Origin of the sequence: Spirillospora sp. NPDC127506 (assembly GCF_040302145.1) — a bacterium.
GTDB lineage: Bacteria > Actinomycetota > Actinomycetes > Streptosporangiales > Streptosporangiaceae > Spirillospora.
Genome location: NZ_JBEORG010000011.1, coordinates 1 through 56922, shown reverse-complemented (window position 1 = coordinate 56922; position 56922 = coordinate 1). Strand labels below are relative to the sequence as shown.

Annotated in this window: 48 protein-coding genes (1 of these 48 only partly in view); 22 read left to right on the top strand and 26 right to left on the bottom strand. The window is 74.8% G+C overall.

The window, feature by feature from the left end; translation table 11 throughout:
- The 4 genes from ABTW95_RS13625 to ABTW95_RS13610 all read right to left on the bottom strand — a co-directional run.
- Nucleotides 1-393: the 5' portion of a LutC/YkgG family protein gene (locus ABTW95_RS13625; RefSeq protein ID WP_500226397.1), read on the bottom strand. The gene continues 231 nt to the left of window position 1, outside the view; only the first 393 of its 624 coding nucleotides appear in the window; its start codon is at nt 391-393; its stop codon lies beyond the left edge, outside the window.
- Nucleotides 390-1811 carry a LutB/LldF family L-lactate oxidation iron-sulfur protein gene (locus tag ABTW95_RS13620; RefSeq protein ID WP_500226448.1) on the bottom strand — a complete coding sequence of 474 codons (1422 nt, stop codon included), beginning with the start codon at nt 1809-1811 and terminating at the stop codon, nt 390-392. Before ABTW95_RS13620 ends, ABTW95_RS13625 begins: the two co-directional genes overlap by 4 nt.
- Before the next feature lie 62 nt (nt 1812-1873).
- Complete coding sequence (locus ABTW95_RS13615; protein WP_396446900.1) at nt 1874-2587, bottom strand: (Fe-S)-binding protein; 714 nt, start codon at nt 2585-2587, stop codon at nt 1874-1876.
- Between the two features lie 49 nt (nt 2588-2636).
- Nucleotides 2637-3668: a LacI family DNA-binding transcriptional regulator gene (locus ABTW95_RS13610; protein ID WP_396446901.1), complete on the bottom strand. Its 1032-nt coding sequence runs from the start codon at nt 3666-3668 to the stop codon at nt 2637-2639.
- A gap of 298 nt (nt 3669-3966) precedes the next feature.
- On the opposite strand from ABTW95_RS13610, the gene ABTW95_RS13605 reads away from it, so the two are divergent.
- The 8 genes from ABTW95_RS13605 (at nt 3967) to ABTW95_RS13570 (ending at nt 14134) form a co-directional block, all read left to right on the top strand.
- Complete coding sequence (locus ABTW95_RS13605) at nt 3967-5505, top strand: sugar ABC transporter ATP-binding protein (RefSeq protein WP_396446902.1); 1539 nt, start codon at nt 3967-3969, stop codon at nt 5503-5505.
- A 175-nt stretch (nt 5506-5680) separates the two neighbouring features.
- Nucleotides 5681-6781 (top strand): ABC transporter permease, encoded by a 1101-nt coding sequence (locus ABTW95_RS13600; protein WP_396446903.1) that lies wholly within the window; start codon nt 5681-5683, stop codon nt 6779-6781.
- On the top strand, nt 6778-7773 hold the full coding sequence (locus tag ABTW95_RS13595) for an ABC transporter permease (protein WP_396446904.1): 996 nt from the start codon (nt 6778-6780) through the stop codon (nt 7771-7773). The genes ABTW95_RS13600 and ABTW95_RS13595 overlap by 4 nt, the downstream gene beginning before the upstream one ends.
- Nucleotides 7774-7828: 55 nt before the next feature.
- A complete protein-coding gene (gene rhaS, locus ABTW95_RS13590; protein ID WP_396446905.1) occupies nt 7829-8914 on the top strand; it encodes a rhamnose ABC transporter substrate-binding protein in 1086 nt (361 codons plus the stop codon).
- Between the two features lie 64 nt (nt 8915-8978).
- Complete coding sequence (locus ABTW95_RS13585) at nt 8979-9308, top strand: L-rhamnose mutarotase (RefSeq protein WP_500226396.1); 330 nt, start codon at nt 8979-8981, stop codon at nt 9306-9308.
- 11 nt (nt 9309-9319) lie between these two features.
- Entirely contained in the window at nt 9320-10486 is a 1167-nt protein-coding gene (gene rhaI, locus ABTW95_RS13580) for an L-rhamnose isomerase (RefSeq protein ID WP_396446907.1), read from the top strand.
- Nucleotides 10483-12558, top strand: coding sequence for a bifunctional aldolase/short-chain dehydrogenase (locus ABTW95_RS13575; protein ID WP_500226447.1), 2076 nt, complete (start codon nt 10483-10485; stop codon nt 12556-12558). The genes rhaI and ABTW95_RS13575 overlap by 4 nt, the downstream gene beginning before the upstream one ends.
- 142 nt (nt 12559-12700) lie before the next feature.
- On the top strand, nt 12701-14134 hold the full coding sequence (locus ABTW95_RS13570; protein ID WP_500226395.1) for an arabinose isomerase: 1434 nt from the start codon (nt 12701-12703) through the stop codon (nt 14132-14134).
- 2 nt (nt 14135-14136) lie between these two features.
- Here ABTW95_RS13570 and ABTW95_RS13565 read toward each other — a convergent pair whose 3' ends face one another.
- Nucleotides 14137-14283 carry a hypothetical protein gene (locus ABTW95_RS13565; RefSeq protein ID WP_396446909.1) on the bottom strand — a complete coding sequence of 49 codons (147 nt, stop codon included), beginning with the start codon at nt 14281-14283 and terminating at the stop codon, nt 14137-14139.
- A 37-nt stretch (nt 14284-14320) separates the two neighbouring features.
- Here ABTW95_RS13565 and ABTW95_RS13560 point away from each other — a divergent pair, with 37 nt between their 5' ends.
- Nucleotides 14321-14782 carry a MarR family winged helix-turn-helix transcriptional regulator gene (locus ABTW95_RS13560; protein WP_500226394.1) on the top strand — a complete coding sequence of 154 codons (462 nt, stop codon included), beginning with the start codon at nt 14321-14323 and terminating at the stop codon, nt 14780-14782.
- 3 nt (nt 14783-14785) lie between these two features.
- Here ABTW95_RS13560 and ABTW95_RS13555 read toward each other — a convergent pair whose 3' ends face one another.
- Nucleotides 14786-15586 carry an SAM-dependent methyltransferase gene (locus ABTW95_RS13555; protein ID WP_500226393.1) on the bottom strand — a complete coding sequence of 267 codons (801 nt, stop codon included), beginning with the start codon at nt 15584-15586 and terminating at the stop codon, nt 14786-14788.
- A gap of 92 nt (nt 15587-15678) precedes the next feature.
- On the opposite strand from ABTW95_RS13555, the gene ABTW95_RS13550 reads away from it, so the two are divergent.
- Entirely contained in the window at nt 15679-15897 is a 219-nt protein-coding gene (locus ABTW95_RS13550) for a hypothetical protein (protein WP_500226392.1), read from the top strand.
- Between the two features lie 43 nt (nt 15898-15940).
- Complete coding sequence (locus tag ABTW95_RS13545) at nt 15941-16846, top strand: ribokinase (protein ID WP_500226391.1); 906 nt, start codon at nt 15941-15943, stop codon at nt 16844-16846.
- Here the strand turns inward: ABTW95_RS13545 and ABTW95_RS13540 are convergent.
- Nucleotides 16843-17271, bottom strand: a complete 429-nt coding sequence (locus ABTW95_RS13540; RefSeq protein WP_396446914.1) for a PH domain-containing protein — start codon at nt 17269-17271, stop codon at nt 16843-16845. The genes ABTW95_RS13545 and ABTW95_RS13540 overlap by 4 nt on opposite strands.
- A gap of 75 nt (nt 17272-17346) precedes the next feature.
- On the opposite strand from ABTW95_RS13540, the gene ABTW95_RS13535 reads away from it, so the two are divergent.
- Complete coding sequence (locus ABTW95_RS13535; protein ID WP_396446915.1) at nt 17347-18276, top strand: Ppx/GppA family phosphatase; 930 nt, start codon at nt 17347-17349, stop codon at nt 18274-18276.
- A 6-nt stretch (nt 18277-18282) separates the two neighbouring features.
- On the opposite strand, the gene ABTW95_RS13530 is transcribed toward ABTW95_RS13535, so the two are convergent.
- From ABTW95_RS13530 to imuA', 4 genes are all read right to left on the bottom strand, one after another.
- Entirely contained in the window at nt 18283-20418 is a 2136-nt protein-coding gene (locus ABTW95_RS13530; RefSeq protein ID WP_500226390.1) for a protein kinase domain-containing protein, read from the bottom strand.
- 113 nt (nt 20419-20531) lie between these two features.
- Entirely contained in the window at nt 20532-23804 is a 3273-nt protein-coding gene (locus ABTW95_RS13525; protein ID WP_500226389.1) for an error-prone DNA polymerase, read from the bottom strand.
- 51 nt (nt 23805-23855) lie between these two features.
- A complete protein-coding gene (locus ABTW95_RS13520) occupies nt 23856-25379 on the bottom strand; it encodes a DNA polymerase Y family protein (protein WP_396454036.1) in 1524 nt (507 codons plus the stop codon).
- On the bottom strand, nt 25376-26197 hold the full coding sequence (gene imuA', locus ABTW95_RS13515) for a DnaE2-dependent mutagenesis accessory factor ImuA' (RefSeq protein WP_500226388.1): 822 nt from the start codon (nt 26195-26197) through the stop codon (nt 25376-25378). The genes ABTW95_RS13520 and imuA' overlap by 4 nt, the downstream gene beginning before the upstream one ends.
- Before the next feature lie 149 nt (nt 26198-26346).
- Between imuA' and mtnA the strand changes: the two genes are divergently transcribed.
- Complete coding sequence (gene mtnA / locus ABTW95_RS13510; RefSeq protein ID WP_500226387.1) at nt 26347-27375, top strand: S-methyl-5-thioribose-1-phosphate isomerase; 1029 nt, start codon at nt 26347-26349, stop codon at nt 27373-27375.
- A 63-nt stretch (nt 27376-27438) separates the two neighbouring features.
- Nucleotides 27439-29670, top strand: coding sequence for an SF1B family DNA helicase RecD2 (gene recD2 / locus ABTW95_RS13505; protein WP_396446921.1), 2232 nt, complete (start codon nt 27439-27441; stop codon nt 29668-29670).
- On the opposite strand, the gene ABTW95_RS13500 is transcribed toward recD2, so the two are convergent.
- On the bottom strand, nt 29661-30437 hold the full coding sequence (locus ABTW95_RS13500) for an MBL fold metallo-hydrolase (RefSeq protein WP_500226386.1): 777 nt from the start codon (nt 30435-30437) through the stop codon (nt 29661-29663). The two genes, recD2 and ABTW95_RS13500, sit on opposite strands and share 10 nt — an antisense overlap.
- A gap of 9 nt (nt 30438-30446) precedes the next feature.
- On the bottom strand, nt 30447-31010 hold the full coding sequence (locus ABTW95_RS13495; protein ID WP_500226385.1) for a TetR/AcrR family transcriptional regulator: 564 nt from the start codon (nt 31008-31010) through the stop codon (nt 30447-30449).
- Nucleotides 31011-31286: 276 nt separating this feature from the next.
- Between ABTW95_RS13495 and ABTW95_RS13490 the strand changes: the two genes are divergently transcribed.
- Nucleotides 31287-32354, top strand: coding sequence for a polysaccharide deacetylase family protein (locus tag ABTW95_RS13490; protein ID WP_396446924.1), 1068 nt, complete (start codon nt 31287-31289; stop codon nt 32352-32354).
- A gap of 77 nt (nt 32355-32431) precedes the next feature.
- Here ABTW95_RS13490 and ABTW95_RS13485 read toward each other — a convergent pair whose 3' ends face one another.
- Together ABTW95_RS13485 and ABTW95_RS13480 are read right to left on the bottom strand one after the other, a co-directional pair.
- Nucleotides 32432-33454, bottom strand: a complete 1023-nt coding sequence (locus ABTW95_RS13485) for a LacI family DNA-binding transcriptional regulator (protein ID WP_396446925.1) — start codon at nt 33452-33454, stop codon at nt 32432-32434.
- Nucleotides 33455-33515: 61 nt separating this feature from the next.
- On the bottom strand, nt 33516-34085 hold the full coding sequence (locus ABTW95_RS13480) for a TetR/AcrR family transcriptional regulator (protein WP_396446926.1): 570 nt from the start codon (nt 34083-34085) through the stop codon (nt 33516-33518).
- 67 nt (nt 34086-34152) lie between these two features.
- On the opposite strand from ABTW95_RS13480, the gene ABTW95_RS13475 reads away from it, so the two are divergent.
- The gene (locus ABTW95_RS13475) at nt 34153-35544 is read left to right on the top strand and encodes an MFS transporter (RefSeq protein WP_500226384.1); all 1392 of its coding nucleotides are present in this window, start codon (nt 34153-34155) and stop codon (nt 35542-35544) included.
- Between the two features lie 64 nt (nt 35545-35608).
- On the opposite strand, the gene ABTW95_RS13470 is transcribed toward ABTW95_RS13475, so the two are convergent.
- Both ABTW95_RS13470 and ABTW95_RS13465 read right to left on the bottom strand, forming a co-directional pair.
- Nucleotides 35609-36973 (bottom strand): FUSC family protein, encoded by a 1365-nt coding sequence (locus ABTW95_RS13470; protein WP_500226383.1) that lies wholly within the window; start codon nt 36971-36973, stop codon nt 35609-35611.
- Nucleotides 36974-37033: 60 nt separating this feature from the next.
- Nucleotides 37034-37537: a CGNR zinc finger domain-containing protein gene (locus ABTW95_RS13465; RefSeq protein WP_500226382.1), complete on the bottom strand. Its 504-nt coding sequence runs from the start codon at nt 37535-37537 to the stop codon at nt 37034-37036.
- A 191-nt stretch (nt 37538-37728) separates the two neighbouring features.
- Here ABTW95_RS13465 and ABTW95_RS13460 point away from each other — a divergent pair, with 191 nt between their 5' ends.
- On the top strand, nt 37729-37857 hold the full coding sequence (locus ABTW95_RS13460) for a hypothetical protein (protein WP_500226381.1): 129 nt from the start codon (nt 37729-37731) through the stop codon (nt 37855-37857).
- A gap of 86 nt (nt 37858-37943) precedes the next feature.
- Here ABTW95_RS13460 and ABTW95_RS13455 read toward each other — a convergent pair whose 3' ends face one another.
- A complete protein-coding gene (locus ABTW95_RS13455) occupies nt 37944-39389 on the bottom strand; it encodes a type I glutamate--ammonia ligase (protein WP_500226380.1) in 1446 nt (481 codons plus the stop codon).
- 117 nt (nt 39390-39506) lie between these two features.
- Here ABTW95_RS13455 and ABTW95_RS13450 point away from each other — a divergent pair, with 117 nt between their 5' ends.
- Together ABTW95_RS13450 and ABTW95_RS13445 are read left to right on the top strand one after the other, a co-directional pair.
- Entirely contained in the window at nt 39507-40619 is a 1113-nt protein-coding gene (locus ABTW95_RS13450) for an amidohydrolase family protein (protein ID WP_396446933.1), read from the top strand.
- A 41-nt stretch (nt 40620-40660) separates the two neighbouring features.
- Complete coding sequence (locus ABTW95_RS13445) at nt 40661-42049, top strand: FAD-dependent oxidoreductase (RefSeq protein WP_396446934.1); 1389 nt, start codon at nt 40661-40663, stop codon at nt 42047-42049.
- Between the two features lie 38 nt (nt 42050-42087).
- Here ABTW95_RS13445 and ABTW95_RS13440 read toward each other — a convergent pair whose 3' ends face one another.
- The 5 genes from ABTW95_RS13440 to ABTW95_RS13420 all read right to left on the bottom strand — a co-directional run bounded on the left by ABTW95_RS13440 (nt 42088) and on the right by ABTW95_RS13420 (nt 49878).
- Nucleotides 42088-43194: a cystathionine gamma-lyase gene (locus ABTW95_RS13440; protein ID WP_500226379.1), complete on the bottom strand. Its 1107-nt coding sequence runs from the start codon at nt 43192-43194 to the stop codon at nt 42088-42090.
- Nucleotides 43195-43281: 87 nt separating this feature from the next.
- The gene (locus ABTW95_RS13435) at nt 43282-44181 is read right to left on the bottom strand and encodes a tetratricopeptide repeat protein (RefSeq protein ID WP_396446936.1); all 900 of its coding nucleotides are present in this window, start codon (nt 44179-44181) and stop codon (nt 43282-43284) included.
- Nucleotides 44178-47660 (bottom strand): protein kinase domain-containing protein, encoded by a 3483-nt coding sequence (locus tag ABTW95_RS13430; protein WP_500226378.1) that lies wholly within the window; start codon nt 47658-47660, stop codon nt 44178-44180. Before ABTW95_RS13430 ends, ABTW95_RS13435 begins: the two co-directional genes overlap by 4 nt.
- A gap of 186 nt (nt 47661-47846) precedes the next feature.
- Nucleotides 47847-48785 (bottom strand): MBL fold metallo-hydrolase, encoded by a 939-nt coding sequence (locus tag ABTW95_RS13425; RefSeq protein ID WP_396446939.1) that lies wholly within the window; start codon nt 48783-48785, stop codon nt 47847-47849.
- Between the two features lie 34 nt (nt 48786-48819).
- Nucleotides 48820-49878 (bottom strand): rod shape-determining protein, encoded by a 1059-nt coding sequence (locus ABTW95_RS13420; protein ID WP_500226377.1) that lies wholly within the window; start codon nt 49876-49878, stop codon nt 48820-48822.
- Between the two features lie 342 nt (nt 49879-50220).
- Between ABTW95_RS13420 and ABTW95_RS13415 the strand changes: the two genes are divergently transcribed.
- The 3 genes from ABTW95_RS13415 to ABTW95_RS13405 are packed head-to-tail and all read left to right on the top strand — an operon-like array spanning nt 50221 to nt 53761.
- Complete coding sequence (locus ABTW95_RS13415; RefSeq protein ID WP_500226376.1) at nt 50221-51012, top strand: PP2C family protein-serine/threonine phosphatase; 792 nt, start codon at nt 50221-50223, stop codon at nt 51010-51012.
- On the top strand, nt 51009-52811 hold the full coding sequence (locus ABTW95_RS13410; RefSeq protein WP_396446942.1) for an N-6 DNA methylase: 1803 nt from the start codon (nt 51009-51011) through the stop codon (nt 52809-52811). Before ABTW95_RS13415 ends, ABTW95_RS13410 begins: the two co-directional genes overlap by 4 nt.
- A gap of 41 nt (nt 52812-52852) precedes the next feature.
- Entirely contained in the window at nt 52853-53761 is a 909-nt protein-coding gene (locus tag ABTW95_RS13405) for a serine/threonine-protein kinase (protein WP_500226375.1), read from the top strand.
- Nucleotides 53762-53944: 183 nt separating this feature from the next.
- Here the strand turns inward: ABTW95_RS13405 and ABTW95_RS13400 are convergent, their stop codons facing one another.
- The 3 genes from ABTW95_RS13400 to ABTW95_RS13390 all read right to left on the bottom strand — a co-directional run.
- Nucleotides 53945-54880, bottom strand: a complete 936-nt coding sequence (locus ABTW95_RS13400) for a C40 family peptidase (RefSeq protein ID WP_500226374.1) — start codon at nt 54878-54880, stop codon at nt 53945-53947.
- A 250-nt stretch (nt 54881-55130) separates the two neighbouring features.
- A complete protein-coding gene (locus tag ABTW95_RS13395) occupies nt 55131-56543 on the bottom strand; it encodes a maltokinase N-terminal cap-like domain-containing protein (protein WP_500226373.1) in 1413 nt (470 codons plus the stop codon).
- Between the two features lie 2 nt (nt 56544-56545).
- The coding region (locus tag ABTW95_RS13390; RefSeq protein WP_500226372.1) for an alpha-glucosidase C-terminal domain-containing protein at nt 56546-56922 on the bottom strand (377 nt) is incomplete at its 5' end.

Sequence of the window (56922 nt, the reverse complement as noted above, 5' to 3'; positions counted from 1 at the left end):
CAGGACGATCGTGCCGGTCTCGGCGATCGCGGCGGCGCAGCCGGTGACCGCGCCCGCCACCCGGTCGAGGGACGCCACGGAGTAGTCGCGGACGAGCGACGCGTCCGTGGCCGCCGTCCATTCGGCGGGCAGGTCGGACGGGACGCCGTACGGGCCGGGGCGGGCCGCCAGCCGCTCCGCGACCGCCGAGGCGACCTCCGACTCCGCCACCCGCAGGACGGTCGCGCGGTAGTCGGCGACCCGCTCGGCGAACAGGTCGAGGACGCCGTCGTCGTCATGGTGGCGGCGCAGGTAGGAGCGGTCGATCCGGGCGTAGGAGGCCGCGACCTCGGCGGCCGGGCGGGTGGGCGCGACGCCCTCGATGCGGCGCAGGATCTCCTCGCGCGCGGTCACCGGCCGTCCTCCTTCCGTCCGCCGCCGGTGCGGGCCCACCAGGCGCGGAACGACTCCTTCGGCGGGGCGGGCGCGTCCCGCGTCTCGGTCCAGGCGTTCAGCGGCCCCGGCAGCCGCCGTATCCGGCCGCCGCGCCCGACGATCCGGCGGCTCGCGGACGCGCCGCGCTGCGCGAGCGCCAGCCGGGTCGGGGAGCGCAGCGTCCACCCGGCCGCCTTCATCGCGACCCGTTCCAGCGGATGCCGCGGACCCTTCTCCACCGCGCGCGCCCGCAGATGCACGAGCACTTCGGGGATGTCGATCGCGACGGGGCACGCCTCGAAGCACGCCCCGCACAGCGACGACGCGAAGGGCAGGGAGGCGTCCACGTCCGAGCCGATGCCCCTGATCTGCGGCGACAGGATCGCGCCGATCGGCCCCGGGTACGGCGACCCGTAGGCGTGGCCGCCCGCGCGCTGGTAGACCGGGCACACGTTCAGGCACGCCGAGCAGCGGATGCAGCGCAGCGCCTGCCGCCCCACCTCGTCGGCGAGCGTGGCCGTGCGGCCGTTGTCCAGCAGCACGAGGTGGAAGTCGCGCGGGCCGTCGCCGGGGGTGACGCCCGTCCAGGCGGAGGTGTAGGGGTTCATCCGCTCGGCCGTCGACGAGCGGGGCAGCAGCTGCAGGAACACCTCCAGGTCCCGCCAGCTCGGCACGATCTTCTCCACGCCCATCACCGAGATCAGCGTCTCCGGGAGCGTCAGGCACATCCGCCCGTTGCCCTCCGACTCCAGGACGACGAGCGTGCCGGTGTCGGCGACCGCGAAGTTCACGCCCGACACGGCGACCTTCGCCGACAGGAACTTGGCGCGCAGGTGCCGCCGCGCCGCCTCGGCCAGCGCCGCGGGGGAGTCGGTCAGCCCCTCGGGCGCGTCGTCCATCGCGCGCAGGAAGATGTCGCGGATGTCGGACCGGTTCCGGTGGATGGCCGGGACGAGGATGTGCGACGGCCGGTCGCCGCCGAGCTGGACGATCAGCTCGGCGAGGTCGGTCTCGTAGGCGGTGACGCCCTCCTCGGCGAGGTACTCGTTCAGCCCGATCTCCTGCGTGGCCATCGACTTGACCTTGACGACCTCGGTCTCGCCGGTCGCCTTCACCAGGTCCGCGACGATCCGGTTGGCCTCGCCGGCGTCGCGCGCCCAGTGCACCGTCCCGCCGGCCTCGGTGACCTTCTCCTCCAGCAGCCGCAGGTAGTGGCCGAGGTTCGCGAGGACGTGGTCCTTGATCTGCTTGCCCGCCTCGCGCAGCGCGGGCCAGTCGGCCAGCTCCGCGACCGCGGCGGCGCGCTTGTCGCGGATCGTGGTGGTCGCGTGCGCGAGGTTGCCGCGCAGCCGGGTGTCCGCCACCGCCCGCCTGGCCGCGTCCGGGAACGACGGCATCCCGACATAGGTGGGCATGGCGGAGTCGGGCATGGAGGAAGAGGCGGGCCTGGAAGAAGACGTCATGACGGGTCCTCCTCGGTCGACGCGAGGATCTCGGCCAGGTGGATCGTCCGCACCCCCGCGCGGGTGCGGGTGAGCGCGCCGCCGATGTGCATCAGGCACGAGTTGTCGGCCGCGCACAGCACCTCGGCCCCCGTCCGCCGGACGGCGGTGACCTTGTCCGCGCACATCGCGGCCGACACCTCGGCGTTCTTCAGCGCGAACGTCCCGCCGAACCCGCAGCACTCCGCCGCGTCCGGCAGGTCGGCCAGCTCGATGCCGCGGACCTCGCGCAGCAGCCGCAGCGGCCGGTCGCCGACGCGCAGCATCCGCAGCGAGTGGCACGTCGGGTGGTAGGTGACGCGGTGCGGGAAGTACGCGCCGACGTCGGTGACGCCGAGGACGTCCACCAGGAACTCCGACAGCTCGTGCACGCGGGAGGCGACCCCGGCGGTGCGCGGCGCCAGCCGCGGATGCCAGTCCCGGACCATCGCGGCGCACGACGCGGACGGCGCCACCACCGCGTCGTAGGGCTCGAACGTCTCCGCGAACCCCTTCACCAGGTGCAGCGCCTGCTCCCGGTACCCGGTGTTGAGGTGCATCTGCCCGCAGCAGGTCTGCGACTCGGGGAACTCCACGTCGTGGCCGAGCCGCCGCAGCAGCCGCACCATCGCCTTCCCCGTCTCGGGGAACATCGTGTCGTTGACGCAGGTGAGGAACAGCGCGACCTTCATCCGCGCCTCCGCCGGGGGACGACCCCCCGCACCCTCGGGTTCGCCGTGCTCATGATGGGCCTCCGGACGCTGAACGGCTGGACTCGCGGACGACCAGTTCGGGCTGGAACATGACCTGCTGGTGGGCGTGCCCGGCCGACTCGTCGCACTCCTCCAGCAGCAGCTCGGTCGCGATGCGGCCGAGCTGGTAGGTCGGCTGCCGCACCGAGCTGAGGGGGACGGCGGCGGCCGCCGAGAACTCGATGTCGTCGTACCCGATCAAGGCCACGTCAGTCGGCACCTTGATCCCGGCCTGCAGCAGGACGCGCAGCACCCCGAGCGCGAGCAGGTCGTTCGCGCAGAAGATCGCGTCCGGCAGCGGCGGGCCCGTCTCCAGCAGCCGCCGCGCCGCCTCCTGCCCCGACCGCGCGTTCATCGCGCCGACCGGGACCTCGCGCATCGCCTCGCGGCCGAGCCCGGCGGCGCGCAGCGCCCGCAGCGCGCCCCTGCGCCGGTCGGCGCACTGCCGCAGCACCATCGGCCCGGTGACGAACGCCAGCGTGCGGGCCCCGCCGTCGAGCAGCTCGCGGACCGCCAGCTCGCCGCCCGCCACGTCGTCGACGGCGACCGAGCACTGGTTGGCCCGCGGCGTCGGATGGTCGAGCAGCACCACCGGGACGTTGCGCTCCCGCAGCCGGTCGGCGGTCTCCCCGTCGTCGCCGAACGGGGTCAGCAGCACGCCGCGCACCCGCTGCTCGGCGAACACCCGCAGGTTGCGCTGCTCCCGCTCCGCCGACTCGGCCGACGACGCCAGCAGCACCGCGTAGCCGCGCTCGCTGGCGATGTCCTCCACGCCGCGCGCCACGTCGGTGAAGAACGGGTTGGCGAGGTCGAGGACCATCAGCCCCAGCGTGCTGCTGTGCCCGGCGCGCAGCGTGGACGCCGAGCCGTTGCGGACGAACCCCAGCTCGCGGATCGCCTGCTCGACGCGGGCGCGGGTCGCCTCGGCGACCCGTTCGGGCCGGTTGAGCACGTTGGACACGGTGCCGGGGGAGACGCCGGCGCGCTCCGCGACCTGCTTGATGCCGACCGTCCTGCTCAATGCGCGTCCCCCGGTCCGTCCGTCTGTGTCGCCGCTCACTTTGGGTCATGTCATTAAAACGTGTCAACCCCAGAGTCGGAACCCCGGGCGGCCGGATCCCGGCCGCGCGGCCCCGGCGGGACGACTTCGGAAAGTTCCGCCGCCCTTGTCCGGACGGTGTTTTCGCCGCTTCCGGCCGGGTCTTCGAACGGATCCCCTCTTGACGGGTGCTCCGGGTCACATCTAGCGTCCTGCGCAACATCACGTTAAAACGTTTTTCAGCTGCGGGAAACCGACGTCCCCCGCGAGGAGGGCCGCCATGAACGCACCGGGCCGGTCGGCGCCGCCGACATTGGCACTGGTCAACGTGAGCAAGTCGTTCGGCGCCGTGCGCGCCCTGCAGGGCGTCACGCTGGAGCTGCACGCGGGCGAGGTGCACGCCCTCGCCGGCGAGAACGGGGCCGGCAAGTCCACGGTCGTAAAAACGTTCGCAGGAGTGCACCGCCCCGACGCGGGCGAGGTCCGCGTGGACGGGGAGCCGGTGGTCTTCGGCGGCCCCGCCGACGCGCAGGCCGCGGGCGTCGCCGTCATCTACCAGGAGCCCACGCTGTTCCCCGACCTGTCGGTCGCCGAGAACATCTTCATGGGCCGCCAGCCCCGCGCCGCGCTCGGCCGCATCGACCGCCGCGCGATGCACGCCGAGACCGCGAGGCTCTTCGAGCGGCTCGGCGTCGCGCTGGACCCGCAGCAGCCCGCCCGCGGCCTGTCGATCGCCGACCAGCAGGTCGTCGAGATCGCCAAGGCCATCTCCCGGGACGCGCGGGTCCTCATCATGGACGAGCCCACCGCCGCGCTCACCGGCCAGGAGGTCGCCCGCCTGTTCGCGGTGACCCGCACGCTGCGCGACCAGGGCTGCGCGGTGCTGTTCATCTCGCACCGGCTGGAGGAGATCTTCGAGCTCTGCCGGCGGGTCACGACCCTGCGCGACGGCGCCCACGTCGGCACCGACCTCACCGAGGACATCACCCCGGACGACCTCGTCCGCCGGATGGTCGGCCGCGACCTCGACGCCCTCTACCCCAAGCAGGACGTGACGCCCGGCGAGGTCGCGCTCAAGGTCAGCCGGCTGACCCGCGAGGGCGCCTTCACCGACGTCTCCTTCGAGGTCCGCCGCGGCGAGATCGTCGCGCTGGCCGGGCTGGTCGGCGCCGGCCGCAGCGAGGTCGCCCGCGCGATCTTCGGGGTGGACCGCTGGGACGCCGGCGCCGTCGAGGTGCAGGGGCGCGCCCTGCCCGCGGGCAGCCCCACCGCCGCGATGTCGGCCGGGCTCGCGCTCGTCCCCGAGGACCGCCGCCAGCAGGGCCTCGTCATGGACATGTCCATCGAGCGGAACATGGGCCTCACCCAGCTGAAGGCGCTGCGCCGCGCCACCGGGCGCGGCGGCCTGATCTCCCGGCGGGTCGAGCGGGACCGCGCCGCCGACTGGGGGCTGCGGCTCCGGCTCAAGTACTCCCGGCTCAGCGACGCCGTCGGCGTCCTGTCCGGCGGGAACCAGCAGAAGGTCGTGCTCGCCAAGTGGCTCGCCACCGAGCCCGCCGTGCTCATCGTGGACGAGCCGACCCGCGGCATCGACGTCGGCACCAAGGCCGAGGTGCACCGGCTGCTGTCGGAGCTGGCCGCGCAGGACCTCGCGGTGCTGATGATCTCCTCCGACCTGCCGGAGGTGCTCGGCATGGCCGACCGCGTCCTCGTCATGCACGAGGGGCGGCTCACCGCCGAGATCGCCCGCGCGGACGCGACCGAGGAGAGCGTGATGGCCGCGGCCACCGGCCGCGCGGGAACGGGGGAGGCGGCATGACGACCGCAGCGGAGCGAGGATCGGCATGCCGCCCCCGCGGGGGTCTGGGGGTCGTCCCCCAGATGGGCGGGGTTGTGACGACCGCAGCGGAGCGAGGATCGGCATGCCGCCCCTGCGGGGGTCTGGGGGTCGTCCCCCAGATGGGCGGGGTCGTCCCCCAGATGGGCGGTGCCCGATGACCGTTCTCACCGAGACTCCGGCGCGGCCGGGCGGCGCGGGCGGCCCGGCGGGCGGCGGCCGCCGCCTGGTCGAGCTGGTGCTGCGCGCCCGCGAGATGAGCATCCTCGGCGGCCTCGTCGTCCTGGTCGTCGCGACCACGATCGCCAACCCGCGGTTCCTGTCCGGGCAGGGCGTCAAGGACATCTTCCTCAACGCCTCCATCCTCGTGCTGCTCGCCGTGGGGCAGACGGTGGTCGTGGTGACCCGCAACATCGACCTGTCGGTCGGGTCCGTCGTCGGGCTCGTCGCGTTCAGCGCCGGCAAGTTCGCCGCCGAGGGCGGCCACGGCGTCGTGCCGGTGCTGCTCTTCGGCGTCGCGATCGGGCTGGCGTGCGGGCTGGCCAACGGGCTGCTGGTCAGCTTCTGCCGCGTCCCCTCCCTCGTCGTCACGCTCGGCACGCTGTACGTGATCCAGGGCCTGGACTACCGCATCGCCCACGGGCAGCAGATCGGCGCCGCCGAGCTGCCGTCCTCGGTGCTGAAGCTCGGCAACGACGGGATCCTCGGCGTCCCCTACCTGCCGATCGTCACCGTCGCGGTGATGCTGGCGGCCGGGTACTACCTGCGCTCCTACTCGTCCGGGCGCGAGTTCTACGCGATCGGGTCCAGCCCTGAGGCCGCGCGGCTCGCGGGCGTGCCGATCCGCCGCCGCGTCCTCACCGCCTACCTGGTCAGCGGCGCGCTCGCCGGCCTGGCCGGGGTGCTGTGGCTCGCCCGGTTCGGCACCGTCGTCGCGGACGCCGCGCACGGCTGGGAGCTGACGGTCGTCGCGGCCGTCGTCGTCGGCGGCGTCGCCATCACCGGCGGCGTCGGGACGGTGTACGGGGCCGCGCTCGGCGGCCTGCTGCTCACCACCATCGGCAGCGTGCTGGTGGTGCTCAAGGTCAACTCGTTCTGGCAGGACGCGATCACCGGCGTCCTGCTGCTGCTCGCCATCAGCGTGGACCGGCTGCTGGCGCTGCGCGTCACCCGGGCGCTGAAGCAGCGGTCCCTCGAATCCGCCGCGCACCGGGACGCCGCGGAGACGGTCCCGCAGGAGAAGGAGGGACGGGCATGAGCCGCCTCGGAGGGCTGATGCGGTGGGAGACCGCCGTCACCGCCCTGCTGGTCGTGGTGTTCGCCGGCGGCGCCGGGTTCTCGCCCGACTTCGCCAGTGACGACAACCTGTCGTTCGCGCTGGACGACCTGTCGGAGATCGCGCTGATCGCGCTGCCGATGACGCTGCTGGTCGTGTGCGGGCAGGTCGACCTGTCGGTGGCCTCGGTCCTCGGGCTGTGCAGCGCGCTCACCGGCAAGATGTGGGACGGCGGCATGGCGATCGAGACGATCATCCCGATCGTGCTCGTCGTGGGCCTCGTCTGCGGCCTGGTCAACGGGCTGCTCGTGACCAGGCTGGGGCTGCCGTCCCTGGCCGTGACGATCGGCACGATGACCCTCTACCGGGGGCTCGCGTACGTGACGCTCGGCACCGGGGCCGTCTCGGAGTTCCCGTTCGCCTACACCGACCTCGCCACCTCGTCCGTCCCCGGCACCCCGATCCCGTATCCGATCGCGCTGTTCGTCCTGCTGGCCGCCGCGACCGGAGTCGTCCTGCACGCCACCGGCGTCGGCCGGTCGCTGTTCGCGATCGGCGCGCAGGAGGACGCCGCCTACTTCGCCGGCATCCGGGTCAAGCGCATCAAGCTGATCCTGTTCACGGTGTCCGGCCTGGTCGCCGGGTTCGCGGGCATCGTCTACACGCTCCGCTACGGCAGCGCCCGCGCCGACAACGGCCTCGGCCTGGAGCTCGCCGTCATCGCGGCGGTGCTGCTCGGCGGCGTCGACTTCGACGGCGGCAAGGGCACGCTCGGCGGCGTCATCGCGGCCGTGCTGCTCATCGGCCTGCTCCGCAACCTGCTGATGCTCAACGACGTCTCCACCGAGGTCCAGTCGATCGTCACCGGGCTGCTCCTCATCGTCAGCGTCCTCACCCCGCGGCTGATCGCCGTGGCCCGCGACGCGCGAGGGAGGCGGCGGGGCGCGAGACCCGCGGCCCCCGCCCCCACCTGACCCCTTGAGACACGTCCCCCCGCCGCATTCCTCCCGACCCCGAAAGGCAATCGTGATGACCATTCGTCTGCGCGCCCCGCGCCGGCTGGCGGCCGTCGCCACGGCGAGCGTCCTGGCCCTCGGCATGGCCGCCTGCGGCGGCACGACCAAGAACGACTCCGGCTCCGGGGAGGCCAAGGCCGCCGGAGGCAACGCCACGGCGAACCCGAACGCGCCGCTGAAGAAGGGCCTGAAGCTGGCGTTCCTCCCCAAGCAGGTCAACAACCCCTACGAGACGATCGTCGACAACGCCGGCATCGGCGCGGCCAAGGAGTTCGGCGCGGAGGCCAAGGAGGTCGGCCCGTCCGACGCGTCCGCGTCCTCCCAGGTCTCCTACATCAACACGCTCATCCAGCAGCGGCACGACGCGATCCTCATCGCCGCCAACGACGAGAACGCGGTGTGCGGCCCGCTGAAGCAGGCGATGGCCAAGAACATCAAGATCGTCGCCTACGACTCCGACACCAACCCCGAGTGCCGGGACGTGTTCATCAACCAGGCCAGCTCCGAGGAGATCGGCCGCAGCGAGGTCAAGCTCCTCGCCGAGCAGATCGGCCACGAGGGCGAGATCGCGATCCTGTCGGCGACGGCGAACGCCACGAACCAGAACACCTGGATCAAGTTCATGAAGGACGAGCTCGCCAAGCCCGAGTACTCGAAGATGAAGCTCGTCAAGGTCGCCTACGGCGACGACGACGACCAGAAGTCGTTCCAGCAGACGCAGGGCCTGCTGCAGGCGTACCCCAACCTCAAGGGCATCATCTCGCCGACCACCGTCGGCATCGCCGCCGCGGCCCGCTACATCTCCGGCTCCAAGTACAAGGGCAAGGTCGTGCTGACCGGCCTCGGCACCCCCGACCAGATGCGCAAGTTCGTCAAGGACGGCACGGTCGAGAAATTCGAGCTGTGGGACCCCAAGAACCTCGGCTACCTGGCCGCCTACGCGGCGGCGGCGCTGTCGTCCGGCCAGATCACCGGAGCCGAGGGCGAGAAGTTCAAGGCCGGCAAGCTCGGCGAGCGCACGATCGGCTCGGGCGGCGAGGTCATCCTCGGCCCGCCCACCGTCTTCGACGCCAAGAACATCGACGACTACCACTTCTGAGGACGAGCGGAGCGGCCCGCGGGGCGGCGGACGCCGCCCCGCGGGCGGAAAGGCTGATCGGCCCATGCCCGAACGCACGAAGCGCGTCTGCTTCCTGCTGAAGGTCCGGCAGGACCGCCTGGAGGAGTACAAGGAGCGCCACCGGGCGGTCTGGCCCGACATGTTGAACGCGCTGCGCGACACCGGCTGGCGCAACTACTCGCTGTTCCTGCGGGAGGACGGCCTCCTCGTCGGCTACCTGGAGACCGACGACTTCCAGGCCGCCCAGGAGGCGATGGCCCGCACCGAGGTCAACGCCCGCTGGCAGGCGGAGATGGCGCAGTACTTCGAGGACCTCGACGGCCGCCCCGACGAGGGCATGCGGCCGCTCGCCGAGGTCTTCCACCTGGATTGAGAGAGGTAACCGTGAACGACACCAGCGCGGTGAAGGACGCCCTGCGCCGCCAGCAGATCGAGACTCCCTCGTGGGCGTACGGGAACTCGGGGACCCGGTTCAAGGTCTTCGCCCAGCGGGGCGTGCCGCGCACCCCGCAGGAGAAGATCGACGACGCCGCGCAGGTGCACCGGTTCACCGGCGTCGCGCCCAGCGTGGCCGTCCACATCCCCTGGGACAGGGTGGACGACTACGCCGCGCTGGCCGCGTACGCGGAGGAGCGCGGCGTGCGGATCGGGGCCGTGAACACCAACGTGTTCCAGGACGACGACTACATGCTCGGCAGCGTCACCAACCCCGACCCCGCCGTCCGCCGCAAAGCCCTGGACCACCTGCTCGAAGCGGTCGACATCATGGACCTGACCGGGTCCCGCGACCTGAAGCTGTGGTTCTCCGACGGGACGAACTACCCGGGGCAGGACGACATCCGCGCCCGGCAGGACCGGATGGCCGAGGCGCTCGCCGCCGTGTACGAGCGGCTCGGCGACGGCCAGCGGTTCCTGCTGGAGTACAAGCTGTTCGAGCCCGCCTTCTACATGACCGACCTGCCGGACTGGGGCTCCTCCTACGCGCACTGCGTCAAGCTCGGCCCGAAGGCGCAGGTCGTCGTCGACACCGGGCACCACGCGCCCGGCACCAACATCGAGTTCATCGTGGCGTTCCTGCTGCGCGAGGGGAAGCTCGGCGGGTTCGACTTCAACTCCCGCTTCTACGCCGACGACGACCTGATGGTGGGCGCCGCCGACCCGTTCCAGCTGTTCCGGATCATGTACGAGGTGGTGCGGGGCGGCGGCTACGACCCCGAGGCGGGCGTGGCGTTCATGCTCGACCAGTGCCACAACGTCGAGCCGAAGATCCAGGGCCAGATCCGCTCGGTGATGAACGTGCAGGAGGCCACGGCGAAGGCGCTGCTGGTGGACGGGGACGCGCTGCGCGCCGCGCAGGCGGCCGGCGACGTCCTGGAGGCCAACGCGATCTTCATGGACGCCTACAACACCGACGTCCGGCCGCTGCTCGCCGAGCTGCGCGAGGAGATGGGCCTGCACCCCGACCCGGTCGCGGCCTACAAGGAGTCCGGCTACTACGAGCGGATCGTCGAGGAGCGCAAGGACGGCCAGGGCGCCGGCTGGGGCGCCTGACAGGTGAAGGAGACGAACCGATGACTGCCACCCCGCCCGAGGTGGAGCAGCTGCTCGAACGGGCCAACACCCTCGGCTCGGACCCGCGCAACACCAACTACGCGGGCGGCAACGCCTCGGCCAAGGGCACCGTCACCGACCCCGTGACGGCCCGCGACGTCGAGCTGATGTGGGTCAAGGGCTCGGGCGGCGACCTCGGCACCCTCACCGAGGAGGGCCTGGCGGTGCTGCGTCTGGACCGGATGCGCGCCCTCGTCGACGTGTATCCGGGCGTCGAGCGCGAGGACGAGATGGTCGCCGCGTTCGACTACTGCCTGCACGGCAGGGGCGGCGCGGCGCCGTCCATCGACACCGCCATGCACGGCCTGGTCGAGGCCGCGCACGTCGACCACCTGCACCCCGACTCCGGCATCGCGATCGCGACGGCCGCCGACGGCGAGGAGCTGACCCGGCGGATCTTCGGCGACCGGGTCGCGTGGGTGCCGTGGCGGCGGCCCGGCTTCCAGCTCGGCCTCGACATCGCCGAGATCAAGCGCGCCAACCCGCGGGCGATCGGGGTGATCCTCGGCGGGCACGGCATCACGGCCTGGGGCGACACGAGCGAGGAGTGCAAGGCCAACTCGCTCGACATCATCCGCACCGCCGAGACCTACATCGCCGAGCACGGCAGGGCCGACCCGTTCGGCGAGGTGGTCCACCCGGCGCTGCCGGAGCGCGAGCGGCGCGCCCGCGCCGCCGCCCTGTTCCCGCTGCTGCGGGGGCTGGCGTCCACCGACCGGCCGCAGGTGGGGCACTTCACCGACGGCGAGGCCGTCCTCGACTTCGTGTCCCGCGCCGAGCACCCGCGGCTCGCGGCGCTCGGCACGTCCTGCCCGGACCACTTCCTGCGCACCAAGGTGCGCCCGATGGTCCTGGACCTGCCGCCGGACGCGCCGCTCGACGACGTCAAGGCGCGCCTGAAGGAGCTCCACGCCGCCTACCGCGAGGAGTACGCGGCCTACTACGACCGGCACGCCGCGCCCGGCTCGCCGCCGATGCGCGGCGCGGACCCGGCGATCGTCCTGGTCCCCGGCGTCGGCATGTTCTCCTTCGGCGCGAACAAGCAGACCGCCCGGGTGGCCGGCGAGTTCTACGTCAACGCGATCAACGTGATGCGCGGCGCGGAGGCGCTGTCGTCGTACGCGCCGATCGACGAGGCGGAGAAGTTCCGCATCGAGTACTGGGAGCTGGAGGAGGCCAAGCTCCGCCGCATGCCGAAGCCCAAGCCCCTCGCCGCGCGGGTCGCGCTGGTCACCGGCGGCGGCTCCGGGATCGGCGCGGCCACCGCCCGCCGCCTGGCCGCCGAGGGCGCCTGCGTCGCGGTCGCCGACCGGGACCTCGCGGCCGCCGAGAAGGTCGCGGCCGAGATCGGCGCGACGGCGCTCCGCGCGCCGGACGCCGCCGTCGCGGTCGGCGCCGACGTCACCTCCGAGGAGGAGGTCGCGGCGGCCGTCCGGGAGGCGGTCCTGGCGTTCGGCGGCGTCGACCTCGTCGTGAACAACGCCGGCCTGTCGATCTCCAAGCCGCTGCTGGAGACGACCGCCGCCGACTGGGACCTGCAGCACGACGTCATGGCGCGCGGCTCGTTCCTGGTGTCCCGCGAGACCGCCCGCGTGATGGTCGAGCAGGGCATGGGCGGCGACATCGTCTACATCGCGTCCAAGAACGGCGTGTTCGCCGGGCCGAACAACATCGCCTACGGCGCGACGAAGGCCGACCAGGCGCACCAGGTGCGGCTGCTGGCCGCCGAGCTCGGCGAGCACGGCATCCGCGTCAACGGCGTCAACCCCGACGGGGTGGTGCGCGGCTCCGGCATCTTCGCCGGCGGCTGGGGCGCCCAGCGCGCCGCCGTGTACGGAGTGGAGGAGGAGAAGCTCGGCGAGTTCTACGCCCAGCGGACGCTGCTGAAGCGCGAGGTGCTGCCCGAGCACGTCGCCGCGGCCGTGTTCGCCCTCACCGGCGGGGACCTGACCCGCACCACCGGACTGCACATCCCGGTCGACGCCGGCGTCGCCGCCGCCTTCCTGCGCTGACGGGGCATCACCGGAAAGGAGGGACGGCCGGGGCCCGGGCGGTGCGGCGGCGCTCACACACGTCCGCCGCCGCACCGTCCCCACCCGGGCCGCCGGCCGTCCCGTAGGGCCCGCTCGACCAAAGGAACCCGGAAGGACAACGATGGACGTGCCCGAGAAGTTCGCAGAAACCGCCTCCCCGCCCGTCAAGGTCGGTCTCGTCGCCGGGGGGCTCGGCGCGTACTGGCCGCAGTTCCCCGACCTGCTGCCGCAGCTGAAGCGCTCCGCCGGGCGCGTCGCCGAGCGGATGCGCGGGCTCGGCGCCGAGGTCGTCGACGCCGGGTTCATCTCCGACGCGCAGGAGGGCGCCGCCGCGGCCGAGCGGCTCCGCGCCGCCGGCTGCGACATCATCGTCGGCTTCCTCACCACCTACATGACCGCGTCGATGCTGGTCCCGGTCGCGCAGCGGGCGGACGCGCCCGTCCTGCTGATCAACCTGCAGCCGACCGAGTCGATGGACCACGCGACGTTCGACACCGGGCAGTGGCTCGCCTACTGCGGCGCCTGCCCGCTGCCGGAGATGGCCAACGCGTTCGAGCGCTGCGGCGTCCCGTTCCGCTCGGTGTCCGGATACCTGGAGGACGAGCGGGCCTGGGCGAAGATCGGCCGCTGGGTGCGGGCCGCCGGGGTCCGGGCCGCGCTGCGCAGGGGCCGGCACGGCCTGATGGGCCACCTGTACCCGGGCATGCTGGACGTCTCCACCGACCTGACCCTGGTCAGCGCCAACTTCGGCGGGCACGTCGAGGTGCTGGAGTTCGACGACCTGCGCGTCCGGGTGGAGAAGGTCACCGACGCCGAGACCGCCGCGAAGAAGGCCGAGGCGGAGAAGATCTTCGAGCTGGACGCGTCCGTCGACGACGACGACCTGACGTGGGCGGCGCGGGTCGCCGTCGGCCTGGACCGCCTCGCCGAGGACTTCGCCCTCGACAGCCTCGCCTACTACCACCGCGGCCTGGACGGCGAGATCCACGAGCGCCTCGGCGCCGGCATGATCCTCGGCGCCTCGCTGCTGACCGCCCGCGGCGTCCCCGCCGCCGGCGAGTACGAGCTGCGCACCTCCCTCGCCATGCTGATCGCCGACCGGCTCGGCGCGGGCGGCTCGTTCACCGAGCTGCAGGCCCTGGACTTCCGCCGCGGCCACGTCGAGATGGGCCACGACGGCCCCGCGCACCTGGCGATCAGCGCCCGCCGCCCGCTGCTGCGCGGCCTCGGCGTCTACCACGGCAAGCGCGGCTACGGCGTGTCGGTGGAGTTCGACGTCAAGCACGGGCCGGTCACCGCGTTCGGGATCGTCCAGCGGCGCGACGGCCGGTTCGCGTTCGTCGCGTCCGAGGGCGAGACCGTGGACGGGCCGCTGCTGCAGATCGGCAACACCACGTCCCGCGTCGACTTCGGCTGCGACCCCGGCGAGTGGGTCGACGCGTGGAGCGCCACCGGCATCTCCCACCACTGGGCGCTCGGCACAGGCCACCTGACCGCCGATCTGGAGTCCCTCGCCGACCTCCTGGGGATCGAGCTGGTGCAGGTCGCTCCCTGAGCTCAGCCCGGCGGGTCCGGAGGCAGGTCCGGCGGGAGGAAGCCGCCCGTGTCGCGGAGCCCGCGGACGGCCCCGACGAGCCGCGCGACCCCCGGGGCGTACGCGTCCAACCCGGCGATCAGGGCTCGGACGCCTGCGCCCGCGTCCACGCCGCCCTCAGCGACGACCGATATATAGTCAATATTCGTGACCACTGAGGACGGGGCCGGAGGGCGGGAGCCCGACCTGGCGATGCTGGCGGCGCGGCTGACGCGGGCGCTGCGGGAGGAGCTGTTCGAGCGGCTGGCCGAGGAGGGCCACCCGGACGTCCGGCCGCGGCACGGCGCCGTGCTGGCCTTCCTGGACGCGGGCGGGTCGCGGGCGACCGAGCTGTCGGCCCGCTCCGGGCGGCACAAGCAGATCGTCGGCACGATCGTGGACGAGCTGGCCGCGCTCGGCTACGTCCGCCGCGAGCCCGACCCCGCCGACCGCCGCGCCAAGCGGATCGTGCCCACCGAGCGCGGGCTGGACGAGATGGCCAAGGCCCGCGCCATCATCGCCGGCATCGAGGACCGGCACCGGCGCGCCCTGGGCGAGGAGCGCTACGCGGTCTTCAAGGACGCCTTCCGGGAGATCGCCCGCGACCGGAGCGGCCGGCGGGAGGGGTAGCGGTCAGCGCAGCACGCCCGTGCCGACGAGGCCGGCGAAGCGCTCGCCGTCGGTCCCGCCGCCCTCCAGCCACTCGCGGGGACCGGTGAGGCCCGGCGGGAGCAGCTCGAACCCGTCGAAGAAGCGGCGGATCAGCGCGCTCGGGCGGGCGCCGAGCCGCGCGCTCGCCCCCTCGTAGACCTGCTCGGCCCGCGCCATCTGTTCCGGGAAGGCGTCGGTGGCCAGGTGCGACAGGATCAGCCGGCTGCCGGGCGCGAGCGCGTCGCGGTAGCGGGCGACCAGCGCGTGCGGATCGTCGGCGTCGTCCACGAAGTGCAGCACCGACACCAGCAGCAGCGCCACCGGCGCGGAGAAGTCGATCATGTCGCGGACGACCGGATGGCCGAGCACCGCGTCCGGGCGGCGCAGGTCGGCCTCGGCGAACCCGACGTTCCCCGCGCCCGCGAGCAGCGCCCGGCCGTGCGCGCAGACGACCGGGTCGTTGTCGACGTAGACGGTCCGCGCGCCGGGGGCGGCGGCCGCCGCGGCCTCGTGCACGTTCTCCTGCGTCGGCAGCCCGGACCCGAGGTCGAGGAACTGCCGGACGCCGGCCTCGGCGGCGGCGCGCACCGCGGCGCGCAGGAACGCGCGGTTGAGGCGGACGCCCCGCACGACGCGCCCCTCGGAGATCTCCACGACGCGCTCGGCGGCCTCCCGGTCGGCGGCGAAGTTGTCCTTCCCGCCGAGCCAGTAGTCGTACATCCGCGCGACGTTGGGGGAGCCGGTGTCCAGGCCGGCGGAGGTCCCGCCCGAGAAGTCGGTCACCCGGTCATGATCGTGCCATCGGCGGGCGGGCGGCAACTCGACGGCGGAACCCGGTGGCGCTACTGAGCGTAGCGATACGTAACGTTCCGTGCATGGAGGATGATCGGGGGAGCTGGGCGGGGCCCGGCGGGCTGCGCGTGACGGCGGTGCGGTTGACGGGCGCACACCGGGTCCTGGCGGAGTACGCGGGCGTTCACGGGGACAGCGCCTTCTTGGTGACGCGGAACGGGATGCTCGCCGGCCGCGGCTACTACGCCTCCGTCGAAGAACTCGCCGAGGACGTCGACCTGGCCGAGCTGCACCCGGTCTGACCAGCGGTTGCGCGGGGACCGCCGGACCTGTAGTGGTTACTGCGTGGTCGGGCAGTGGGAAGTCGCCGTGGTCGGGTCGGTGAACGCGGATCTGGTGGTCGAGGTCGACCGGCGGCCGGCGCCGGGGGAGACCGTGCTCGGCTCCGACCTCGTCGTCCATCCGGGCGGGAAGGGCGCCAACCAGGCGGTCGCGGCGGCGCGGCTCGGCGGCCGGGCCGGGATCGTCGGGCGGGTCGGCGACGACGGGCACGGCGAGCTGCTGCGCGGCGCGCTCGCCGCCGGCGGTGTGGACCTCGCCCACCTCGCGACCACGCCCGGCGTGCCGACCGGCGTCGCGCTCATCACGATCGGGCCGGACGGCGACAACAGCATCATCGTCTCGCCCGGCGCGAACGCCCGGCTCACCCCGGCCGACGTCGAGGCCGCCCGCGCGATGATCGCCGGGGCGTCCGTCGTGTCCTTCCAGCTTGAGGTGCCGCTGCCGGCCGTGGAGGCCGCCGCCCGCGCCGCGGCGGAGGCGGGCGGGCGGGTCGTGCTCAACCTGTCGCCGCCCGCGCCCGTCCCCGCCGGGCTGCTCGCCCTCTGCGACCCGCTGGTCGTCAACGAGCACGAGGCCGCGTTCGTCCTCGGCGGCGCCGGCGGCGACCCCCGCGAGACCGCGGCGGCGCTCGCCCGCTCCGGGCCCCGCTCCGCCGTCGTCACCCTCGGCGCCGAGGGCGCCGTGGTCGCCGACGGCGAGGGCGTCGCGGCGGTCCCGTCCCCGAAGACCGACGCCGTCGACACGACCGGCGCGGGCGACGCCTTCACCGCCGCGCTGTGCCTGCGCCTCGCGCGCGGCGACGCGCTGCGCGACGCCGCCCGGTACGCCGCCCGCGCCGGCGCCGCCGCCGTCCGCAGGCGGGGCGCGCAGAGCTCCTACCCGACCCCGGACGAGCTGCCCGAGCCCTAGCGGTCCGTGCGGGCCCGCAGCCGGTACAGCTCGTCGGCGACGTCGTGGACGTCGGAGCCGAGGTCGAACGCGCTGAGCAGGTGCAGGTCGTCGGCGGTCTCGATCTCCAGCATCCGCGTGTGCAGCAGCAGCCGGCGCCGCTCGTCGACCCTGATCGTGCGCACCTCGTCCCAGCCGATGCGCCGGTGCCCCGCGTAGCCGGCGACGACCGTGAGGCCGTCCCCGTCGGCGGCGAGCCGGACCGGCGCGACCAGGTCGCGCAGCGCGAGCGCGTTCAGCCCGATCGCCGCGGCTCCGGCGAGGAACAGGAACTGCGGGTCGTGGCTGTAGAGGACGATGAGCGCCGTGACGGCCGCCGCGGCGGCGCACTTCACCGCCACGTGACCTGGGGGCACTCTCCACCGGCGCTGCGATCCCGCTTCCATGCCCGCCACCGTAGCCGCAACCGGCCGCCGACCGGGCCGCACCCGCGCCGCGGGGCGTCCGGTAGCGTCGCAGGCATGCGACTCGGCGTGCTGGACGTGGGCTCGAACACCGTGCACCTGCTGGTGGTCGACGCCCACCAGGGGGCGCGGCCCCTGCCCGCGTACTCCCACAAGGCCGATCTGCGGCTCACCGCCCACCTGGACGACTCCGACCGCCTGTCCGAGGAGGGCGAGGCGCTGCTGCGCGACTTCGTCGACGAGGCGCTGCAGGTTGCCGAGGACAAGGGCGTCGAGGACCTGGTCGCGTTCGCGACGTCCGCCGTCCGCGACGCCGCCAACGGCGAGGACGTGCTCGCCCGGATCCGCGCCGACAAGTCGATCGACATCCGCTCGATGCCCGGCGAGGAGGAGGCGCGGCTGACGTTCCTCGCCGTCCGCCGCTGGTTCGGCTGGTCGTCGGGGCGGCTGCTGGTCGTCGACATCGGCGGCGGGTCGCTGGAGATCGCGTCCGGCATCGACGAGGAGCCGGATGTGGCGATCTCGCTGCCGCTCGGCGCGGGCCGGCTCACCCGCGGCTGGTTCACCGCCGACCCGCCGCCGCCGGAGGAGATCCGCGACCTGCGCCGGCACGTCCGCGCGGAGATCGCCCGGCACGTCGGGGACGTCGCCCGCTACGGGGCCGCCGACCACGCGGTCGCCACGTCCAAGACGTTCAAGCAGCTCGCCCGGATCGCCGGGGCGGCGCCGAGCGCCGACGGGCCGTACCAGCGCCGCGCCCTGTCCGACGCCGACGTGACGGACTGGGCGGAGAAGCTCGCGCCGATGCCGTCGGCGGAGCGCGCGGGGCTGCCCGGGGTGTCGGAGAGCCGCGCCGAGCTGCTGCTCGCGGGCGCGATCGTCGCGGACGCCGCGATGGACCTGTTCGAGCTGACCGAGCTGGAGATCTGCCCGTGGGCGCTGCGCGAGGGCGTCATCCTGCGCCGCCTCGACATGATCACCGGCTGACCGGGGTCACGCCCAGTTCGGGTGCCCGAGGACGCTCCCGGCGGGGGTGAGGACGCGGTCGCCGGTGCCGTCCGCCCGGACGGCGTGCAGCACCGGGTCGCTGGTCGCGCCCCGCGCGTAGCAGATCCAGCGGCCGTCGCGGGACCACCCGGGGTCCATGTCGTGCCCGCCGCCGGAGGTGACGGCCCGCGCCGCGGACCCGTCGGCGTTCATCGTCCAGATCGCGCTCTCCTCGGACGTGCCCCGGGTGAATGCGATCTTCGACCCGTCCGGCGACCACTCGGGGTCGACCGAGCGGACGCCGTCCCTGGTCAGCCGCGTCCAGGCGCCGCCAGGGCGGTCCGGGTCGAGGGTGTAGATCTGCTCGGCGCCGTCGCGCTTGCTCCAGAACACGATCCGCCCCTTGGGCGACCACATCGGGTCGTCCTTGGCCGAGTCGTCGTCGGTGAGCTGGGTGACCTTGTGGTCCCGCAGGCCGATCGTGAAGATCTGCTTGGCGCCGCCCTGCCGGCCCATGTAGGCGAGGCGGGTGCCGTCGGGCGACCAGGCCACCCGCCCGCCCGCGATGTCGGTGACCTTCCGGGCGCCGGTGCCGTCGGCGTTCATCACCCACGCCGCGGTGCTCCCGCCGCCGCTCCGGGTGAACGCGACGAGCCGGCCGTCCGGCGACCGCTCGGGCAGGGTGTCGCAGGACGGCCCGCCGACCAGCGTCCGCACGGCCCCGCCCGGCGTGAACAGGCCGATGTCGGCGTGGCACGTCTTCGGCCAGCCGGGTTCGGTGTCGATGCGCACCAGCAGCGGCCCGGACGGGAACGCCGCCGGCTTCGCGCCCGCGTCCCCCGTCTTGCCGGACGGCCGGTTCAGGTAGTAGACGCCGCCCGCCACGGCCGCCGCCACCAGCGCGGCCGCCACCGACGCGGCGATCAGCGTGTTGCGCCGGGACCTCCCCGGAGGCGGCGGCCGCCACGGCCGCGGCGGGGGCGCGTAGGCGGTGGGCTGCTGCTCCGGCGCCGGCCGGGTCGCCGGCTCCGCCGCGGGCATCGGCGAATGCCGCGGCTGAGCCTGGGGCTGCGGCTGGGCCTGGGGGTCCGGTTGAGGCCGGGGCTGGGCTTGGGGTTGGACTTGAGGCTGCGGCGAAGCCTGAGGCTGCGGTGAAGCCTGGGGCTGCGGCGGAAGCTGGGGCGAAGGCCGCGGAGGCGACGGCCGCGGCGGAGACGGTGCGGACGCGCCGTCGCGCGCGGTGGTGCTCGGGTCCGCCGCGAGCGGGGGAGACGTCCACGACTCGCCCAGCTCGGTCGTCACCGCCGCCTCCCCGCCGCCGCCCACCAGCGCGAGCAGCAGCTCGCGGGCGCTCGGCCGGGCGCCGGGGTCCTTGCGCAGCGCCGCCTGGACGAGTCCCGACAGCGACGGCGGCAGGTCGCCGACCTCCGGTTCGGCGTGCACGGCGCGGGCCGCGAGGATCTGGAACGAGCCCTGCCCGAACGGGTTGCGGCCGCTCGCCGCGTACGCCACGAGGCAGCCCCACGCGAACACGTCCACGGCCGTGGTGACCTGCTGCGTGGTGATCTGCTCGGGCGCGATCCAGCCGGGCGTCCCGACGACCTGCCCGGTCCGGGTGTGCGAGGACACCATGTCCAGCGCGCGGGCGATCCCGAAGTCGATCACCCGGGGGCCGGAGATGGACAGCAGCACGTTGCTCGGCTTGAGGTCGCGGTGCACCAGCCCCGCGCTGTGGATGGCGACGAGCGCGGCGGCGACGCCGACCGCGACGCCGTGCAGCATCCCGGGCGACAGCGCGCCGTTCTCGCTGACGTGCTCCAGCAGCGAGGGCCCGTCGATGTACTCGGTCACCATGTAGGCGAGGCCGAGGTCCTCGCCGTGTTCGAGGACCTGCGCGGTGCAGAACGACGCGACGCGCTGGGCGTTGGCGGCCTCGTCGTGGAAGCGGGCGAGGAACGTCCGGTCGCCGGCCAGCTCGGCGCGGACGACCTTCACCGCGACCTGGCGTCCGTCCTCGCCGCGGCCCAGGTAGACCGCGCCCATCCCGCCCTCGCCGATCTTGGCCTCGATGCGGTACCGGCCGATCCGCGTGGGGTCGTCCGGGCGCAGCTCGCGCAGGGAGGACGCTCGCGGCCCGTCCATGGAGATCACCTTTTCCCGGCGAGCCGCGTCTTGGCGGCCGCCCCGCGGCGGCACGCGGCCCCAACGCTTCCATACGATGACAGAGGGCGGCCCGAGGTTCTAGCGTCCGCGGATCAATGGAAATCGCGGGCCTTGACGCGGCCGGGGACCGGCAGCCGGCGCAGCCGGGCGGCGCGGACGTTCGCGACCCCGTCGGCGCGCTCCAGCCGCCCGCTGACCAGCAGCGCCTGCGCGTCGACGGCCAGGCCCCGGTACCGCTGGAACACCGGCGGCGGGCACACCACGTTGATGATGCCGGTCTCGTCCTCCAGCGTCATGAACACGACGCCGCCGGCGGTCGGCGGGCGCTGCCGGTGGGTGACGAGCCCGGCGACGAGGACGTTCGTCTCGCCCGGCACGGCGGCGAGCCGCGCGGCAGGCAGCGCGCCCGTCTCGTCCAGGGCCTCCCGGACGTGCGCGACCGGATGGACGCGGGACACGCCGGTGGCCCACAGGTCGGCGAGCGTCTCCTCGATCGGCGTCATCGGGGGCAGCGCCGGCGCCGACGCGCCCGGCGTCACGCCCTCCAGCCGCCCCGGTCCCGAGCCCGCGAGCGCACCCGCCGCCCACAGCGCTTCGCGGCGCGACAGGCCGAGCCCGTCGAACGCGCCCGCCGTCGCGAGCGCCTCCAGCGCCCCGGCCGACAGCGGCACCCGCCGGGCGAGGTCCTCCATGCTCGTGTAGGGGCGTCCGGCCGCGATCGCCTCCGCGGTGTCGTCGCCCAGGTTCCGGATGCCGGACAGGCCGAGCCGGATCGCCGGCTGCGGCTCGCTCGGCGCGTGCGGGTGGTCGGAGACGACCTCGACCGGTTCCTCCAGCGTCGGGTGGACGCCGCTGGCGTTGATGTCCACGCTCCTGACCTCGACGCCGTGGTGCCTGGCGTCCGCGACGAGGCTCTGCGGGCTGTAGAACCCCATCGGCTGGTTGCGCACCAGGGCGGCGGTGAACGCGGCCGGGTAGTGGCGCTTCAGGTAGGCGCTGGCGTAGACGAGGTGGGCGAAGCTCTGCGCGTGCGACTCGGGGAACCCGAACCCGGTGAAGCCGAGGATCTTCTCGTAGACGCTCTCCGCGATGTCGGACGGGATGCCGCGCTCGGCCATCCCGTCCAGCAGCCGGCGCCGCAGCCGCTCCACCCGCTCGGGGGCGCGCTTGGCGCCCATCGCCTGCCTGAGCTGGTCCGACTCCGCGGGTGTGAACCCCGCGCAGTCGACGGCGAGCTGCATCATCTGCTCCTGGAACAGCGGCACGCCGAGCGTCCGGCCGAGCGCGGGCTTCATCAGCGGGTGGGGGCAGACGGCCGGCTCCAGGCCCTTCCGGCGGCGCAGGTACGGGTGGACGGACCCCCCCTGGATCGGCCCCGGCCGGATCAGCGCCACCTCCACCACCAGGTCGTAGAACTCGCGGGGCCGCAGGCGCGGCAGCGTCGCCATCTGCGCCCGCGACTCCACCTGGAACACCCCGACCGTGTCGGCGTCGCACAGCATGTCGTAGACGAGCGGGTCCTCCGGCGGGACGGACTGCAGGTCGTAGCGGCGCCCGTGGTGCTCGTCCACCAGGTCGAAGCAGTCGTGCAGTGCGGCGAGCATGCCGAGCCCGAGCAGGTCGAACTTCACCAGGCCGGCCGCCGCGCAGTCGTCCTTGTCCCACTGCAGGACGCTGCGGCCCGGCATGGCCGCCCACTCGATCGGGCAGATCTCCCCGACCGGGCGGTCGGCGATCACCATGCCGCCGGAGTGGATGCCGAGGTGGCGGGGCAGCTTCAGCATGCGGCCGGCCAGGTCGAGCACCGGCGCCGGGACGTCGGTCTCCGACCCGACGGGGTCGCGCGGGTCGATGCCCTTCGACCAGGCGTCCTGCTGGCCGGGGGAGAAGCCGAGGGCGCGGGCCGCGTCCCGCACGGCCATCCGCGGCCTATAGCTGATCACGTTCGCGACCTGCGCCGTGCACTCCCGCCCGTACTTCTCGTACACGTACTGGATGGCCTCCTCGCGGCGCCTGTGCTCGATGTCGAGGTCGATGTCGGGCGGGCCGTCCCGCCCGGGGGACAGGAACCGCTCGAACAGCAGGCCGTGCCGGACGGCGTCGACGCCCGTGATGCCGAGCGCGTAGCAGACCGCCGAGTTGGCCGCAGATCCGCGCCCCTGGCACAGGATGCCCCTGCTCCGGCAGAACTCCACGATGTCGTGGACGATCAGGAAGTAGCCGGGGAAGCCGAGCTGCTCGATGACGTCCAGCTCCTTGGCGATCTGCGCGTACGCGCCCGGCACCCGCTCGCGCTCCGGCGGCCCGTACCGCTCGCGCGCGCCCTCCGCGACCAGGCGCCGCAGCCAGGTCGCCTCGGTGTGGCCGTCCGGGACGGGCCAGTCGGGCAGCCGGGGCGCGACCACGTCGAACCCGAACCGGCACTCGCGGGCCAGCTCGACCGTCCGCTCCCGGACGCCGGGGAACCGCGCCAGCCGCCGCGCCATCTCCGCCCCGGACCGGATGTGGGCGGTGCCGCCGGCCGGGAGCCAGCCGACCATGTCGTCCAGGGCGCGGCGGGCGCGGACGGCGGCCAGCGCCTGCGCCAGCCGCGCGTCCGCCCCGGGCGCCGCGAAGTGCACGTTGTTGGACGCCACGACGCCGGCCCCGGTGCGGTGCGCCAGCTCGTAGAGGGCGTCGTTGCGCAGGTCGTCGTCCGGCTGGTCGTGGTCGACCAGCTCGACGAACACGTTGCCGCGGCCGAACACGGCGATCAGGTCGCGCAGCTCCCGCTCCGCGGCGTCCGGGCCGCCCGCCTCCAGCGCCGCCGGGACCGCCCCCTTGCGGCATCCGGTCAGCACCGCCCAGTGGCCGCCGTGCGCCCCGGCGAGCGCGTCCGGGTCGTAGACGGGGCGGCCCTTCTTCCCGCCCGCGAGCTGCGCCGACGTGATCGCCGAGCACAGCCGCGCGTACCCCTGCGCGCCGCGCGCCAGGACCAGCAGGTGCCGCCCCGCCGGGTCGGGCTCCCCGGTCCGCGGGCCCGGCGGGCCGAGGCTCAGCTCCGCGCCGAACACCGTCCCGACGCCGGCGTCGCGCGCGGCCTGCGCGAACTGCACCGCCCCGTACATGCCGTCGTGGTCGGTGATCGCCATCGTCTCCACGCCGAGCCGCGCCGCCTCCGCGACGAGCGAGGCGGGGTCGCTGGCCCCGTCAAGGAAGCTGAACGACGAGTGCACGTGCAGCTCCGCCCACGCCGTCTCGGCCTCGGCGCGGCGCGGTGGACCGGGCGGCGCCGGCGCCTCCGCGGGCGGCCGCGCGGCCGGGCGCCACGACAGCCGCTCCTCGAACTCGCGCCAGGGGATCGGCGGGTTGTACCAGCCCGTCATGAGCCCCGCCCGGCCGTGCGCCGCCCGGTGATGCGTCGCCTGGTCAGCCCCCTAGTCATAGACGGCCTCGACGTGCCATCGGCCGCCTTCGACGGCGAGGAGGTAGGCGGCGCCGTCGTCCGTGGTGACCTGGAAGCGCGCTCTGCGCCGCGCATGGTCCGGATCCCACCAGCGCTCGTCGGCCGGCCACGGGCCCGTCCAGCCCGTCACGGCGGCGGAGCGCCCGCCGATCGCGAGCGCGGCCGGCGGCGCGGACACCTCGCACCGCGCCGAGACGACCACCGCCTCGCCGGACGCGTCGACCAGCTCCGCCGGGGACGGCGCCGCGGGGACCACCGCCGGCGCGGGGCCCGTCACGCGCCCCGGCCACGGCCCCTCCGGCGGGCCGGGAGGGGCCAGGTCGCCGACCGGCACCCGGACGACCCGCTCGCCCGGCCCGCGCCCGCCCACGAGCACCGGCCGGGTGATCCCGCGGTGCCCGAGGAGCGCCTGGACGCGGTCGGCGGCCCGGGTGATCCGGCCGGTGACCGCGGTCCGGCCCCAGAGCGCCTCCTGGCGCCCCTCGTCCGGGACGATCTGGTCGGGCGCCAGCTCCACCCACGTGACACCGCCCCACACCGCCTCGGCCTCTGCCTCGGTCTCGGCCCCCTGCCAGGCCGACAGCTGCCACCGCACCCGCTCGGCGACCGCCAGCGCCGACAGGCCCTCGTGCCGCCACAGCCGCCGCAGGACGCGCCCGTCCGCGAACCCGGCCGCGACCTCCAGCCGCACGCACGCCAGCCCGTCCGCCGCGAGGCCCTCGTGCAGCTCGCCCGCGAGCCGCTTCGCCGCGAACACCACCCGCTCGGCCTGCTCGGCGGGCGGGTCGAAGCCGGCGCGCACCGACAGGTCGGCCGCGCCCGGGACGGGGGCGAGCGGGCGCGGCTCCTCCCCGCGCGCGAGCCGGTGCGCGAGCGCGCCGTCCGCACCGAACCGCCCGGCGACGTGCCCGGACGGCAGCGCCGCGAAGTCGCCGAGCGTCCGGACGCCGAGCCGCCGCAGCAGGTCGGCCAGCTCCGGCCGGTCGAGCACCGCGAGCGGGTACGGCGCGAGGAACGCGGCCGCGCCGCCCTCGGGCACCACGGCGCCGCCCTCCCCGGCCCGCGCCGCCAGCTCCGCCGCGAACAGCCCGTCCGCGATGCCGCAGCCGCAATCGTGCCCGGCCTCCACGACCGTGTCCTGCACCAGGACGCGCAGCGCCTCCTCGCCGCCGTAGAAGCGGGCAGGCCCGCGCGCCGGCACCGCGCACAGCCCCGGCCGCACCACCTCGACGCGGGGCGTCAGCTCCGCGACCGCTTGCACGACCTCCTCGAACAGCCGCCCCTCGGCGTCCGGGTCCCGCTCCCGGACGACCAGGTCGGGGCAGCGGCGCTGCGCGTCCCGCAGCCGCTGCCCGCGCCGCACCCCCGCGGCCCGCGCCGCCGCCGAGCACGCCGCGACCCGGCCCCGCGACACCGCGGCCCCGGGCGTCGCCGCGTCGATCCCGACCGCGGTGACCGGCCAGTCCGGGCACCACACGACCAGCGCCCGCGTCACGCGATCCCCTCCTCCGCCGCGACCCGCACCAGCGGCGGGGCGCCGGACGGCCGGGGGTGCACGGGCGCGCCGGCGGAGACGAGCTCCAGGGGCCGCCGCGCGGTCCCGTCCGGCACGACCGAGCCGTCGGGCACGACCGATCCGTCGGGCACGACCGATCCGTCGGGGGCGGGGAGCCAGAGGCGGGCGCTGCGGCCCGCGCCGGGGGCGTCGCGGCCCTCGGCGGTCACCAGGACGCGGCGTCCGGTCAGCCGCCCGTGGCCGTCGCCGAGGCCCTCCCAGGCGGCCTCGTCCAGGCGGAGGCGGAGCCGGACGCCCGGCCAGTCGCGGGCGAACGGGCCGGTCAGCGCCAGGACGCAGCCGTGCTTGCGGGCGAGCGCCGGCAGCCGCCGGACGGCGGCGGCGCCCGGCCGCTCCGGCGGGCGCAGCAGGATCAGCTCGACGGCCTCCGCCAGCGCGGCGACCACGTCCGGCCACCGGCCGCCCGGATCGTCGACGAGGAGCAGCCGCCCGGGGTCGGCGCCCATCCCGGCGGCGGCGAGCACGCCGAAGTCCGGGACGCCGACGACGCCGCACCAGCCGCCGGAGCCGTCCTCGCCGCCGTGCCGCGAGACGCCCGCGACGAGCGCGAGACCGAGCGAGGCGGCGCCCGGCCCGTCCGCCCCGCCGAGGCCGACGACCGAGCCGGGCCGCAGCCCGCCGCCCGGCAGCACGGGCCGCAGCGCGGGCAGCACCGGCACCGTCGCCCCGGCGGGCGCGGAGCGGCCGGGCGCCGCCTCCGGCACCGCCGGCAGGTCCCGCAGCGCGGCCTCCGGCACCGTCGTCCTCCTCTCCTGCGCCCCCTGCACAATTTCGAACACAAGTTCGACCCATGTCAAGTTGCCGCAGGTCGCAGAGCGGAGTCGCGGAGGCGGAATGCCCGACGCCATAGGGCTTCGCGGTGCTTTGAACGAGTAGTTTGAACACTATGACGAGCGACGTGCGGACCCTGGAGTGGACGGGCGACGGGCTGCGCCTGCTGGACCAGACCGTCCTGCCCGGCCGCGTCGAGTACGTCGTGGCGCGCGACGTCGACACGCTCGTGGATGCGATCCGCCGGCTCGTCGTGCGCGGCGCCCCGGCGCTGGGCGTCGCGGGCGCGTTCGGCGTCGCCATCGCCCTGCTGCAGGCCGCGCGCGAGGGATGGGACGACGCGGCGCGGGACGCCGCGATCGCGCGCGTCCGCCGGGCCAGGCCCACCGCCGTGAACCTCGCGGCCGGCGTCGACCGCGTCCTGCCGTTCGCCGCCAAGGGCGCCGACGCGGTCGCGGCCGAGGCGCAGGCGATCCTGGACGAGGACGTCCGCGGCAACCGGGCGATCGGCGCGCACGGCGCCGACTGGATCCTGGACCGCGCGGGCGACCGGCCCCTGCGCGTCCTCACGCACTGCAACGCCGGCGCGCTCGCCACCGCCGGATGGGGGACGGCGCTCGGCGTCGTCCGCGAACTGCACGAGCGCGGCCGCGTCGAGATCGTCTACGCCGACGAGACCCGCCCGCTGCTGCAGGGCGCGCGGCTCACCGCCTGGGAGCTCGACCGGGCCGGGATCCCGTGCGTGGTCCAGGCGGACGGGGCCGCGCCCAGCACCATCCTGCGCGGCCTCGCCGACGTCGCCGTCATCGGCGCCGACCGGATCGCCGCCAACGGCGACACCGCGAACAAGATCGGCTCGGTCGGCGTGGCGCTCGCCTGCCACGCCGCCGGTATCCCCCTGGTCGTCGCCGCGCCCTGGAGCACCGTCGACCTGGCGATCGCCGGCGGGGACGAGATCCCGATCGAGGAGCGCCCGGCCGACGAGGTGCTGACCTGGGGCGGCGCGCGGACCGCGCCCGACGGGGTGACCGCGTTCAACCCCGCGTTCGACGTCACGCCCGCCCGCCTGGTGACCGCGCTCGTCACCGAGACGGGGGTGCTGGAGGTGTCCGCCGGCGCGACGCCCGGCGGCGCCGGGAGGTGAGCGCGCGGGATCTCCCGCCCGGCTCCGGCCGTCCCGTCACCGGGATCGTCCATCATGGTGACCGTGCCGACCTCCCCGAACCCCAACGCCGCGCCGCGCCCGGTGGAACTGGACGCGGTCCTGGAACGGATCACCTACGCCAACGAGGACACCGGCTACACGGTCGCGCGCGTCGCGACCGCGAAGAGCGGGCCCGACCTGCTCACGGTGGTCGGCGCGCTGCTCGGGGCGCAGGTGGGGGAGAGCCTGCGGCTGACCGGCCGGTGGCGCTCGCACCCGAAGTACGGCAAGCAGTTCGAGGTCGAGTCGTACACGACCGTGCTGCCCGCGACGATCCAGGGCATCCGCCGCTACCTCGGCTCCGGGATGATCAAGGGGATCGGGCCGGTGATGGCCGACCGGATGGTCGAGCACTTCGGCACCGACATCCTGCGCGTCATCGAGGAGGAGCCGGAGCGCCTCGTCGAGGTCCGCGGCCTCGGCCCGAAGCGCAGTAAGCGGATCGGCGAGGCGTGGGAGGAGCAGAAGGCCATCAAGGAGGTGATGGTCTTCCTGCAGGGCGTCGGCGTGTCCACGTCCCTCGCCGTGCGCATCTACAAGCAGTACGGCGACGAGTCGATCGACACCGTCCGGAAGCGGCCGTACCAGCTCGCGTCGGACGTGTGGGGGATCGGGTTCAAGACGGCCGACACGATCGCGCAGGCCGTCGGCATCCCGCACGACAGCCCCGAGCGGATCAAGGCCGGGCTGCAGTACACGCTGTCGGAGGCCGCCGACGACGGGCACTGCTTCCTGCCCGAGCCGAACCTGGTCACCGCGGCGGAGAAGATCCTCGGCGTGCCGAAGGAGCTGATCGTCCCGGCGCTGGACGAACTGGCCCGCGACGAGGGCGTGGTCCGGGAGCCGATCCCCGGCGAGGGCGAGGACGCCGCGACGATCCCCGCGGTGTACCTCGTCCCGTTCCACCGGGCCGAACGCTCCCTCGCCCGCGGGCTCCTCGAACTGCTGGACGCCCCGACCGACCGGCTCAAGGCGTTCGCGGACGTCGACTGGGACAAGGCCCTCCCGTGGCTCCGCCGGCGCACCGGCCAGGCGCTCGCCCCCGAGCAGGAGGAGGCCGTCAAGCTCGCGCTGACGTCCAAGGTCTCCGTGCTCACCGGCGGCCCCGGCTGCGGCAAGAGCTTCACCGTCCGGTCGGTGGTGGAGCTGGCCGCCGCGAAGAAGGCCAAGATCGTCCTGGTGGCGCCGACCGGGCGGGCCGCCAAGCGGCTCGCCGAGCTGACCGGGCACGAGGCCGCGACCGTCCACCGGCTGCTCCAGCTGCGGCCCGGCGGCGACCCCGAGTACGACCAGGACAACCCCCTCGACGCCGACCTGGTCGTGGTCGACGAGTCCTCCATGGTCGACCTGATCCTCGCGAACAAGCTGGTGAGGGCGATCCCGCGCGGCGCGCACCTGCTGCTCGTGGGGGACGTCGACCAGCTCCCGTCCGTCGGCGCGGGCGAGGTCCTCGCCGACCTGCTCGGCGCCGACGCCATCCCGCGCGTCCGGCTCACGAAGATCTTCCGGCAGGCGCAGCGGTCCGGCATCGTCGTCAACGCGCACCGCGTCAACGCGGGCGACCACCCGCACACCCGCGGCTACGACGACTTCTTCCTGTTCCCGTGCGAGGACCAGGACGAGGCCGCCGAGCTGACCGTGGACGTCGTCGCCAACCGCATCCCCCGCAGGTTCGGCCTCGACCCGCGCCGCGACGTCCAGGTCCTGACGCCCATGCACCGGGGCGCCGCCGGCGCCGGCTCCCTGAACACGCTGCTCCAGGACGCGCTGACCCCGCACGACGGCGCGCGCCCCGAGCGCCGCTACGGCGGCCGCGTCTTCCGCGCCGGCGACAAGGTCACCCAGCTCCGCAACAACTACGACAAGGGCGAGGCGGGCGTCTTCAACGGCACCGTCGGCGTCGTCACGAAGGTCGACCTGGAAGAGCAGTCGCTGACCGTCGTGACCGACGAGGACGAGAGCATCGACTACGCCTTCGACGAGCTGGACGAGCTGGCCCACGCCTACGCGATCACGATCCACCGGTCGCAGGGCAGCGAATACCCGGCCGTCGTCATCCCGCTCACCACGGGCTCGTGGATGATGCTGCGCCGCAACCTCCTCTACACGGGCATCACCCGCGCGAAGAAGCTCGTCGTCCTCGTCGGCTCCCGCCGCGCGCTCGCCGCCGCGGTCCGCACCGCCGGCGCGGGCCGCCGCCACACCGCCCTGGCGCACCGCCTCGCTCAGCGGTAGCGGGCCAGCTCCCACGGGTCGTGGGCGCAGAACACCTCCGCCCCGCCGCCCAGCGCCAGCTCGCGCAACCGCGCGACGTTCGCGAGCCGCAGGTCCCGGTCCACCTCGCCGCTCGCCTGGACCAGCTCCATCAGCGGATGCACGACCGGGTCGGGACGGTCGACCTCCCCGTGGTACATGTACGCGTCCCCGGCGTGCAGCAGCCAGCGGTCCCCGTCGCGCACCGCGACGCCCGCGTGCCCCGGCGTGTGCCCGCCGAGCGGGACGAGCAGGATCTCCTCGCGCACGCCGTCCAGCGCCCGGACGCCGCCGAAGCCGTGCCACGTCTCGCCCCCGCCGTCCGCGTACACGACCCACTTCGGGCCGTGGGCGAGCTGCGCCGGGGTCTTCCCGCCGTCCGCGTGCTCGGCCTCGAACACGTGCACCGCGGCGTCGGGGAAGTCGCTCAGCCCGCCCGCGTGGTCGCGGTGCAGGTGCGTCGGGACGACGTGCCGGACGTCGGCGGGGGAGTACCCGAGAGCCTCCACCTGCCGGACGGCGGTCGCGGCCGGGTCGAGGGCCGGCCCGGCCATCTCCACCCAGTCGTCGAGCAGCCGCTCCGACGGGCGCTCGATGTCGCCGAGGCCGATCCCGGCGTCCACGAGCAGCAGGCCGGAGGCGTCCGTCTCGACGAGCAGCACATGGCCCACCGCCCGCAGCGGGCCTCCCGCCCCGTCGACGGGCTCGATCTCCCGCATGGGGGCGCAGTCGAGATGGTGGACGCGCATGGCGACTCCTCAGAGAAGTTCGGCGAGCTGGCGGGTGACCTGGTGGAGGACCGACACGTCCCGCTGGACGCGCGCGAGCATGACGGCCCCCTGCAGGGACGACAGGACCAGCGCGGCGAGCGGCCCGGCGCGCTCGGCGGGCACGCCCCATCCGCGCAGCGCGGCGCGCAGGCCGTCCAGCCACTCCCCGTAGGCGGTGTCGCAGGCGGCGCGGATGGTCTCGCTCTCGGCGGCGGTCTCCAGCGCCACGGTCGCGAGGGGGCAGCCCTTGCGGAAGTCCGAGTCGCGCAGGCTCCGTGCGAAGTGCTCGCCGAGGGCGGCGAGCCCGGCCCGCGCGTCCGGCGCGGCGAGGACGGCCTCGGTGAGCGCCTCGCCGACCGTCCGGCCGGACAGCGCCACCGACTCCGACGCGAGCTGCTCCTTCCCCTCGGGGAAGTGGAAGTACAGCGAGCCCTTGGGCGCGCCGCTCTCCACGAGCACCTGGTTCACCCCGGTGCCGTGGTAGCCCTGCCGCTGGAACAGGTCCGCGGCCGTCCGCAGGATCCGCTCCCGTGTCTCTCCGCGCGGTGCCATGGCGGTCAGACTAGACAGACCGGTCTACAAATTTCAACCGCGCGCCCTTGCGGGCTCGGCGCCCTTCCAAGCTGCTCGAAATATTTCGAAACTGAAATCGCAGTTCAGCGCATGGCATCTCGACTACGAAAGAATTTTGTTCTCGAAAGTCCCACTCGATGCCTTGACACCTTTCGGAGCAGTTTTCAGAATGAGGTTCCCCGCTCCACCTCCACCGCCCGCTCCCCACCCCCGCCCGCCGCCCGCGGGCAGCCATCGGCCCATGGAGGAAACACGATGCCCCAGCACGCCCCCTTGCACGCCAGACCCCGGCGCAGGCCGTTGAGCGCCCGCAGCGCGGTGATCATCGCCGCCGTGCTGGCGCTCGCGGCCGCCTTCCTGGTGAGCCTGTCGGCGACCGCCGGGTTCGCGGCCCAGCGCGGACGCGCCGCCGTCCCGCTCGCCGCCGCCGACTGCGGCGCCGGCTACGTCGGCCTCACCTTCGACGACGGCCCCACCGGCTACACCTCCACGCTCCTGTCGACGCTGCAGCAGAACGGTGTGCGCGCCACCCTGTTCAACATCGGGCAGAACGTCCAGAACAACCCGTCGCTGGTCGGCGCGGAGAAGAACGCCGGCATGTGGATCGGCAACCACAGCTGGACGCACCCGCACCTGACCCAGATGTCGCAGTCGCAGATGCTGTCCGAGCTCCAGCGGACCCAGCAGGCGATCCAGCAGCAGACCGGCACCGCGCCCAAGCTGTTCCGGCCCCCGTACGGGGAGACCAACGCCGCGCTGCAGGCGGTCGAGCGCCAGCTCGGCCTGACCGAGATCATCTGGGACGTCGACTCGCAGGACTGGAACGGCGCGTCCACCGCGCAGATCGTGCAGCGGGCGAGCCAGCTCCAGAGCGGCCAGGTCATCCTCATGCACGACGGCTACAACACGACGATCCAGGCGATCCCGCAGATCGTCGCGAACCTCAAGAGCCGCGGCCTGTGCCCCGGCATGATCTCGCCGTCCACCGGCCGGGCCGTGGCGCCCGACGGCGGAGGCGGCGGCACGACGACGCCCCCTCCCGGCGGGGGCGGCGACTCCTGCACCGCGCAGATCTCACCCGGGCAGCAGTGGGGCGACCGGTTCAACCTGTCGGTCACCGTCTCCGGGACGAGCAACTGGGTCGTCACCGTGACCGTGCACCCCCCGCAGAAGATCATCGCGACCTGGAACGGCTCGCCGTCCTGGGACTCCAGCGGGAACGTGATGACGATGCGGCCGAACGGGAGCGGCAACACGTTCGGCTTCACGATCATGCACTACGGCAACTGGACCTGGCCGGACGTCTCCTGCAGAGTCGGCTGACCCGATCCCGCCCCCCAGCGCCTCCCCGCGGCCAGGGCCCCGGCCGCGGGGAGGCGCTCCCCGCGGCCGCCGGGCGGTCAGCCCTCCTCGGGCGGCGGGGCGGTGCTCTTGCGGACCACCAGGCTGGTGGACAGCTCCAGCCGCGTCGCGACCGGCTCCCCGTTGCGGATGCCGAGGATGATCTGCGTGGCCGACTCCGCCATCTGCCGCAGCGGCTGGTGCACGGTCGTGAGCGCGGGGCTCGCCCAGGGCGCCACGGCCACGTCGTCGTACCCGACGACCGACAGGTCGTCCGGGACGCGCAGCCCGTGCACCCGCGCCGCCTCCAGCACGCCGAGCGCCTGCAGGTCGCTCCCCGCGAAGATCGCGGTCGGCCGGTCGGGGCGGCCGAGCAGCTCCATGGCCCGCTCGAAGCCGCCGTCCACGTGGAAGTCCCCGTAGGCGATGTAGGACGGGTCGACGTCCAGCCCGGCCATGCTCATCGCGGAGCGGAAGCCGTCCAGCCGCGCGACGGAGCACAGCATGTCCGCCGGGCCGGTGATGATCGCGATGCGGCGGTGCCCCTGGTCGATGAGGTGCCGGGTCGCGGCGAGCCCGCCGGACCAGTTGGCCGAGCCGACCGACGGGACGTCCGGCTCCGGGTCGCCGGCCGGGTCGATGATGACGAACGGGATCGACCGGGACCGCAGCCGCTTCTTGTACTCCGGCGGCAGGCTGGAGAAGGTCAGCACGACGCCGAGCGGGCGGCGGCGCAGCACCCCGCTGATCCACTCCGGGCCGGGGGAGTGCCGGGTGCCGCTCTCGGTCAGCACCAGGCTCGCGCCGTTGGCCTTGGCCACGCTCTCCACGCCCCGGATCAGCTCCATCGTCCAGAGGCTCTCGATCTCGTGGAGGACGATCTCGATGAGCGGCGCGTCGGGGCCCGACCGGGACCCCCGCCGGTAGCCGTGGTGCTCCAGCAGACGCTCGACCCGGAGGCGGGTCTTGCGGGCCACGTCCTCCCGTCCGTTGAGGACTTTCGAAACCGTCGAAATGGAGACGCCGGCCTGATCTGCCACTTGAGCCAGGGTCACCCTGGCTGTTTCGTCCTCCTGCTGCATGGTCGAAGCATAAGGATCTCGGCGGCGACTTCGAAAGTTGATATCCGCGCGGAGACGGAGATCACTCCCGCGCGTACCGCTCGATCGCGGCGAGGAACAGGTCCTCCGCAAGATCATAGACCCGGTCGACGTCCGCGGCGTCGCCGGTGAAGCGGCCGCCGGCCTCGGACGCGGCGAGCCCCATGCCGACCGTGTCCAGCAGCCGCTGCAGCGGGGTCACGATCTCCTCCGGCACCCCCGCGCTGCGCAGTATCGCCTGGACGGTGTTGCGCGCCCGCCGGGCCTCCTCAGTGACGGTCGGGCGGGTGAACAGCAGCAGGAACACCTGCGGGTGGCGGCGCGCGACCTGCCGGATGCCGGCGCCGATAGCGCGGAGGCGGTCCTGCCAGGGCAGGGCGGGGTCGTCGTCGGGCAGTTCCCGGATGAGGCGCTCGACCAGGCCGTCCAGGAGTCCCTGCTTGCCGCCGACGTAGCGGTAGAGGGCCATCGGCGTGACGCCGAGCCGGTCGGCGACCCCGCGCATGCTGACCGCGTCGAGGCCGCGCTCTTCGGCGAGGTCGAGGGTGGCGTCGAGCACTTCCTCGCGGGTCAGCCCGCGAGTGCCGCGCCCGCGCGGGGCCGGGGTCTTCATGGAACGGCAGTCTAGTGGTTAATATACGGTGTATATCTACAGCGTATATTAACGGAGGGCCGGACCCATGCCCGCACGCCGCCGCAGCCCGGCCTGGACCCTCGCGGTCGCCTCGGCCGCCGGGTACCTGCTCGTCCTCGACCTCGTCGGCGTGAACATCGCGCTGCCCGACATGCGCCGCCGCCTCGGCGCCGGACTCGGGGAGGTGCAGTGGTCCATCGACGCCTACGCGCTGGCGCTCGCCGGGCTGCTGCTGACCGCCGGGGCGCTGGCCGACCGGCTGGGGCGCCGCCGCATGCTGCTCGGCGGGCTAGCCGCGTTCACCGGGGCCTCATTGGCGTGCGCGCTCGCGCCCTCGGCGGCCGTCCTCGACGCGTTCCGCGCCGTGCAGGGGTGCGGCGCGGCCGTCCTGTACGGGACGGCGTCGCCGCTGCTGGCGGCCGCGTACCCGGCGGGGCGCGCCCGCAACCGGGCGCTCGGCGTGTACGCCGCCGCGTCGGGCGCCGCGATCGCCACCGGCCCGCTGGTCGGCGGCGCGCTGACCGGGCTGTTCGGGTGGCGCGCGATCTTCGTCCTGAACGTGCCGGTGGGCGCGGTCGCGTTCGCCGCCGCCGCGGCGCGGGTGCCCGAGTCGCGGGACGCGCGGCCCCGCCCGCTCGACCCGGTCGCGGCGTGCCTGCTGACGGCGGGGCTCGGCGGGCTGCTGTGGGCGCTGATCGAGATCCCCAGGCTGGGCTGGACGGCCCCCGGCGTGCTGCTCCCGGCCGCCGGGGGCGCCGCCGCCCTCGCCGTTCTCGTCCGCCGCCGCGTCCCCGAGCCGATGATCGACCTGTCGCTGCTGCGGGACCGCCTGTACGCGGCGAACGCCGCGGCGGCGCTGATGTCCCATGCGGCGGGCGCCGGGTCGCTGGCCTACTTCTCGCTCTACGTGCAGGGCCCGATGGGGACGCCGCCCGCGCAGGCGGGCCTGTGGTTCCTGACCTACAGCGCTCCGGCCTTGGCCGCGCCGCTGGTGCTCGGGCGGATCGCCCACCGCTTCCCGTCCGCCGCGCTGGTGGCCGCCGGGCCGCTGCTGACCGTGCTGTCCACGCTGCTGCTCGCCGCCGCCTACCGGACGGGGTCGTGGCCCGCGATGGCGCCCGGCTTCGCCGTCGGCGGCCTGGCGGCGATCGGAAACCTCGTCTCCAGCCAGGTCGCCCTGGAGGCGGCCCCTCCCGAGCGCGCGGGCGTCGCCGCCGGCATCACCAACACCGCGAAGCAGCTCGGGATCGCCGTGGGAGTCGCCGTCCTCGGCGTCCCCTATGGCCTGGCGGGGCTGGGCGCGATGCTCGTCACCGCCGCGGCCCTGGCCCTCCTCGGCGCGCTGCCGGCCCTCTGCTCGACCGCCGGCCGGTCGAGGCGCAGGCCGGTGAACGCCCCGGCGGTCACGCCGCGGACGCGCTCCGACCAGACCAGGTGATCGTGGGCGGACCACAGCGGCATCGGCCCGTCCCACACCCCCCGGGACGGGCCTCTGCCCTTCGTCACGACCGCTCTTCCCCGCCGCCCGGACTGCCCGAGCCGCCCGGGTCGTCCGAACTGCCCCGTTCGGCCGGGTCGCGGGGGGCGCGGTCGGCCGCCCGGCTGGCCGTGGAGGCGGCGCGGCGGAGCTGGTGCCCGGCCTGCTGGACGGCCTGGACCGGGCGGGCGGGCAGGTGCCGGGTCGCGCCGCGGTGCCGCCGCCAGTGCTCGCGGGCGCGGGCCCGGTGCTCGACGCGCAGGTTCTCGATGAGCCGGTCGATGTCCATGGACACCTCCCCGTACAGCGGCCACAGGTCCCCGGCCGCGGCCCGCCGGTGCAGCTCGCGGCGCAGCCGGGCGCGGCGCTCGCGGGCCACGTCCACCCGCACCTCCAGGTCGTGCTCGGCGAGGAACGGGCGGGCGTCGCGGGTGAGGTCGGAGCGGGCGAGCCGGCCGTAGGCGGCGACGCTCGCGGCGATCCCGGCGAGCGCGTCGCCGAGCCGGTGGCGCAGCACCGGATCGGTCAGCAGCCGGCCGCGCTCGCCGAACTCCTCGTCGTCGGCGAGCGACCGGGTCAGGCCGCGCAGCGACAGCATGAAGTGCTCCAGGGTCTCCATGGCGTTGCGGAGCGCGACGCCGGCGTCCACGAGCCGCCGCGCCCGCGGGTTCAGCTTGACGCTCTCCTCGGCGGCGCCGAGGTCGCGGTCGGTGCGGCGGAGCTCGCGGGCGAGCCGCTCCGCCGCCTCCTGCCAGCGGGCCGCCTCGCCCTCGGTGCGGTCGCCGCGCAGCCCCTCGGCGATGTCCTCGATCAGCTCGCGCAGCTTCTCGGCGGCGTCCTGGACGGCCTCCTCCGCGGGCCGCACCCGCACCGACGGGACCAGCAGCGTCGCCGCCAGCCCGGTGGCCGCGCCGATCAGCGTCTCCAGCACCCGATCGGCCGCGCCCGCCCCGCTGGCCGCGCCCAGCGCGAAGATCAGCATCGCGGAGATCGGCACCTCCAGCACGTGCTCGCCGAGCCGCAGGACGTGCCCGATGACGAGCGCGGCGCAGATGGTGATGCCGAGCGCCCACCAGGAGAACCCGATGGTGGACGCCGCCATCACCGCGACCAGCACCCCCGAGGTGACCGCGAGGACCCGCAGGATGCTCGCCTTGATCGTCTGGACGACGGAGAACTGCACCACCAGCAGCGCGGTCAGCGGCGACAGCAGCGGCTCCGGCGTCCCCGCCGGCAGCACCGCGTCCGCCAGCACGAACGCCAGCACGGCGGTGAGCGTCAGCCGGGCGATGCGGTAGACGGTGGACTGCACCTCCGTCGCCACCTGCAGCGGCGAGCGTCCGGCGCGGTCGCCCCGGCCGGGCCGGAGGCGGGAGAACGGGTGTGGCATGCCGTGTGTTCTTCCCGCGGGACGGCAATATTGCGGCAAAGCCCGTGAATGCGGGGCAGGTCACGTCCTCCGGCGGGCGCGGAACGCGGCGACGTTCGTGCGGTTCGCGCACGCCTCGGAGCAGAACCGGCGCCGCCCCGCCCGGGAGGTGTCGGCGTACACCCGGTCGCAGCCGCCGGCCGCGCAGACGCCGGTCCGGCCGAGGCCGTGGTCGACGACCAGATCGGCGAGGTTCATCAGCGTGGTCGCGCGGAACCGGTCCGGGAGCCGGGACGAGGGCGGCGCGTAGTGCATGTGCAGGCCGTGCGGCTCGTGGTCGGACAGGTGGGGGTGCATGGGGACCTCCAGCATGAGCCGGTTCAGCAGCGCCGTCGCCTCCTCGAGCCGGGCGGCGGTGAAGAACGGGCGCAGGGTCCGGCCCCAGCGGCGGAACTCCTCGGCGTCCTCGTCGCGGAACTCCTGCCAGAAGAACTCGTTGTCGCGCAGGATGGCGCGGATCGCGCCGGCCGAGTCGTCCCCGCCGGCGCTCGTCACGGCGTTGACCAGCGCGACCGCCGCCGACACCCCGTGGCTCCTATAGCCCGTGACGCGCATTACCCCTGCCTCCGGTCCCGCTCGCCTGGCGTAAATGTTATCTTGTTTATAACCCTTACACGAGTCGTCCCCGGGGATGCGCGGTGGAATGCCCACGCTGTGGCTGGCCAGAGTCCGAGGTGTACGAGGTGCTGTCGCGGCACCCGACGTCCGAGGGGGTCGTGACCTATACCCGATGCGCCTGCGGCCGGCTCCAGATGCGCGTGGAGCGGTACGGGCCGGGCGCGGTCGTGGCCGCCGGGCGCGTCGACGCGCCGGCGCTGGACCGCTTCCAGGGCCGCCTGTTCTAGAGCCGCGGGTTCTGGGGCCGCCGGTTCTGGAGCCGCGGGTTGTGGGGCCGCGGGTTGTGGGGCCGCCGGTTCTGGAACCGCCGGCTCTAGTGGCGCCAGCGGGTCGCGGCGGCGATCTCCTCCGGCGTCGCGCCGTCCAGCAGCGCGATCTCCCCGCGCCGGACGGTCGCGACGGTGTCGACAACGGCCTCGCCGAGCGCGTCCCGCAGGACGGCGTCCGCCTCGAACGCCGCGACCGACTCCGCCAGTGACGACGGGAGCGGCGCGATGCCCCGCGCGGCGCGCTCCTGCTCGGACAGACCCGCCGGATCGACGTCGACCGGCTCGGGCAGCCGCAGGTCCATGCCGAGGCCGTTCCGGCCGGCGGCGAGGAGGGCCGCCAGCAGCAGGTACGGGTTCGCGGCGGAGTCCACGCACTTGACCTCCAGGTTCGCCGCGGTCTCCCGCTCGCCCTCGGCGCCGGTGATGAACCGCAGCGCCGCCTCCCGGTTCTCCAGCCCCCAGCAGGCGAACGCGCCCGCCCAGTGCGACGGGACCAGCCGCAGGTAGCTCGCCACCGCCGGCGCGCCGACGGCCAGCAGCGCGGGGAGGCGGCCCAGGATCCCGGCGGCGAACGCCTCCCCGGCCGCCGTCATCCCGTACGGGCCGGAGCCGCCCGCCATCGCGTTCTTCGGCCCGTCCGAGGTGTCCTCCCGCCACAGGCTGAGGTGGACGTGGCCGCCGTTGCCGACCGAGCCGGCCTCGACCTTGGGGGAGAAGGAGGCGGCCATGCCGTGCTCCATCGTCACCGCCCGGATCGTCTCCCGGACGATGACGGCGGTGTCGGCCGCGCCGAGCGGGTCCTCGGGCTCCACCGACACCTCGTACTGCCCGGCCGCGTACTCGGGGTGCAGCTGCACGACGGTGACGCCCGTCTCCTTCAGCGCCGCGAGGACGTCCCGCAGGTAGCCGGCCAGCTCGGTGACCCGCGTCATCCCGTACGCGGGGCCCCGGCAGGCGGGGACGAACCCGTCCGCGCCGCCCTTCGACACCGCCCACTCGATCTCGAACGCCGCCTTCACCGACCAGCCCAGCGCGGCGAGCCGGTCGGTCTCGCGGCGCAGCAGGGCCCGCGCGTCCAGCGGGTGCGGGGTGCCGTCCTGCGCGTACCGCAGCGCGGGCGCGTGCGCCCAGCCGGGCAGCGCCGCCATCGGCGCGAGCCGCTCCAGGACGGGATGGAGCCGCAGGTCGCCGACGGGCCCGCCGACGTGGCGCCCGGACACGATCGAGTCGTCCAGCAGGAACGCGTCGAACACCGGGGACATCCCGACGCCCCACGCGGCGGCGTGCTCCAGCCGCTCCACCGGGACGGTCTTGGTGCGGGTGATGCCGCTGACGTCCACCCAGGTCAGCGCGACGCCCACGATCCCCTCCCCGGCCATTCTCCGGGCCGCGACGGCGGCGCGGGCGGCGAGCCGCGTGCGCTCGCGCCCGCCGAGCGCGTACGCGTCGAGGCCGGTTCCGCTCGTCGCGGTCTCAGAGGTCTGTTCCACGGTGCTGGCTCCCGGTCGGAGTGGCGGAGGCGGACGCGGGCACGGCCCGTATGGGCATCGTAGGGAGAACACCGGCCCGTTGCAGTCAAGGCCCGTTGCAGTCAAGAGGAGGGCGCCGTGCTGGAGCACCTGGAGTCGATGCGGCTGGTCGACCACCACTGCCACGGCGTCCTCGACCGCGATCTCGACCGGGCGGAGTTCGAGGAGGCGCTGACCGAGGCGGAGACGTCCGGGCCGCCCGGGACGACCATGTTCGACACGCAGGTGGGGTTCGCGCTGCGGCGCTGGTGCCCGCCCGTCCTGGGCCTGGACGCGCACGCGGAACCGGACGAGTACCTGGCGCGCCGCGCCGAGCTGGGCGCGGCCGAGGTCAACCGCCGCTTCCTGGCCGCGGCCGGGCTGGACGCCCTCTACGTGGACACCGGCTACGGCCCGGAGGCGCTGCTCGGCCCGGCCGAGCTCGGCCGGCTCGCCGGCGCGGACGCCCGCGAGATCGTCCGGCTGGAGACCGTGGCCGAGCAGGTCGCCGCCGCCGGCGTCGACGCCGCGGCCTTCGCCGGCGAGGTGCGCGCCCGGATCGACGCGAGCGGCGCCGCCGGCGCCAAGTCGATCGCCGCCTACCGGGCCGGTCTCGAGCTGTCCGGGCTGCGGCCGTCCGACGCCGAGGTGACGGGGGCGGCCGGGCAGCTGATGCGCGCGGCGGAGGCGAGCGGCGCCGCGCCGCGCGTCTGCGACGAGATCCTGCACCGGTTCCTCGTGTGGTGCGCGGTCGACGCGGGGCTGCCCGTCCAGTTCCACGTCGGGTACGGGGACGTGGACGCCGACCTGCGCCGCGGCGACCCGCTGCTGCTGATCGAGCTGCTGCGCGCCATGGACCCCGCCCCGGCGCTGCTGCTGCACAACTACCCGTTCCACCGGCACGCCGGCTACCTCGCGCAGGTGCTGCCGAACGTGTACGCCGACGTCGGCCTCGCCACCCACAACCTCGGGCACCGCTCGCCCGCGCTGATCGCCGAGCTGCTGGAGCTCGCCCCGTTCGGGAAGGTGCTGTACTCCTCGGACGCCTTCGGCCTCGCCGAGCTGTACCACCTGGGCGCGCTGCTGTTCCGGCACGGCCTCGCCGGGTTCCTCGCGGGCGGCGTCGAGGACGGCGCGTGGACGGCCCGGGACGCCGGGCGGCTCGCCGGGATGATCGCGTCCGGCAACGCCCGCCGCGTCTATGGTCGGTGACGAGACGACGGCCGGGAGGACCGGCCTTTGGGAGGAACGGCATGGCCGCACGCGAACGCCTGCTCGTCATCGGCGGCGATGCCGCCGGGATGAGCGCCGCGTCCCAGGCCCGCAGGCTGCGCGGCCCGGACGACCTGGAGATCGTCGCGGTCGAGCGGGGGCACTACACGTCCTACTCGGCGTGCGGCATCCCGTACTTCGTCGGCGGCGTGGTCGACGATCTCGACAAGCTGATCGCGCGAACCCCCGCCCAGCACCGCGAGCGGGACATCGACCTGCGGCTGCGCACCGAGGCGGTGGAGATCGACCTTGCCGGCGGCAGGGTGCGCCTCCGCGACGTGGACGGCGGCGGTGAGCGCTGGGAGCCCTACGACGACCTCGTGGTCGCGACGGGCGCCGTCCCCGTCCGGCCGCGCCTGCCCGGGGCGGACGCCGAGGGGATCTACGGCGTCCAGGTGCTGGACGACGGGGTGGCGATCCGGCGCGCCGTCGAAGAGCGGGCGCCGCGCCGCGCCGTCGTGGTGGGCGGCGGCTACATCGGCCTGGAGATGGCCGAGGCGATGGTGACGCGCGGGCTGGAGGTGTCGCTCGTGGACGCCGCCGACCAGCCGATGGGGAGCCTCGACCCGGACATGGGCGCCGTCATCGCCGACGCCATGCGCGGCCTCGGCGTGCAGCTGCACCTGGGGGAGCCGGTCGAGGGCTTCGACGCCTCGCCCGGCGGGCGCGTCACCGCGGTCCGCACCGGGAGCCGGACGCTGCCCGCGGACCTGGTCGTCCTGGGGCTGGGCGTGAAGCCGGCGTCGGGGCTGGCCCGCGACGCCGGGATCGAGGTGGGCCCGACCGGCGGCATCGTCACCGACCGGCGGATGCGGACCCGGTCGGCGCGCGTGTGGGCGGCCGGCGACTGCGTCGAGAGCCGCCACCTGGTGTCGGGCGGCCCGGCCGCGATCCCGCTCGGCACGCACGCCAACAAGCAGGGGCGCGTCGCCGGCATCAACCTCGGCGGCGGCTACGCCACCTTCCCGGGCGTCGCCGGCACCGCCGTGTCGAAGATCTGCCACTGGGAGGTCGCGCGGACCGGGCTGAGCGAGCGGGAGGCGGCCGCCGCCGGGTTCGCGGCGCTCAGCGTGGTCGTCGAGTCGACGACCCGCGCCGGCTACCACCCGGGCGCCACGACGATGAAGACGAAGCTGATCGCCGAGCGCCGGTCGGGGCGGCTGCTCGGCGCGCAGATCGTCGGCCGGGAGAACGCCGCCAAGCGGATCGACGGCCTCGCCATCGCGCTGTGGAACCGGATGACGGTCGAGGAGATGACCGGCCTCGACCTCGGCTACGCCCCGCCGTTCGCGCCCGTCTGGGACCCGGTCCTGATCGCCGCCCGCAAGGCCGCCGACGCCGTCGCGGAGGACATGCGCGCCCGTCCTTGATCGCCCGTCCTTGATCGCCCTGGCGCGTCCTCCGGCGGTTATGAGAGAGCCTTCTCCAGGGCCTGGAGGACGTCCGCCACGAGATCCTCGGTGTCCTCGACACCGGCCGAGAAGCGGACGAACCCCGGCGCCACGGCGTCGCCGCCCCACCTCGCCCGCCGTTCCGCGGAGCTGTGCACGGCGCCGAAGCTGGTGGCCTGCATGACGAGCCGCAGCGACCCGAGGAAGCGCTCGGCGGCCTCCTCGCCCGGCAGCGTGAACGAGACGACGCACCCGGACCGCCGCATCTGCCGGGCGGCCACCTCGTGCGACGGGTCGTCCGGCAGCCCCGGATACCTGAGCCCCCGAACCCGGCCCCGCAGCGCCTCGGCCACCGCCAGCGCGTTCGCCGCCTGCCGCTCCAGCCTCAGCTGCAGCGTGGCCAGCGACCGGTGCGCCAGCCACGCCTCCATCGGCCCGGGGACGGCGCCGACGGTCTTGCGCCAGAGCCGGACCCCCTCGGCCAGCTCCGGATCACGCGTCGCGACATGCCCGAGCAGCAGATCCCCGTGCCCGGTCAGCGCCTTGGTGTCGCTCGCGACGGAGAAGTCGGCGCCCAGATCCAGCGGCCGCTGCCCCAGCGGCGTGGCCAGCGTGTTGTCGACCGCCACCAGCGCGCCCGCCGCGTGGGCCGCCTCGGCGATCCGCGCGATGTCGCACACGTCCTGGTTCGGGTTGGACGGCGACTCCAGCCAGACCAGCCGGGCACCGTCCACCAGCCCGATCTGAGCGTCCCCGGCGGTCGGCGCCATCCGCACCACCGCCCCGTAGGACTCCAGCCGCTCCTTCAGCTCCCGCGTGACCTGGTAGCAGTCGTCCGGCATGACGACGACGTCGCCGGCCCGCACCCGCGACAGCAGCACGGCCGACACGGCGGCCATGCCGGACGAGAACGAGACGGCCTCCGCCCCGCCTTCGAGCTCGCCGATCGCCCGCTCCAGCAGGGTCCACGTCGGGTTGGTGTCCCGCCCGTAGGTGTACGGCCCGGTGGGTTCGCCGGCCAGGTGGAAATGCGACGCGAACACCGGGCCGGGCAGCCCCGGCGTGTGGTTCTCCGCTTCCGGCCGCCCGGCGCCGACGGCCAGCGTCCCGTCCCCGATCGACATCCCCGCCTCCTCACGGTCCGGCGTCCATCGTCGCGCACGCGCTCGTCCCGCCGTTCGCGCGACCCGGCGGTTCAGCGGTCACCCCGGTCAGGAGTTGCGGAGGGAGTCGGCGATGCCCCGGGCGATCTCGGACTCCTCGATGCGGCCCAGGCGTTCCAGGGCGTAGGACTTGTTGTAGTGGTCGTTCCAGGAGTCGGGCCCGTTGTCGATGGCGTAGTCGATGGCGGGCAGCGCCTCCTCGTAGCGGCCCAGCTTGACCAGTGCGGCGCCCTTGACGCTGTGGGCGCTCGCGAGGTCGTAGCGGCCGGCGCCGACGGCGCGCCCCCCGGTGATGAGGGCGATCGCCTGCTCGACGGCGGCGAGGGCGTCGGCGTCGCGGCCGCCGTCCATGAGGAGGATCGCCCGGTTGATCCGCGGTGCCGGGTAGCCGGGCTGGACGGCGATGGCCTGGTCGTACGCGGCGATCGCCGCGGCGGTGTTCTCCGTCCGGGTGAGCGCGCGGGCCTTCTCGAAGTGGGACGCCACGTCGGACGGGTTGAGCCTGAGCGCCGTCTCGAAGGCGGCGAGGGCCTCGCCGGGCCGTCCCGCCTCGGTGAGCGCGATGCCCCGCCAGTGGTGGGCGGCGGCGTACGGGGGGCGGAGCGCGACCGCGGCGTCGAACTCGCGGATCGCCTCGTCCGGGCGGCCGGACTTGACGAGTTCGACGCCCCTCTTGTGGTGCTCGACCTCGGCGGGCCGGGGGCGGCCGCTGAGCCGCTCCAGCTTCGTGCCCGGCGCGAGCTTGCCGCCGCAGGACGCGCAGCGGGGCGCGCGGAGGCGGGAGCCGGGGGCGTGGCAGCGGTCGCAGAAGTAGCTGCCGCAGTCCTCGCAGATCTTGAACTGGATCGCGTAGTTCTCCGGGTCGGCGAGGGCCACCGGGTTGCCGCCCGGCACCTTCGACACCGAGATGAGCCGCGTGCACGCCCAGCCCGAACAGCTGAGGATCATGGTCGTCCCTTTCCGTCCTCGAACGTGTAGTCCCAGTCGAGTTCCCAGGCCCGTATCGCGCGGTCCCGGCCGCGCGTCACCGCGAGGTGGGCGTCGGCGCTGAGGCCGACCCACTCGACGGCGTCGCTGTGCGCCTTGAGGGTGTGCAGGCAGCGTCCGGACGGGAGGTGCCAGACGCGCAGCGCCCCGTCGGCGCCGCCGGAGGCCGCGAACCCGTCGGTGGTGCCCTCGGTGAGGCAGTCGACCGGCTCCCGCGGGCGGTGCAGGAGGCGTTCGGCGCGCAGGTCCCAGATGCGAAGGGCGGAGTCCGGGCCGACGGTGGCGGCGATGGCTCCGTCGGCGTCCACGCGGATCGAGGCCAGGTGCTCCGGCGCACCGGGGATGTAGCCGGTGCCCTCGCCCGTGGTCCCGTCCGCGGTCCAGAGGACGCCGACGGTGTTGCCGCACGACACCACCGTGCGGCCGTCCGCGCTCATCGCGGCGGGGGTCTGCCCGGGCAGGATGTGCGCGCGCTTCCCGTCCAGCCTCCACAGCGTCACCACGCTTCGGAAGTCGCCCACGAGCAGGGTTCCGGCGTCCGGGCCGAAGCGGAGGGAGAAGACGATCCCGCTGTGGCCTTTGAGGACGTGTCTGCGCCGGCCTTTGGCGAGGTCCCAGACCCGGACGACGCCGTCCTCGTCGCCGGACGCGGCGAGCCGCCCGTCGGGGCTCACCGCGAGCGCCCTGACCTCGGAGCGGTGTCCGCCGAGGACGCCGACGCATTCGCCGGACATCACGTCCCAGATCCGGACCCTCCCGTCGCTCGCGCCGGTCAGCAGCCGGCGGCCGTCGGGGGTGAACGCGAGGGAGCCGACGGACATGCCGCCCGCCTGGAGCGTGTGCAGGTGGTCGCCGGACGCCGCGTCGACGAGCCACGCGATCGACCAGCCGCCGAACGCCGCCGCGAGGACGCCGCCGGGGCTGAGGACGCTCACGCTCACCAGCTTGCCGCCGGTGTCGGGGAGCGGGCGGCCCTGCCAGGCGCCGAGCAGCGCCGTCCGGCGGCCGTGCCGCCCGGCGGCGCGCCAGAGGTCGAGCAGCTCGCGGCTCCGCTCGTGGCCGGGCACGCCGCGGGCGGCGCGCAGCTCCGCGGCGGCCCGCGGCCACTGGCCGCCGTCCGCGAGGCGGCGGGCGCGGTCGAGGGCGAGTGCCGCCGCGTCGGCCTCCCGGGCGAGTTCCGCCGCGGTGCGGGGACGGGCGTGGCTCCACGGCGAGCGGGGACCGGCGTCCGCGAGCCGCCACACCCGGACGGCCGGTCCGCCGGCCGCGGTGACCGCGTGCCGCCCGTCCTCGCTCAGCATGAGCGCCCCGCCGGCGCCGGCGCCGCGGCCCGGCAGCGTGCGGAGGCATCGTCCTTCGTCCAGGTCCCACAGCTGCAGGCCGTCCGGGCCGATCGCCAGGGCCCGCGCGCCGTCGCCGCTGACCGCGAAGCCGGTGTCGGGCAGCGCCGGGACCTCGACGGTCCGGAGGGGGCGGCCCGCCACGGCGTCCCAGACGCGCAGTTCGGTCCCTGCCGCGGCGAGCGCGACGCGGCCGCCCGCGCTGAGCGCGACCCGGGCGCGGGGGATCGTCGTCGTCCGGACGAGGACGCCGTTGGCGGCGTCCCACACCCGCAGCCGCATCGTGGTGGGCTCCCACCGCACGATCCGGCCGCCGGCGGTGGCCGCGACGGCCCCGCCGAGGCTGCGCCCGAGGTGCTGCTCCTCCTGCAGCGTGCGGACGCAGTGGCCGCCGGCGGTGTCCCAGAGCCGGACGGCGCCGCCCTCCGTGGCCGACACCAGAAGGGAGCCGTCCGGGGTGAACGCGAGCGAGTCGACCCGGCCGGCGTGGCCGCCGAGCCGGTGCAGGAGCCGCCCGGACCGGACGTCCCAGAGGAGCACGGCCCCGTCCGTCCCGCCGGAGGCGGCGAAGCGGCGGCAGGGGCTCAGCGCGACCGCGCTCACCCCGCCCCCGAGCCCGCCGGAGTGCGCGGGCAGCACGTGGAGGCAGCGGCCCGCCGCCACGTCCCAGATCCGCACGGTGCCGCCCTCGGAGCCGGGCGGCGGCGGGCTCGCCTCGTCCCGGCCGCCGCTGACCGCCGTCGCCGCGTCCTCCGCGAGCGCGACGGCGCCGACCGCGTTGCCGTGGCCCTCCAGCGCCACGGCCGGCGGCGGGGCGTCCAGCCGCCGCGCGCGGGCGAGCGCGGCGGCCGGTTCGGGAGCGCCGGGCGCCCGCCGGGCGGCCGCCTCCAGCGCCGCCGCGGCCCGCTCCGCGTCACCGCGCTCCAGGTGGACGAGGCCGAGCAGGTGGTCGCCGATCCAGTCGTCGCGGTGGGACGCGCGGACCTGCTCCAGCTCGGCGATGAGCTGCGCGTCCGTCATCCGCCCCGCGCGCCAGAGCCGCAGCCCGCGGTTGAACACGGCGTGCGGATTGCTCGGGTCGGCCTGCAGGGCCCGCTCCCAGAGCGCGTCCGCCTCCTCGGCGTGCCCGAGGTCGAGCATCGACAGCGCCTGGTTCGACAGCCCGTCCGCCAGCAGCGTCGCCGGGGCGGGCCGCGCCCGCGGATACGGGTCGCCGGTGACCTGCGCGTACACGGTGGCGAGCTCGTCGGCCAGCGCGTCCATCCGGTCGGGCCGGGACGACGGGTCCGGCCGGAAGCACGCGCGCAGCAACTCCGCCAGCCCGGGCGGCAGGACGCCCGCGGCCCGCACCGCGAACTCCTCGAACACCCGCCCGCCCGCGGCGCCCGACCGGGTCGGCGGGCCGCCGGTGAACATCGACAGCACGCTGAGCGCCCACGACCACACGTCGGTCGCGCGGGTCAGCGGCGTCCGGCCGTCCGCCGCCGCCTGCGCCTGCTCCGGCGAGCAGTACGCCGGCGTCAGCCCGGCCAAGCTGACGGCCGGGTCGGCGTCGGGGCGCGGAACCCCGTCCTCGCCCGCCCGGACCCGCGCCTTCGCCAGCCCGAAGTCGGTGACCTTGACGGTCCCGTCCGAGGTGAGCATCACGTTGGCCGGCTTGACGTCCTGATGGACGAGCCCGCTGCGGTGCGCGTGGTCCAGCCCCCAGGCGAACTGGATCGCGACGTCGATGATGCGGCCGGTGGTGCGGCGCGGGTCCGGGTCGCGCAGCCGGCCGTCGCGGATCGCGTCGGCGAGGCTGCCGCCGGCGACCCACTCGGCGAACACGCCCGGCAGCGGGCCGACCCGGCGGACGTACGCGCAGTTCACGATGTGCGGGTGCAGGCCGAGCCCGACCCACGTCTCCGCCTCCGCCTCGAAGCTCCGCAGCGCCTGCTCCGACTTCACCAGCTCGGGGCGGGGCACCTTCACGGCCAGCTCGGTGTCCCAGCCGCGGTGCCGTACCCGGTAGACCAGCCCCATGCCGCCGGTGGCGACCACGTCGCGGACCTCGTACAGATCGAGCACGACATCGCCGCGCCGCCACGTCGCGTCGATCATGCCGGAATCCTACGGATTCGCGGCCCTGCTCTTCCACCGTCCCGCCGAGACTCGCCGCGCCGCCGGCCACCGCGCGCGGGCGGCGCGCGGTGCGTGCGGCCCGCGGTGCGTGCGATCCGCGGTGCGTGCGATCCGCGGTGCGTACGGTCCGCGGTGCGTGCGGCCCGCGGCGGCCGGTGCGGCGGCTCAGGCGCGGCAGGTGAGGGGGCGGCCGCCGTTGAAGGCGATCATGTCGTTCAGCGCGGCGGCCAGGTCGATCTCGCCGCCCGGCGGCAGGCCGTCCAGCTCGGCGTAGGCGCGGTGCAGGTTCCCGACCAGCCGCTCGGGGTCGGTCAGCTCCGCGTACGCGCCGAGGTCGGCCTCGCGCGCCGCCTCCAGCGGGGTCAGCCCGGCCGGTTTCGCCGCGGCGGCGGTCTCCTGCACGAACCGCGCGTAGCCGAGCACCCGGCCGATCAGCTCGGGGCCGCCGACCGGGCCGTGCCCGGGGACGATCGTCTCCGCGTCCAGCGGCGCGACGACCTCCTCCAGCACCTTGATCGCGCCCGCGACCGACCCCTGCATCAGGAACGGGGTGCCGCCGTTGAACAGCAGGTCGCCGCAGAACAGGACGCGGCGGTCGGGGATCCACACGATGGAGTCGTTGGTGGTGTGCGCGGGCGTCCCGACATGCCGGACCTCGCAGCGCAGGTCGTCCACCCACAGGGTCACGCCGTCGGTGTAGGTGAGGAACGGCGCCTCCACCTCGATGGCGCCCCAGTCCACCTTCGTCCAGAACGGCTCGTCGAACGGTTTGCCCCACGCGAGCGCGCCCGCCCGCGTCCCCTCGTGGCCCACGACGGTCGCGCCCGCGAACAGGTAGTTGCCGAACGTGTGGTCGCCGTGGTGATGGGTGTTGACCAGCGTCCGGACGGGCCGGTCCGTCACCGACCGGATCGCCTCCAGGTACGCGCGGGTGCGGCGCTCGGTCGAGCACGCGTCGACGCTCACCACCCCGCGCGTCCCGGAGAGGAAGCCGGTGTTGTTGATCCACCAGGTGCCGTCCGGCTGGACGTAGGCGAAGATCCCGTCCGAGACCTCCTCCAGGCGGGGGGTTCCAGGCCCGTCGATCCCGGGTGCGTCGCTCATGGGACCGGCAGTCTAGCCCCGCCCGGCGGCCGGATCAGTACTCCGGCAGGGTCGTCAGCACGTGCGGGCGCGGCGCCGACCTGCGCGCGGACGGCTCCTGCGTCCCGGCGGAGCGCAGCACCTCCCCGGCGCCGAGCACGGCGGCGTCGCCGGTGTCGTCGCCGAGCCGCGCCTCCAGCCCGGTCCTGTCCCTGATCAGCCGCTCCAGGCCGGGCAGCCGGGCGCAGCCGCCGGTCAGCGTGATGCCGACGCTCAGCAGGTCCCCGGAGATCTCCGGGGAGCAGCCGGTCAGCCCGGTGCCGATCGCGGACACGATCTCCGCGACCGGCGCGGCGATCGCGCGGCCGATGTCCAGCGTGGTGAGGACGATCTCGCGCGGCATCCCGCTCGCGATGTCGCGGCCGGTCACCACGGTCTGCCGCACCGGCCGCCGGCCGAGCGGCGGCACCGCGCCGACCTCCAGCTTCGCGGTCTCCGCGGCCGACTGCGCCAGCACCACCCCGTGCTCGCGCCGGACCATCGCGACGATCGCCTTGTCCAGCGCCGACCCGCCGACGTGCGCGGTGTGCGAGGTGACGAGGCCGCCGAACGCGATGACGCCGACGTCGGTGACGTCCGCGCCGATGCACGCGATGACGGCGATGTCCGGCCGCGTGGACGTGGTCATCTCCATGCCGATGGCGGCGGCGATGGGCGTCGGCACGAGCGTGAGCCGCCGCGCGCCGGCCTGGTAGGCGGAGAACTGCAGCGCCCGGTAGTGGACGGACGTCATCCCGCTCGGCACCGTGACGACGAGCCGGGGGCGGGCGGTGTAGTGGCGCCGGTGGTGCCGGCGGACCAGGTGCCGCATCAGGTACTCGGCCTCGTCGGTCTCCGTCGGCGCGCCCTCGCGGATCGGCCGGACGAGCGTGACGTCGGGGTTGCGCCCGGCCATCTCCTTCGCGGGCCGGCCCAGCGCGAGGATGCGCCCGGTCTCTCTGGACCGCGCGAGCACGGACGGCTCGCGGCACACCACGCCGCGGTCCCGCACGTGCATCCGCACGGTGTCGCTGCCCAGGTCGATAGCGGTGTCACGGCCCGCGAAGTCCCACATCGCGTCCCTCCCAATCGCCCCGAAAGTCGCAAGAGTCTTGTTGATGCCCTTGCGGCCTGCGGCGATGCCCACGGCCGGGTAAGCGAATCGCAACGTCCTGGCGACCGGAGATCCGGAATATCCGGAACGCCCACCGGCGGGCCGGGCCCGCCCGGCGCCCAGTGCCGGGCGGGCACCAAGAGATCATGAGAGGGAGATCATGTCGCCCGTTCCGGACACGCGGGCACGCTGCAACATCAGGTGATCTGCCCGATCCGCCCGACTTCCGCGAGGGCCTTGTGCAAGCAAGGTGTTGGACGAGAATGCTTGTGAATTGTGTTTTAGCGTGCTTCCCTGAGACGCATGGCTCACCAGACGCTGCGCTTCGCCGCCGGGACGGACGTCGGCAGGCGCCGGAAGACGAACGAGGACTCCGCGTTCGCCGGTCCGCGCCTGCTCGCGGTCGCCGACGGGATGGGCGGGCACCCGCACGGCGACCTCGCCAGCCGGACCGCGATCACGACCGTCGCCGGGCTGCCGCTCGGCGACGACCCGGCCGCGGCCCTGGCCGCCGGCGTCGCCGAGGTGTCCGCGCGGCTCGACGACCTCGGCCGGCGCGACCCGCGGCTGGCGGGGATGGGCACGACGCTCACCGCGATGGCCTGGGACGGGCGCCGCTTCGCAGTCGCGCACATCGGCGACTCCCGCGCCTACCTGCTGCGCGGCGGGGACCTCTTCCAGCTGACCCGCGACCACACGATGGTCCAGACGCTCGTGGACGGCGGCCGGCTCACCCCCGAGGAGGCGGTGAACCATCCGCGCGGCTCGGTGCTCGTCCGGGCGCTGCAGAGCGGCGGCAGCGGCGAGCCCGACCTGTTCCGGCACGACGCCCTGCCCGGCGACCGGTACCTGCTGTGCTCCGACGGCGTCTCCGGCTTCGTCCCCCCGGACGCGATGCGCGCGGCGCTGGCGGAGGAGGCGTCCCCCGCGGACGCCGTCGCGCGGCTCATCCGCCTCGCGAACCGGGCCGGCGGGCACGACAACATCACCTGCGTCGTCGCGGACGTCGTCCCCGCGGGAGGGGCGCGCGACCAGCGGCCGCAGATGGTCGGCGCCGCGTCCCGGGGGCGCCTGGCCCGGCTCGGGCGCCGATGAGCGGCGACCCCGGGGTGACCGCGGGCGACATCGCGCGGCTGGTGGGCGTGGGCCGCGCGACGGTCAGCAACTGGCGGCGCCGCCACGGCGACTTCCCCCGCCCGGTCGGCGGCACCGCGACCAGCCCGCTGTTCTCCCTCGCCGACGTCGAGGACTGGCTGCGGCGCAACGGCAAGCCGTTCGAGGTGTCGCTCGGCGACCGGGTGTGGCAGCGGCTCCGCGCGGCCGGCGACGACTTCCGGCTCGCCGACCTCGTCGGCTGGGCCGGGCTGCGCCTCCTCGAACTGCGCGGCGGAGCCGCGGGGGACGCCGTGCCGCCGCCCGCCCTCGAACCGGACGACCCCGCCCTTCCCGGCATGCTCGCCGACCTCGCCGCCGAGCACGGCCACGCCGCCGCCTTCGAACTGCTCCTGCGGCGCTACGTCCGGGCGCACTCGCGGCGCCTCGACCTCACGCGCGGGGACGTGGCGGGGCTGATGGCCCGCCTCGCCTGCCGGGACGGCGACGTCGTCCTCGACCCCGCGTGCGGGCTCGGCACGCTGCTGCTGGCCGCGCCCGGGGCCCGGCGCGCCCTCGGCCAGGACGCCGACCCGGCCGCCGCCCGCATCGCGGCCGTCCGGCTGCTGCTCGCCGGGACGCCCGCCGGCGTCGCCGCCGGCGACTCCCTGCGCCGCGACGGCTTCCCCGGCGAGGTCGCCGACGCGGTCGTGTGCGACCCGCCGTCCGGCGACCGGGCCTGGGGCCACGAGGACCTCGCCGGCGACCCGCGCTGGGAGTACGGCCTGCCGCCGCGCGGCGAGCCCGAGCTGGCCTGGGTCCAGCACTGCCTCGCGCACGTCCGGCCGGGCGGCCGCGCGGCGCTGCTGCTGCCGGCGGCCGTCGCGGGCCGCCGCCCCGGCCGCCGCATCCGCGCCAACCTGCTGCGGGCCGGCGCGCTGCGCGCCGTGCTCACGCTCGCGCCCGGCGGCCCCGACCTGTGGCTGCTGCGCCGCCCGAGACCCGCCGAGCCGCCGCCCGCCGCCGTCCTGCTGCTGGACGCCGGCGGCGACCTCGGCCGCGCCGAGCGCGCCTGGGAGCGCCGCGCGGACGGCGAGTTCTGCGTCCCGGTCATCGACCTGCTGGACGACGAGGTCGACCTCAGCCCCGCCCGGCACCGCCCCCCGCAGAGCGGCGCGGCGTTCGCCGACCGGTTCACCGAGGCGCTCGGCCGGCTGGCCGCCGCCGCGCCCGTCCCGCCCGCGGTGGAGCTGCTGCCCGATCAGCGGCCCCTGCCGTTCACCACGCTCGCCGAGCTGGCCAAGGCCGGCGTCGTCGCGATCAGCCACGCGCCCGCCCGGCTGCCGGCCGGCGGCGACGTCCCCGTCCTCACCGCGGACGACGTCGGCGCGGGGACGGACCCGTCCGGCACGGCCGCCGCAGACCCCGGCCTGATCATGCTGGAGCCCGGCGACGTGGTCGCCACCGCCGCCGGCTCCGCCCGCGTCGTCACCACCGGCGGCGCCGCGCTCGGCCCCTACCTCACCCGCTACCGCCCGGACCCGGAGCGGCTCGACCCGGGCTTCCTCGCCGGGTTCCTGACGTTCGCGCACACCCGCACCGGCACCGGGTCGAGCCGCATGGACCTGCGCCGCGCCCGCATCCCCCGGCTGTCCCTCGACCGGCAGCGCGCCTACGGCCGGGCGTTCCAGGAGATGGCCCGGCTGACCGAGACATTGCGCGAAATGTCGTCACTGGGGGAGGCGCTGATCCGGCTAAGCTTCGACGGATTGCTGGACGGCCACCTCCGCCCCCGCCGATGACCCAGGCCGAGATCCAGGCCGACGACCCCCCGGGGAGAACCATGCTCATCGCCGACAGGTATGAGCTAGACGAACTGCCGCTCGGCCGCGGCGGCATGGGCGCGGTGTACGCCGCCGACGACACGCGCCTCGGCCGCCGCGTCGCGGTCAAGTTCCTCGAACTGCCGGGCGGCGGCGCGGACGACGAGCTGAAGCGCCGCTTCGTCCGCGAGGCGCGCATCCTCGCCCGGCTGGAGCACACCGGCGCCCCCACCCTCTACGACTTCGGCGCCTTCGACCAGCGGCTGTACCAGGTCATGCAGTTCATCGACGGCGTCACCGTCGCCGACCTGATCGCCGAGCACGGGCCCGTCCCGGTGCCGTGGGCCGCCGGGATCACCGCGCAGGCCGCCGCCGTCCTGACCGCGGCGCACGCGCTGTCGATCTGCCACCGCGACCTCAAGCCGACGAACCTCATGCTGTGCCCGGACGGCAGCGTCAAGGTCCTCGACTTCGGCCTCGCCGTCCTCGGCGGGTCCGACGTCGCGCACTTCACCCGGCACGGGCAGATCCTCGGCACGCCCGCCTACATGGCGCCCGAGCAGATCGAGCAGGGCGTCGCGGACGCGCGCAGCGACCTCTACGCGCTCGGCTGCGTCCTGCACGAGATGCTCACCGGACGGCAGCTGTTCGCCGGCCCCACCGCCTACGCGGTGTTCGACAAGCACGTCCGCGAGCAGCCGCCGCCGCTTCCGGGAGTGCCCGCCGAGCTCAACGCCCTCGTCCAGGACCTGCTGGAGAAGAAGCCGGAGAAGCGCCCGCCGGACGCGCCGGCCCTCTACGAGCGCATCCGCTCGTTCACCGGGGAACCGCCGCTGCTGCCGGGCTTCCTGGAGCCCGCGGCCATCCCGAGCCCCGAACGCATGTACGCCCAGATCCTGAGCCTGCCGCTCGCCCCCGGCCCCTGCTGATCCGGTCCCGTTGATCCGGCCCCGTTGACGCGGCCGTGCTGATCCGGGCGTGCTGATCCGGCCGGGTTGATGCGGCCGTGTTGATCCGCTGGAGCCCGCCGCCATGGGCATGGGAGCGCCCATGGCGGCGGATGCTCCGCGGGTTCCGTGCGGGTTCGGCGCGAGTCGCGGGCGCGCGTGGAGTCAGGTCAGCACTTTGAACGGGGTGCGGCCCGTGTACGTCGCCCAGTTGTGGTTCTGGAACGCGTACTTGTGCCCGGCCGGCCTGGTCCGCGGCCTCGGGGCGGGCTGGGTCTCGTCCGGCGGCGTCTTCTTCGACGGCGCGTCGCTTCGCGGATGCTGTGCCGCGGAATCCCCCGGGCGGGGAGCGGGGCCGCCGGGTGGCGCGGCCTGTTTCGCCGGGGTGCGTCCGGGGGAGGTCGCGGGGGAGTTGTCGTGGGATTTGGGAAGGGTGTCGGCTGGCGGCGGAATTTCGGGGGTCCGCTGCTTATCTGGCGGTTTCTGGTCGGCTCTCTTCTGCGCGCTCATCCGGTCTATCTTCTCGACCAGTTCCTTCACCGACTCGGAGAAGTCCCGGTATTCGGGCGCGCCGGGGCGCACCGCTCCGGCGAACTGTTTCTTCCGGCGTGCACCGATCTTGTTGATGCGGACTCTGGCGCCGGAATGGGGCGCGTGCAGGAATCGGTGCTGCCCGACATAGAGGCCGACATGGCTGCGGCCGTGGAAGAAGACGAGGTCGCCGGGTTCGAGGTCCTTCAGCTTCACCTTCCGGTCGACCTTGCGGTACTGCCCGTAGGTGACCCGCGGGATCCGCACGCCCGCCTTGCGCCACGCGGCCATCGTGAGGCCGGAGCAGTCGTAGGCGTTCGGCCCGTCGGCGCCCCAGCGGTAGGGCTTGCCGATCTGCTTGCGGGCGAACTTGAGCGCCTTCTTCGCCTTCTTCCGCTGGGTCGCCTCCCGCGTCCGGTACCGGTCGTAGGCCTGCACCTTCGCCAGCGTGGCGGAGTCGAGGTGCAGGCTCTCCAGGACTGCGGGGTTGAGCGCCGCCCGCGCGGGCGCGCTCAGCGGGACCGCCAGCGCGAACCCGGTCGCGGTGACGGTGGCGGCCGCGAGGAGCACTCCCTGTTTTCGGCCCCCCGTCCGGGTGCGGCCGGTATGGCCGTCGAATGCTCCGGTTCCGGCGTCGTCTTGGTGTGAGTGGCGTCCGATGGACATTTCGTTCTCTCCGTTCTCCCATTCTCGGGTCGTGTCTCGGCGGTGATCACCCCGCCGAGAGTCCGGGTACCCGTTGATCGCCATGGGATTGGGAGAGATCGCCGATTTTACATGATCATGACGGCGAATTGGATGCGCGCTTCAGTGTCTTTGATCATGCGGTCAGATGGGCGAGCGAGGTGAGCGGGACGGGGAGCCAGGCGGGCCGGTTCCGCGCCTCGTACCGGACCTCGTAGACGGCCTTCTCGAATTCGAACGCGTGCATCAGCACCGAATGGGCGGCCGGGTCTGCGCCGCCCGCCGCCGCGTAGCCGCGGCAGAACGCGGCCCGGTTGCGCGCCGCCCACGCGTGCGCCCGCGTCTCCAGGTGCGGCCCCGACTCGGTCGGCACCGTGCCGGCCTTGGTGATGAGGAACCGCGCCGCGTACTCGAAGGAGCGCAGCATCCCGGCGACGTCGCGCAGCGGGTGCGCGAGGGCGCGGCGCTCGCTCTCCGCGCGGGCCGGCTCGCCCTCGAAGTCCAGCAGCGCCCAGCCCGACTCAGTGCGCAGCACCTGGCCGAGGTGGTAGTCGCCGTGCACCCGCTGGACGGGCATCGGCGCCGCCCGCGCGGCCAGGTCCAGGAACGCCCCGGTGAGCGCCTTGGCGTGCGGCGCCAGTCCGGGCACGGCCCGGCAGGTGGCGGTCAGCTCCGCGTTCATCCGGGCGGCCATCGCCCGCACCTCTTCCGCCGGGACGGTGGTCACCCCGAAGGCGTCGGCGAGCGCCCGGTGCACCTGCGCGGTGGCGGCGCCGAGCCGCTCGGCCTCGGCGGCGAAGTCGCCGCCCGCGCCGCTCGCGTCCAGCTCCGCCCACTCGTCGCCGGGCGGCAGCGGGTAGGCGAACCAGTCGCGGACGCTCGCGATCGCCAGGCTCCAGCCTTCCGCGCCGGTGTGCAGGTAGTCCGACAGCAGCCCGAGCGTGACGGGCTCCGCGCCGGGCTCGTCCGGCTCCAGCTCGATCCAGCCGTGCACGGACGGGACGTGCTCGCAGCCCCGGCGGGTGAGCGCGAGGTTGACCTCCAGGTCGAGGTTCACGCCGTTGCTGAGGCGCCGGAACAGCTTGCAGATGTAGGCGTCGCCGAACAGCAGCGAGGTGTTGCTCTGCTCGGTGGTGATGGGCAGGCTCGCCAGGTCCGTCCGGATGCGGGCGCCGTCCACGCGGTGGAACCGCAGCGGGCCGATGGACGCCTCGTCCGCCAGCGCGTCCAGCAGCGTCCGGGTCAGGTCCGGGTCGTGGGCGGCGTCGTAGAGGCGCGCCTCCGCGCCGCCCGAGCCTCCGCCGATCTCCACGTGCCGGAGCCGGTCGGGCAGTTCGCGGCGGACGCCGAGCAGCAGTTGGTAGTGGTCGGTGGCGCCGTTCTGCCGGACGTCGAGGATCAGGTGGTGCAGGGCGGGATCGCCGGAGCGCAGCTCGGTGGCGGTGCCGATGGACAGCTCGTCGATGGGGCCGTCCTTGCCGCCGAACCACCGCTGCCGGGGCAGCCACTCGGCGAGGTCTCGGACCAGGTCGGATCGCGGTGGCAGCACGGTCAGACGGTCCTTCCCGCGCCCACGATCCCGTCCGCGCCGGCGTCGTCCGGCGGCAGCAGCTGGAACCAGTAGAAGCCGTGCCCGGGCAGGGTCAGCAGGTAGGGCAGCTCGCCGATCGCCGGGAACTGCACGCCGCCCATGCACTCGACGGGGGAGTAGCCCTCGAAGCGCCGCATGTCGAGTTCGACCGGCTGCGGGAAGCGCGAGAGGTTCGCGACGCACAGGATCGTGTCCATCTCGCCCCAGGGGCTCTCGTCCTCGGTGATCTCGCGGGTGAAGGTCAGGACGGAGGGGTTGGAGGCGGACAGTTCGACGTAGGAGCCGACGCCGAAGACGGGGTGGCGCTGCCGGATCTCGATCATTTTGCGGGTCCAGT

Bases quoted from the DNA above. Each gene is read 5' to 3' on its own strand.
- ABTW95_RS13415 (WP_500226376.1), top strand. From the start codon at position 50,221: ATGGCTCACCAGACGCTGCGCTTCGCCGCCGGGACGGACGTCGGCAGG.
- ABTW95_RS13470 (WP_500226383.1), bottom strand. From the start codon at position 36,973: ATGCCACACCCGTTCTCCCGCCTCCGGCCCGGCCGGGGCGACCGCGCC.
- ABTW95_RS13405 (WP_500226375.1), top strand. From the start codon at position 52,853: ATGCTCATCGCCGACAGGTATGAGCTAGACGAACTGCCGCTCGGCCGC.
- rhaS (WP_396446905.1), top strand. From the start codon at position 7,829: ATGACCATTCGTCTGCGCGCCCCGCGCCGGCTGGCGGCCGTCGCCACG.
- ABTW95_RS13425 (WP_396446939.1), bottom strand. From the start codon at position 48,785: ATGAGCGACGCACCCGGGATCGACGGGCCTGGAACCCCCCGCCTGGAG.
- mtnA (WP_500226387.1), top strand. From the start codon at position 26,347: ATGACGAGCGACGTGCGGACCCTGGAGTGGACGGGCGACGGGCTGCGC.
- ABTW95_RS13495 (WP_500226385.1), bottom strand. From the start codon at position 31,010: ATGGCACCGCGCGGAGAGACACGGGAGCGGATCCTGCGGACGGCCGCG.
- ABTW95_RS13530 (WP_500226390.1), bottom strand. From the start codon at position 20,418: ATGGACGGGCCGCGAGCGTCCTCCCTGCGCGAGCTGCGCCCGGACGAC.
- ABTW95_RS13430 (WP_500226378.1), bottom strand. From the start codon at position 47,660: ATGATCGACGCGACGTGGCGGCGCGGCGATGTCGTGCTCGATCTGTAC.
- ABTW95_RS13445 (WP_396446934.1), top strand. From the start codon at position 40,661: ATGGCCGCACGCGAACGCCTGCTCGTCATCGGCGGCGATGCCGCCGGG.
- ABTW95_RS13490 (WP_396446924.1), top strand. From the start codon at position 31,287: ATGCCCCAGCACGCCCCCTTGCACGCCAGACCCCGGCGCAGGCCGTTG.
- ABTW95_RS13605 (WP_396446902.1), top strand. From the start codon at position 3,967: ATGAACGCACCGGGCCGGTCGGCGCCGCCGACATTGGCACTGGTCAAC.
- ABTW95_RS13615 (WP_396446900.1), bottom strand. From the start codon at position 2,587: ATGAAGGTCGCGCTGTTCCTCACCTGCGTCAACGACACGATGTTCCCC.
- ABTW95_RS13485 (WP_396446925.1), bottom strand. From the start codon at position 33,454: ATGCAGCAGGAGGACGAAACAGCCAGGGTGACCCTGGCTCAAGTGGCA.
- ABTW95_RS13620 (WP_500226448.1), bottom strand. From the start codon at position 1,811: ATGCCGTCGTTCCCGGACGCGGCCAGGCGGGCGGTGGCGGACACCCGG.
- ABTW95_RS13435 (WP_396446936.1), bottom strand. From the start codon at position 44,181: ATGATCCTCAGCTGTTCGGGCTGGGCGTGCACGCGGCTCATCTCGGTG.
- ABTW95_RS13525 (WP_500226389.1), bottom strand. From the start codon at position 23,804: ATGACGGGCTGGTACAACCCGCCGATCCCCTGGCGCGAGTTCGAGGAG.
- ABTW95_RS13540 (WP_396446914.1), bottom strand. From the start codon at position 17,271: ATGGAAGCGGGATCGCAGCGCCGGTGGAGAGTGCCCCCAGGTCACGTG.
- ABTW95_RS13550 (WP_500226392.1), top strand. From the start codon at position 15,679: ATGGAGGATGATCGGGGGAGCTGGGCGGGGCCCGGCGGGCTGCGCGTG.
- ABTW95_RS13475 (WP_500226384.1), top strand. From the start codon at position 34,153: ATGCCCGCACGCCGCCGCAGCCCGGCCTGGACCCTCGCGGTCGCCTCG.
- ABTW95_RS13585 (WP_500226396.1), top strand. From the start codon at position 8,979: ATGCCCGAACGCACGAAGCGCGTCTGCTTCCTGCTGAAGGTCCGGCAG.
- ABTW95_RS13570 (WP_500226395.1), top strand. From the start codon at position 12,701: ATGGACGTGCCCGAGAAGTTCGCAGAAACCGCCTCCCCGCCCGTCAAG.
- ABTW95_RS13595 (WP_396446904.1), top strand. From the start codon at position 6,778: ATGAGCCGCCTCGGAGGGCTGATGCGGTGGGAGACCGCCGTCACCGCC.
- ABTW95_RS13535 (WP_396446915.1), top strand. From the start codon at position 17,347: ATGCGACTCGGCGTGCTGGACGTGGGCTCGAACACCGTGCACCTGCTG.
- ABTW95_RS13410 (WP_396446942.1), top strand. From the start codon at position 51,009: ATGAGCGGCGACCCCGGGGTGACCGCGGGCGACATCGCGCGGCTGGTG.
- ABTW95_RS13440 (WP_500226379.1), bottom strand. From the start codon at position 43,194: ATGTCGATCGGGGACGGGACGCTGGCCGTCGGCGCCGGGCGGCCGGAA.
- ABTW95_RS13500 (WP_500226386.1), bottom strand. From the start codon at position 30,437: ATGCGCGTCCACCATCTCGACTGCGCCCCCATGCGGGAGATCGAGCCC.
- ABTW95_RS13600 (WP_396446903.1), top strand. From the start codon at position 5,681: ATGACCGTTCTCACCGAGACTCCGGCGCGGCCGGGCGGCGCGGGCGGC.
- ABTW95_RS13420 (WP_500226377.1), bottom strand. From the start codon at position 49,878: ATGTGGGACTTCGCGGGCCGTGACACCGCTATCGACCTGGGCAGCGAC.
- ABTW95_RS13480 (WP_396446926.1), bottom strand. From the start codon at position 34,085: ATGAAGACCCCGGCCCCGCGCGGGCGCGGCACTCGCGGGCTGACCCGC.